51 protein-coding genes, 2 tRNA genes and 1 pseudogene (1 of these 54 running past the window's edge) are annotated in these 56,730 nt (G+C 71.3%); 32 read left to right on the forward strand and 22 right to left on the reverse strand.

Annotated features, from left to right (window positions below):
* Positions 1 to 195 precede the first annotated feature (195 nt).
* From ACIPEP_RS04800 to ACIPEP_RS04830, 7 genes are all read left to right on the forward strand, one after another.
* Positions 196 to 1,683 (forward strand): malate:quinone oxidoreductase, encoded by a 1,488-nt coding sequence (locus ACIPEP_RS04800; RefSeq protein ID WP_308061379.1) that lies wholly within the window; start codon positions 196 to 198, stop codon positions 1,681 to 1,683.
* Between the two features lie 46 nt (positions 1,684 to 1,729).
* Positions 1,730 to 2,893 (forward strand): Rv2578c family radical SAM protein, encoded by a 1,164-nt coding sequence (locus tag ACIPEP_RS04805; RefSeq protein ID WP_402716636.1) that lies wholly within the window; start codon positions 1,730 to 1,732, stop codon positions 2,891 to 2,893.
* Positions 2,894 to 3,063: 170 nt separating this feature from the next.
* Positions 3,064 to 4,287: a sensor histidine kinase gene (locus ACIPEP_RS04810; protein ID WP_070418406.1), complete on the forward strand. Its 1,224-nt coding sequence runs from the start codon at positions 3,064 to 3,066 to the stop codon at positions 4,285 to 4,287.
* Positions 4,284 to 5,522 carry a hypothetical protein gene (locus tag ACIPEP_RS04815; protein ID WP_402716637.1) on the forward strand — a complete coding sequence of 413 codons (1,239 nt, stop codon included), beginning with the start codon at positions 4,284 to 4,286 and terminating at the stop codon, positions 5,520 to 5,522. The genes ACIPEP_RS04810 and ACIPEP_RS04815 overlap by 4 nt, the downstream gene beginning before the upstream one ends.
* On the forward strand, positions 5,509 to 6,210 hold the full coding sequence (locus ACIPEP_RS04820) for a response regulator transcription factor (RefSeq protein ID WP_229086463.1): 702 nt from the start codon (positions 5,509 to 5,511) through the stop codon (positions 6,208 to 6,210). Before ACIPEP_RS04815 ends, ACIPEP_RS04820 begins: the two co-directional genes overlap by 14 nt.
* Positions 6,210 to 6,836 carry a thymidine kinase gene (locus ACIPEP_RS04825; RefSeq protein ID WP_071295952.1) on the forward strand — a complete coding sequence of 209 codons (627 nt, stop codon included), beginning with the start codon at positions 6,210 to 6,212 and terminating at the stop codon, positions 6,834 to 6,836. Before ACIPEP_RS04820 ends, ACIPEP_RS04825 begins: the two co-directional genes overlap by 1 nt.
* Positions 6,837 to 6,966: 130 nt before the next feature.
* A complete protein-coding gene (locus tag ACIPEP_RS04830) occupies positions 6,967 to 8,010 on the forward strand; it encodes an LLM class flavin-dependent oxidoreductase (protein ID WP_261647349.1) in 1,044 nt (347 codons plus the stop codon).
* Between the two features lie 177 nt (positions 8,011 to 8,187).
* On the opposite strand, the gene ACIPEP_RS04835 is transcribed toward ACIPEP_RS04830, so the two are convergent.
* From ACIPEP_RS04835 to ACIPEP_RS04845, 3 genes are all read right to left on the reverse strand, one after another.
* Positions 8,188 to 8,261: transfer RNA gene (locus ACIPEP_RS04835), tRNA-Pro, on the reverse strand.
* A 94-nt stretch (positions 8,262 to 8,355) separates the two neighbouring features.
* Positions 8,356 to 9,312 (reverse strand): metallophosphoesterase, encoded by a 957-nt coding sequence (locus ACIPEP_RS04840; protein ID WP_402716638.1) that lies wholly within the window; start codon positions 9,310 to 9,312, stop codon positions 8,356 to 8,358.
* Positions 9,309 to 11,870, reverse strand: a complete 2,562-nt coding sequence (locus ACIPEP_RS04845) for a transglycosylase domain-containing protein (RefSeq protein WP_070418411.1) — start codon at positions 11,868 to 11,870, stop codon at positions 9,309 to 9,311. The genes ACIPEP_RS04840 and ACIPEP_RS04845 overlap by 4 nt, the downstream gene beginning before the upstream one ends.
* A gap of 50 nt (positions 11,871 to 11,920) precedes the next feature.
* Here ACIPEP_RS04845 and ACIPEP_RS04850 point away from each other — a divergent pair, with 50 nt between their 5' ends.
* Together ACIPEP_RS04850 and ACIPEP_RS04855 are read left to right on the forward strand one after the other, a co-directional pair.
* Positions 11,921 to 12,079 carry a hypothetical protein gene (locus ACIPEP_RS04850; protein ID WP_022907077.1) on the forward strand — a complete coding sequence of 53 codons (159 nt, stop codon included), beginning with the start codon at positions 11,921 to 11,923 and terminating at the stop codon, positions 12,077 to 12,079.
* The gene (locus ACIPEP_RS04855) at positions 12,076 to 12,537 is read left to right on the forward strand and encodes a RidA family protein (RefSeq protein ID WP_071302627.1); all 462 of its coding nucleotides are present in this window, start codon (positions 12,076 to 12,078) and stop codon (positions 12,535 to 12,537) included. Before ACIPEP_RS04850 ends, ACIPEP_RS04855 begins: the two co-directional genes overlap by 4 nt.
* A gap of 78 nt (positions 12,538 to 12,615) precedes the next feature.
* On the opposite strand, the gene acs is transcribed toward ACIPEP_RS04855, so the two are convergent.
* Complete coding sequence (acs, locus tag ACIPEP_RS04860; RefSeq protein WP_402716639.1) at positions 12,616 to 14,604, reverse strand: acetate--CoA ligase; 1,989 nt, start codon at positions 14,602 to 14,604, stop codon at positions 12,616 to 12,618.
* 604 nt (positions 14,605 to 15,208) lie between these two features.
* Between acs and ACIPEP_RS04865 the strand changes: the two genes are divergently transcribed.
* The 9 genes from ACIPEP_RS04865 (at position 15,209) to ACIPEP_RS04905 (ending at position 23,649) form a co-directional block, all read left to right on the forward strand.
* On the forward strand, positions 15,209 to 16,210 hold the full coding sequence (locus tag ACIPEP_RS04865; RefSeq protein ID WP_402716640.1) for a TadA family conjugal transfer-associated ATPase: 1,002 nt from the start codon (positions 15,209 to 15,211) through the stop codon (positions 16,208 to 16,210).
* An 8-nt stretch (positions 16,211 to 16,218) separates the two neighbouring features.
* The gene (locus tag ACIPEP_RS04870) at positions 16,219 to 17,055 is read left to right on the forward strand and encodes a type II secretion system F family protein (RefSeq protein ID WP_402716641.1); all 837 of its coding nucleotides are present in this window, start codon (positions 16,219 to 16,221) and stop codon (positions 17,053 to 17,055) included.
* 103 nt (positions 17,056 to 17,158) lie between these two features.
* Positions 17,159 to 17,365: a DUF4244 domain-containing protein gene (locus tag ACIPEP_RS04875; protein ID WP_092386419.1), complete on the forward strand. Its 207-nt coding sequence runs from the start codon at positions 17,159 to 17,161 to the stop codon at positions 17,363 to 17,365.
* A gap of 49 nt (positions 17,366 to 17,414) precedes the next feature.
* A complete protein-coding gene (locus ACIPEP_RS04880) occupies positions 17,415 to 17,720 on the forward strand; it encodes a TadE family type IV pilus minor pilin (RefSeq protein WP_092386421.1) in 306 nt (101 codons plus the stop codon).
* Between the two features lie 440 nt (positions 17,721 to 18,160).
* Entirely contained in the window at positions 18,161 to 20,953 is a 2,793-nt protein-coding gene (gene topA / locus ACIPEP_RS04885; RefSeq protein ID WP_402716692.1) for a type I DNA topoisomerase, read from the forward strand.
* A complete protein-coding gene (gene tmk / locus ACIPEP_RS04890; RefSeq protein WP_402716642.1) occupies positions 20,950 to 21,585 on the forward strand; it encodes a dTMP kinase in 636 nt (211 codons plus the stop codon). Before topA ends, tmk begins: the two co-directional genes overlap by 4 nt.
* 25 nt (positions 21,586 to 21,610) lie before the next feature.
* Positions 21,611 to 22,753, forward strand: coding sequence for a DNA polymerase III subunit delta' (locus ACIPEP_RS04895; RefSeq protein WP_070418418.1), 1,143 nt, complete (start codon positions 21,611 to 21,613; stop codon positions 22,751 to 22,753).
* Positions 22,754 to 22,887: 134 nt separating this feature from the next.
* Positions 22,888 to 23,532, forward strand: a complete 645-nt coding sequence (locus ACIPEP_RS04900) for a TetR/AcrR family transcriptional regulator (RefSeq protein WP_402716643.1) — start codon at positions 22,888 to 22,890, stop codon at positions 23,530 to 23,532.
* A 44-nt stretch (positions 23,533 to 23,576) separates the two neighbouring features.
* Positions 23,577 to 23,649, forward strand: a tRNA-Thr gene (locus ACIPEP_RS04905).
* A gap of 106 nt (positions 23,650 to 23,755) precedes the next feature.
* Here ACIPEP_RS04905 and ACIPEP_RS04910 read toward each other — a convergent pair.
* Positions 23,756 to 25,435: an HAD family acid phosphatase gene (locus tag ACIPEP_RS04910; protein ID WP_402716644.1), complete on the reverse strand. Its 1,680-nt coding sequence runs from the start codon at positions 25,433 to 25,435 to the stop codon at positions 23,756 to 23,758.
* A gap of 168 nt (positions 25,436 to 25,603) precedes the next feature.
* Between ACIPEP_RS04910 and ACIPEP_RS04915 the strand changes: the two genes are divergently transcribed.
* The 3 genes from ACIPEP_RS04915 (at position 25,604) to ACIPEP_RS04925 (ending at position 28,815) form a co-directional block, all read left to right on the forward strand.
* Positions 25,604 to 26,584, forward strand: coding sequence for a Gfo/Idh/MocA family protein (locus ACIPEP_RS04915; protein ID WP_070418420.1), 981 nt, complete (start codon positions 25,604 to 25,606; stop codon positions 26,582 to 26,584).
* Positions 26,585 to 26,677: 93 nt separating this feature from the next.
* The gene (gene dacB / locus ACIPEP_RS04920) at positions 26,678 to 28,171 is read left to right on the forward strand and encodes a D-alanyl-D-alanine carboxypeptidase/D-alanyl-D-alanine-endopeptidase (protein ID WP_402716645.1); all 1,494 of its coding nucleotides are present in this window, start codon (positions 26,678 to 26,680) and stop codon (positions 28,169 to 28,171) included.
* 23 nt (positions 28,172 to 28,194) lie between these two features.
* Positions 28,195 to 28,815, forward strand: coding sequence for an isochorismatase family protein (locus tag ACIPEP_RS04925; RefSeq protein WP_402716646.1), 621 nt, complete (start codon positions 28,195 to 28,197; stop codon positions 28,813 to 28,815).
* 37 nt (positions 28,816 to 28,852) lie between these two features.
* Here ACIPEP_RS04925 and ACIPEP_RS04930 read toward each other — a convergent pair whose 3' ends face one another.
* The 8 genes and pseudogenes from ACIPEP_RS04930 to ACIPEP_RS04965 form a co-directional block, all read right to left on the reverse strand.
* A complete protein-coding gene (locus ACIPEP_RS04930) occupies positions 28,853 to 30,673 on the reverse strand; it encodes an ABC transporter ATP-binding protein (RefSeq protein ID WP_402716647.1) in 1,821 nt (606 codons plus the stop codon).
* A gap of 7 nt (positions 30,674 to 30,680) precedes the next feature.
* A complete protein-coding gene (locus ACIPEP_RS04935) occupies positions 30,681 to 30,896 on the reverse strand; it encodes a hypothetical protein (protein WP_022907338.1) in 216 nt (71 codons plus the stop codon).
* Positions 30,897 to 31,193: 297 nt separating this feature from the next.
* A complete protein-coding gene (locus tag ACIPEP_RS04940) occupies positions 31,194 to 32,606 on the reverse strand; it encodes an MFS transporter (RefSeq protein ID WP_402716648.1) in 1,413 nt (470 codons plus the stop codon).
* Between the two features lie 218 nt (positions 32,607 to 32,824).
* Positions 32,825 to 33,451, reverse strand: a pseudogene (gene ribA, locus ACIPEP_RS04945) (GTP cyclohydrolase II); the annotation flags it as partial.
* 29 nt (positions 33,452 to 33,480) lie between these two features.
* Complete coding sequence (ribD, locus tag ACIPEP_RS04950) at positions 33,481 to 34,533, reverse strand: bifunctional diaminohydroxyphosphoribosylaminopyrimidine deaminase/5-amino-6-(5-phosphoribosylamino)uracil reductase RibD (protein ID WP_402716693.1); 1,053 nt, start codon at positions 34,531 to 34,533, stop codon at positions 33,481 to 33,483.
* A gap of 90 nt (positions 34,534 to 34,623) precedes the next feature.
* Positions 34,624 to 35,223 carry a GNAT family N-acetyltransferase gene (locus ACIPEP_RS04955; RefSeq protein ID WP_402716649.1) on the reverse strand — a complete coding sequence of 200 codons (600 nt, stop codon included), beginning with the start codon at positions 35,221 to 35,223 and terminating at the stop codon, positions 34,624 to 34,626.
* A 2-nt stretch (positions 35,224 to 35,225) separates the two neighbouring features.
* Positions 35,226 to 36,236 carry a tryptophan--tRNA ligase gene (gene trpS / locus ACIPEP_RS04960; RefSeq protein WP_070418426.1) on the reverse strand — a complete coding sequence of 337 codons (1,011 nt, stop codon included), beginning with the start codon at positions 36,234 to 36,236 and terminating at the stop codon, positions 35,226 to 35,228.
* 37 nt (positions 36,237 to 36,273) lie between these two features.
* Positions 36,274 to 37,116 carry an exodeoxyribonuclease III gene (locus ACIPEP_RS04965; RefSeq protein WP_071296540.1) on the reverse strand — a complete coding sequence of 281 codons (843 nt, stop codon included), beginning with the start codon at positions 37,114 to 37,116 and terminating at the stop codon, positions 36,274 to 36,276.
* A 56-nt stretch (positions 37,117 to 37,172) separates the two neighbouring features.
* Between ACIPEP_RS04965 and ACIPEP_RS04970 the strand changes: the two genes are divergently transcribed.
* Positions 37,173 to 37,508: a hypothetical protein gene (locus ACIPEP_RS04970; RefSeq protein ID WP_402716650.1), complete on the forward strand. Its 336-nt coding sequence runs from the start codon at positions 37,173 to 37,175 to the stop codon at positions 37,506 to 37,508.
* A 202-nt stretch (positions 37,509 to 37,710) separates the two neighbouring features.
* Here ACIPEP_RS04970 and ACIPEP_RS04975 read toward each other — a convergent pair whose 3' ends face one another.
* Together ACIPEP_RS04975 and ACIPEP_RS04980 are read right to left on the reverse strand one after the other, a co-directional pair.
* Complete coding sequence (locus tag ACIPEP_RS04975; protein ID WP_070418429.1) at positions 37,711 to 37,983, reverse strand: HPr family phosphocarrier protein; 273 nt, start codon at positions 37,981 to 37,983, stop codon at positions 37,711 to 37,713.
* A 76-nt stretch (positions 37,984 to 38,059) separates the two neighbouring features.
* Complete coding sequence (locus tag ACIPEP_RS04980; protein WP_402716651.1) at positions 38,060 to 38,830, reverse strand: DeoR/GlpR family DNA-binding transcription regulator; 771 nt, start codon at positions 38,828 to 38,830, stop codon at positions 38,060 to 38,062.
* A gap of 266 nt (positions 38,831 to 39,096) precedes the next feature.
* Here ACIPEP_RS04980 and ptsP point away from each other — a divergent pair, with 266 nt between their 5' ends.
* The 4 genes from ptsP to ACIPEP_RS05000 all read left to right on the forward strand — a co-directional run bounded on the left by ptsP (position 39,097) and on the right by ACIPEP_RS05000 (position 44,050).
* Positions 39,097 to 40,752, forward strand: coding sequence for a phosphoenolpyruvate--protein phosphotransferase (ptsP, locus tag ACIPEP_RS04985; protein WP_083295279.1), 1,656 nt, complete (start codon positions 39,097 to 39,099; stop codon positions 40,750 to 40,752).
* A 64-nt stretch (positions 40,753 to 40,816) separates the two neighbouring features.
* A complete protein-coding gene (locus ACIPEP_RS04990; RefSeq protein ID WP_336698474.1) occupies positions 40,817 to 42,373 on the forward strand; it encodes a PTS mannitol transporter subunit IICB in 1,557 nt (518 codons plus the stop codon).
* Between the two features lie 85 nt (positions 42,374 to 42,458).
* Positions 42,459 to 42,896, forward strand: a complete 438-nt coding sequence (locus tag ACIPEP_RS04995) for a PTS sugar transporter subunit IIA (protein WP_022907882.1) — start codon at positions 42,459 to 42,461, stop codon at positions 42,894 to 42,896.
* Positions 42,893 to 44,050 carry a mannitol-1-phosphate 5-dehydrogenase gene (locus ACIPEP_RS05000; RefSeq protein ID WP_402716652.1) on the forward strand — a complete coding sequence of 386 codons (1,158 nt, stop codon included), beginning with the start codon at positions 42,893 to 42,895 and terminating at the stop codon, positions 44,048 to 44,050. The genes ACIPEP_RS04995 and ACIPEP_RS05000 overlap by 4 nt, the downstream gene beginning before the upstream one ends.
* Before the next feature lie 284 nt (positions 44,051 to 44,334).
* Here the strand turns inward: ACIPEP_RS05000 and ACIPEP_RS05005 are convergent, their stop codons facing one another.
* A complete protein-coding gene (locus ACIPEP_RS05005; protein ID WP_402716653.1) occupies positions 44,335 to 45,333 on the reverse strand; it encodes a diacylglycerol/lipid kinase family protein in 999 nt (332 codons plus the stop codon).
* A 186-nt stretch (positions 45,334 to 45,519) separates the two neighbouring features.
* Here ACIPEP_RS05005 and ACIPEP_RS05010 point away from each other — a divergent pair, with 186 nt between their 5' ends.
* The 4 genes from ACIPEP_RS05010 (at position 45,520) to ACIPEP_RS05025 (ending at position 48,975) form a co-directional block, all read left to right on the forward strand.
* On the forward strand, positions 45,520 to 46,782 hold the full coding sequence (locus ACIPEP_RS05010) for an ice-binding family protein (protein WP_402716654.1): 1,263 nt from the start codon (positions 45,520 to 45,522) through the stop codon (positions 46,780 to 46,782).
* A gap of 10 nt (positions 46,783 to 46,792) precedes the next feature.
* Positions 46,793 to 47,737, forward strand: a complete 945-nt coding sequence (locus ACIPEP_RS05015) for a zinc-binding alcohol dehydrogenase family protein (protein WP_402716655.1) — start codon at positions 46,793 to 46,795, stop codon at positions 47,735 to 47,737.
* A 72-nt stretch (positions 47,738 to 47,809) separates the two neighbouring features.
* A complete protein-coding gene (locus tag ACIPEP_RS05020) occupies positions 47,810 to 48,334 on the forward strand; it encodes a DUF805 domain-containing protein (protein ID WP_070418434.1) in 525 nt (174 codons plus the stop codon).
* On the forward strand, positions 48,331 to 48,975 hold the full coding sequence (locus ACIPEP_RS05025; protein WP_083295281.1) for a DUF805 domain-containing protein: 645 nt from the start codon (positions 48,331 to 48,333) through the stop codon (positions 48,973 to 48,975). Before ACIPEP_RS05020 ends, ACIPEP_RS05025 begins: the two co-directional genes overlap by 4 nt.
* A gap of 74 nt (positions 48,976 to 49,049) precedes the next feature.
* On the opposite strand, the gene ACIPEP_RS05030 is transcribed toward ACIPEP_RS05025, so the two are convergent.
* From ACIPEP_RS05030 to ACIPEP_RS05055, 6 genes are all read right to left on the reverse strand, one after another.
* A complete protein-coding gene (locus ACIPEP_RS05030; RefSeq protein ID WP_402716656.1) occupies positions 49,050 to 49,694 on the reverse strand; it encodes a TNT domain-containing protein in 645 nt (214 codons plus the stop codon).
* Between the two features lie 75 nt (positions 49,695 to 49,769).
* Positions 49,770 to 50,543: a succinate dehydrogenase iron-sulfur subunit gene (locus tag ACIPEP_RS05035; protein WP_071295792.1), complete on the reverse strand. Its 774-nt coding sequence runs from the start codon at positions 50,541 to 50,543 to the stop codon at positions 49,770 to 49,772.
* A gap of 1 nt (position 50,544) precedes the next feature.
* On the reverse strand, positions 50,545 to 52,338 hold the full coding sequence (gene sdhA, locus ACIPEP_RS05040) for a succinate dehydrogenase flavoprotein subunit (RefSeq protein WP_070418437.1): 1,794 nt from the start codon (positions 52,336 to 52,338) through the stop codon (positions 50,545 to 50,547).
* A 70-nt stretch (positions 52,339 to 52,408) separates the two neighbouring features.
* Positions 52,409 to 52,855, reverse strand: a complete 447-nt coding sequence (gene sdhD / locus ACIPEP_RS05045) for a succinate dehydrogenase, hydrophobic membrane anchor protein (protein ID WP_070418438.1) — start codon at positions 52,853 to 52,855, stop codon at positions 52,409 to 52,411.
* Between the two features lie 11 nt (positions 52,856 to 52,866).
* The gene (gene sdhC / locus ACIPEP_RS05050; protein WP_083295282.1) at positions 52,867 to 53,316 is read right to left on the reverse strand and encodes a succinate dehydrogenase, cytochrome b556 subunit; all 450 of its coding nucleotides are present in this window, start codon (positions 53,314 to 53,316) and stop codon (positions 52,867 to 52,869) included.
* Positions 53,317 to 53,394: 78 nt separating this feature from the next.
* Positions 53,395 to 54,633, reverse strand: coding sequence for a glycosyltransferase family 4 protein (locus ACIPEP_RS05055; protein ID WP_402716657.1), 1,239 nt, complete (start codon positions 54,631 to 54,633; stop codon positions 53,395 to 53,397).
* A 256-nt stretch (positions 54,634 to 54,889) separates the two neighbouring features.
* Between ACIPEP_RS05055 and ACIPEP_RS05060 the strand changes: the two genes are divergently transcribed.
* Both ACIPEP_RS05060 and ACIPEP_RS05065 read left to right on the forward strand, forming a co-directional pair.
* Complete coding sequence (locus ACIPEP_RS05060; protein WP_070418440.1) at positions 54,890 to 56,005, forward strand: mannose-1-phosphate guanylyltransferase; 1,116 nt, start codon at positions 54,890 to 54,892, stop codon at positions 56,003 to 56,005.
* Positions 56,006 to 56,214: 209 nt separating this feature from the next.
* Positions 56,215 to 56,730: the 5' portion of a BMP family protein gene (locus tag ACIPEP_RS05065; RefSeq protein WP_070418441.1), read on the forward strand. The gene runs 561 nt beyond the window's last position; only the first 516 of its 1,077 coding nucleotides appear in the window; it begins with the start codon at positions 56,215 to 56,217; its stop codon lies off the right edge, out of view.

Here is a 56,730-nt window from a genome sequence, read left to right on the forward strand (position 1 = left end):
GTGGGTATTTTGTTCACAACCAACACCCCCCGTTTGGGGGCGGGGTTTCGGGGGTTTCTTTGGGGGTGGGGTTGGGGGGGGGGGGGGGGGGGGGGGGCTAACCGGGGGGCGCCCGGGGGGGGGGGGGCCCCGGGGCCCCCCCGCCTCCTGGCGTTCCCGGCCCGGCTTGTCAGCCGACGCCGCTAGCATTGTCGGGTGGCAGTGAAGCAGGTGGACCCCATCGACGTCGTCCTGGTCGGGGGAGGGATCATGAGCGCCACCCTCGGCGCCATCATCCACCGGCTCGAACCCACCTGGAAGATCCGCGTCTACGAGCGCCTCGGTACCGTCGCGCAGGAGAGCTCGAACCCGTGGAACAACGCCGGGACGGGCCACTCCGCGCTCTGTGAGCTGAACTACACGCCGGAACTGTCGGACGGCCGTGTCGACATCAGCAAGGCCGTGACCGTCAACGAGCAGTTCCAGGTCTCGCGCCAGTTCTGGGCCCACCTCGTCGAGACCGGTGACCTGCCGGAACCGTCGAACTTCATCAACCCCACGCCGCACATCTCGTTCGTGTGGGGTGCCGACAACGTCGAGTACATGCGCAAGCGGTACGAGGCGATGCAGGACCACCCGCTCTTCGCCGGGCTCGAGTTCTCCGACGACCCGCAGCAGATCCGGAAGTGGGCGCCCGCGCTCATCCCGGGTCGGAAGAAGGACCAGCCGATCGCGGCGACCTACTCCGCCGCCGGGTCCGACGTGGACTTCGGGTCGCTCACCCGGCAGCTCTTCGACCAGCTCGAGATCGACGGTGTCGAGTTCGAGCCGTCGCACCAGGTCACGAAGCTCACGCGTTCGACCGTCAGCGAGGGCTGGGTGCTCGACGTCCGCAACGAGATCGGTCGGTCGACCCAGCGCATCGCGGCGAAGTTCGTCTTCGTCGGCGCCGGGGGCGGGGCCCTCCACCTGCTGCAGAAGTCCGGCATCCCGGAGATCCGCGGGTACGGCGGGTTCCCGGTCTCCGGCGAGTTCCTCCGCACCGACGACCCCGAGGTCGTGCAGAAGCACTCGGCGAAGGTCTACGGCAAGGCCAGCGTCGGTGCACCGCCGATGTCCGTCCCGCACCTCGACACCCGGATCGTCGACGGCAACGCCTCGCTCATGTTCGGGCCGTACGCGGGCTTCAGCCCGAAGTTCCTCAAGCAGGGCTCGCTCTTCGACCTCGTGAAGTCGATCCGGCCGCACAACCTCCGGCCGATGCTGAGCGTCGCGTTCTCCAACTTCGACCTCGTGCGCTACCTGATCGGGCAGCTCCTCGCCTCGAAGCAGACGAAGTTCGACGCCCTGCGCGACTTCATGCCGAGCGCCGAGCCGGGCAACTGGCACCGCATCACTGCCGGACAGCGCGTGCAGGTCATCAAGCCCGACAAGGACAAGGGCGGCGTCCTGCAGTTCGGCACCGAGGTCATCACCTCGGCCGACGGCTCGATCGCCGGCCTGCTCGGTGCGAGCCCGGGGGCGTCCACCGCGGTGCCGATCATGCTCGGCCTGCTCCGGAAGTGCTTCCCGGACCGCTGGGACCGCTGGGAAGCCGCGGTCCGCGTGATGGTGCCCACCTACGGGCAGGACCTCGGGTCCGACGCGGAGCTCGCCGACGCGACGCTCGAGCGCACGGCGAAGGTGCTCGGACTCCACCACTGAGCCGCTCCCGCTTGCGTGTCGTTCGAACGTGTGTTCGAATGACTGCATGCGGTGGAGTGGGCAGGCGATCGATGCCTCGCGGAGCGATGCGCTCCCCGGGCTCGAGTCGAACAGCGGGTTCGTCCGGAGCGTGACGACGCCGGAGTTCGCGGGTGTCACCTTCCACGAGGTCCTGGCCAAGAGCTCGCTGAACCGCGTCCCGAGCGCGGACGGCAGTGGGACGTACGGGTGGACGATCAACCCGTACCGGGGCTGCAGCCACGCGTGCGTGTACTGCTTCGCCCGCCCGACGCACACCTACCTCGAGTTCGACGGGGGAGCGGACTTCGACCAGCAGATCGTCGTGAAGACCAACGTGGCCGAGGTCCTGCACCGCGAGCTCACGAAGCCGAGCTGGGACCGCCACCCGGTCGCGCTCGGCACGAACACCGACCCGTACCAGCGGGCCGAGGGCAAGTACCGGCTGATGCCCGGTGTGATCCGCGCCCTGGCCGACTCGGGCACGCCGTTCAGCATCCTCACGAAGGGCACCCTGCTGCGCCGCGACATCCCGCTGCTGGTCGAGGCGGCGCGGTCGGTGCCGGTCGACCTGGCGATGTCGATCGCGGTCTACGACGACGAACTGCAGCAGCAGGTCGAGCCAGGCACCCCGACGACGGCGGCGCGCCTGGCGACGGTCCGGGCCATCCGTGACGCGGGCTTGACGTGCTCCGTGTTCCTCATGCCCGTCCTGCCGTACATCACCGACACCCGTGCCCACCTCGACGACGCCGTCGGGCGAGCCGCGGCGGCCGGGGCGTCGAGCGTCATGTACTCCGCACTCCACCTGCGTCCCGGCGTGAAGCCCTGGTGGTTCGCGTGGCTCCAGCGCACCCGGCCGGACCTCGTCGAGCGGTACCGGTCGATGTACCTCGACAACACCTTCGCGCCGAAGGACTACCGGCGCTGGTTGTCCGAGCGGGTCCGTCCGATCCTGCGCGCGCACGGCATGGGGCTCGGCCACGTCGATCCGGCGACCGGCTCGATGGGGTTCTCGAACCGGCTGAACGACCCGGGGACAGTGCCCGCGACGCCGGCGGGAGCGATCTCCGGACCGTCGCCGTTCGAGGAGCAGTCCCGTCCGACGTCCTCGCCGCTCAAGCGCGCCGACCCGGGGTTCGACCAGCGCCTGGTCCCACGCGCTGCACCGGTCGTGCCGACGCTCTTCTGACGGGCCTCGGGCACGAGGGCGTCGGTCCGCGTTCGGGGGACACCGGGAACACCCGTGTGCCGGTATCATCGAGCGGGTCGCCGATCACTCCGACAATCGGGGTACACGGTCGCACCAACCGTGGTTGGATCGTGGGCGGCGTTCCCCCACGTCCGGAAGGACCCCCACCCGTGCTCGGCATCCCCACGCACCTCGCTCCGCGAGTGAACGCGTGGTCGACCGTGCGGGCCTTCCACGCCGCGGCGATCGGTTCGCTCGCCGCCGCCGCGATCGCCCTGGTGCTCTACCGCCTGGCCGAACCGGACGTCCGGGTGATCGGTGCCGTGCTGGCGCTGGTCCCGATGCTCGGCATGATCGCCGTCCACGTGCAGTTCGGCACGTGGCGGTCGGCCGTCGCGTTCCTCGTCGTCGGCGGGGTGTGCGCGTGGTGGTTCGCCGTGGTCGTGCAGCGCGAGGTCCCCGCCGGGTGGGTCGCCTCGTACCTGCTCTCCCTGTCGATCATCCCGCTCGTGCTGGTCGGCGGTGCCGGCGCGGTCGCGGGGCGGGTGGCGCTGTGGTCGATCGCCGGGTTCCTGGTCGGTCGGGTCGCGACGTCGATCGCGATCGCGCAGGCGGGCGGTCCCACGCACCCCCTCGTGCTCGCGTGGGTGACGCTCGCGTTCGTCATCGCCCTCGTGCTCATCACGAGCCGCAACACCGCCCGCTCCGAGCGTGTGCAGCCCGAGCTGCTCCGTTCCGCGCGCGAGGAGCACGTCTCCGCGTACCGCGCCGGGGTCGAGGCCGAGGCGGCGGCCATCCTGCACGACACGGTCCTCAACCACCTCGGTGCGATCGCCCTCGCGCCCGACGGCCCGATGGACCCGCAGCTCGCCCGCACGGTCGAGGCGGACGTCGCGATGCTCACGGGCAAGGAGTGGCTCGCGCCGGGGGCCCGCCCGGCCCGCGCCGAACCCGGTGCCGCGGTGCGCGCGTTCGAGCAGATGGTCGACGACCACCGGGCGCTCGGACTCACGGTGACCGTCACCGGTGACCCCGCGGCCCTCGTCCGGTTGGACCAGGCGGCGATGACGGCGATCCTCCGTGCCGTCGGCCAGTGCCTGGCGAACGTCCGGAAGCACGCGGGCACCGACGCGGCCGAGGTGAGCGTGTTCGACGACGGGGTGGCGTGCACGGTCATGGTGGTCGACGACGGGCGCGGTTTCGACGAGTCCACGACGAGCCCCGACCGGATGGGCCTGCGCGGGTCCGTGCGGGAGCGGATCGGCCGGGTCGGCGGCGACGTCCAGGTGTGGTCGTCGCCGGGCTCGGGGACGAGTGTCATGATGTCCGTGCCGTACGGTGCGGTCACCGGGACGACCCCGGTGCCGAACGCCGGGTCCGAGGTCGGCCGGTGACGCGCCCCGGTCCCGCCCGCGACGCCGGCCGCACCGCGCAGCAGTACGACCCGCTCGGCGCGATGGGGTCCCGCCCGCTGGCGATCGTGCTCGGCGCCTGCGGCGTGCTGTGGGCGCTGTTCGTGTCCGTCTTCGACCGGGACGTCGTCGGCAGCCCCACACTGAGCGCCCTCACCGTGCTGCTCGTCGCGGCCTCCGGAGCGGTCGTGTTCGTCGCGTCGAGTCCGTTCCGCGCACCGTTCCCGCGCTGGGCCTTCGTGGTGCACGTGCTGCTCCTCGCCGCGGCGACGATCACGAGCGTCGCCGCCCAGTGGGGCCCGGACCGCAGCGCACTGAACGACTTCATGTCCCTGCTCGCCGCGACCGGCATCGTCATGACGGCACCGTACCGACCCTGGACGGACCTGGCCCTGGGCGGCCTGCTGCTCGCGGTCGTCACCGGGGTCTCGTGGGGCATCGTGGCATGGGCGTTCCCGCATCACGTCCCGATCGGCGTCGCGGCGTTCCTGGCGGCAGCGCCGACGCTCGTGCTCACCGCGGCCTCGGCGGTGTTCGCGTGGACGTTCGCCGGGCTCGCCGAGCGCGTGCAGATCCGTGCCGGGTCGTACTCGGTCGAGCGTGCGGAGCGCGACGGCATCGACGCCAGCGTGCAGCAGGACCGTTCGACGATCCTCGCCCGCGACGTCGCACCCTTCTTCGCCGAGCTCCGCACACGCGAGGTCATCACCGACGCCGACCGCGCCCGGGCCCGGTCGATCGCCGACGGCATCCGGCGCTCGATGGTGGCCGACGCCGACCGGACCTGGTTCGAGCAGGCCGTCCGCACCGACGGTGGCACCGACGCCGTCGTCGACGACCCCGACGGGCTCATCGCCACCCTCGACGCCGACCAGCGCACCGTCGTCCGGACGTTCCTGCGGGCCGCACTGCGTGCCTCCACGGTCGACCCCGCCGGGTTCCGCGCCACGATCCGACGGACGGGGACGGACGACGGGGCGGCCGGCGACGCGGACGGAGGGATAGGCGGCGACGAGCGGACCACCGCCACCGCGCAGCCGCCCGCGACGAGCCGCGGCGTGACCGTCGCGATCGACCTCGCCGTCGCCGATTCCGACGTCGGCATCCACCGCACCTTCGACCCCTACTTCGCGGTCCTCCGCGTGACGTTCCCCGATCTGGACGTCGCGGTCCGACCCTCCGCCCTCGCACTAAGGTTCTCGTATGACCAGCACTGACCCGAGCCGGATCACGGATGGTGCGCCCGCCGTCCCGAACCCGGGGACACGACGCGTGCGGCTGGCGATCCTCGACGACCACGAGGTGCTGTTGGACAGCCTGTCGAGCTGGATCGCGGTGAACGCGTTCGACTTCGACCTCGCGCTGACGGCCCACACGTGGCTCGAGATGGTGCACAGCGAGAACTTCCCGACCGACCTGGTGTTCCTCGACTTCCAGCTCAAGGAACCGGTCTCGATCGAGGCCCGCGTGCGCACCTGCCGTGCCGCCGGGGCCAAGGTCATCGTCCTGTCGAGCGTCGACAGCCGAGAGTCCCGCGACCGTGCGCTCGCCGCCGGCGCCGCCGCCTTCCTGTCGAAGTCGCTCCCCATGCGCGAGGTCATGGACGTCGCGCGCGAGATCATGGGCGTCGCGCGGGACACCCCGCCGCAGCGCGACTGGCGTCCGCTGCCGACCGGGGCGAACGCGCACCAGCGGCCGAAGCTCAGCCACGGCGAAGAGGAAGCGCTGCGCCTGTACGTGTCGGGCTACTCGACGAACGAGGTCGCCGCGCAGATGAACGTGCAGTACGAGACCGCGAAGACCTACCTGCGCCGCGTGCGCGAGAAGTACAGCAAGGTCGGCCGGCCCGCGTCCAAGAAGTCCGACCTCATCCGTCGTGCGGCCGAGGACGGGTTCCTCGCGTAGTGGCGAAGCTCTACTTCCGCTACGGCGCCATGAACAGCGGCAAGAGCACCGGGCTCCTGCAGGCGGCCTACAACTACGAGGAACGCGGTCACCGGGTGCTGCTCGCGAAGCCGTCGGTCGACACCAAGGGCGACCGTGAGATCGTCTCGCGGCTCGGGGTGACCCGCACCGTCGACATCGTGTTCACGCCCGACGCCGACGTCCGCGCGGCGGTCACCGAGGCCGGTGCCACCGACCCCGAGTCGGACCGGCTCGACGGCATGGTCCGGCCGGTCAGCTGCGTGCTCGTCGACGAGGCGCAGTTCCTCACGCCCCGCCAGGTCGACGACCTGCTGCGCATCGCCGTCCTCGACGAGGTGCCGGTCATCACGTACGGCATCCGGACGGACTTCCGCACCGAGGCGTTCCCCGGCAGCGCCCGCCTGCTCGAGGTCGCGCACTCGCTCGAGGAACTCAAGACGATCTGCCGCTGCGGCCGCAAGGCGGTCTTCAACGCCCGCAAGGTCGACGGACGGTTCGTCTTCGACGGATCGCAGGTCGCGATCGACGGCGTCGACGTCACCTACGAGTCGCTGTGCGCCAACTGCTACCTCACGGAGTCCGGCGGACGCCTCGACGGCGACTGACGGGTCCGCCGGCCCGCCTCGTGCAGACGCGACCGTCTGCCGGACTGGAGGCGCGGGTCGGCGCCGACCCGCGCCTCCAGGCCCGCACGCGGTGCGGAATGCACGTCGGCCGGGTGGCGTTGGCGACTGCATGAGCGACGCATCCGTGCACCTGTCCGTCCTCGACCTGGCGACCCGCGAGTACGGCCAGTCCAACACCGAAGCCCTGCAGGGCTCCATCGACATGGCGGTGCACGCCGAGAAGCTCGGCTACGAGCGCTTCTGGGTCGCCGAGCACCACGGCATGCCGGGGATCACGTCCTCCGCGCCGGCGGTGCTGCTCAGCGCCGTGGGTGCCGCGACATCCACCATCCGGATCGGTTCCGGCGGTGTCATGCTGCCGAACCACGCGCCGCTCGTCATCGCCGAGCAGTTCGGCACGCTCCGCGCGCTCTACGGCGACCGGGTCGACCTCGGCCTCGGGCGTGCCCCGGGCACCGACGGCGCGACCGCGATGGCGCTGCGCCGCACCGACCGGCTCGACGTCGACGACTTCCCCGACCGGTTGGCCGACCTGATCGGCTTCTTCACCGGGATGGACCCCGCGAACCCCCTCGCCAGGATCCAAGCGGTGCCGGGCTACGGCGACGTGCCGGAGTTCTGGCTGCTCGGGTCCTCCGGGTACAGCGCGCAGGTCGCCGGTGCCCTCGGTGTCTCGTTCGCCTTCGCGCACCACTTCGCGTCGGACAACACCGAGGCCGCGCTCGCGCTCTACCGTGACTCCTTCCGGCCGTCGCGCTTCCGGCAGACCCCGAACGCGCTGATCGGCGTGCAGGTCGTCACCGACGAGGACCCCGCCGTGATCGACGAGCAGAGTGCCCCGGGCATGATCTCGTTCATCCGGATGCGGCAGGGCGCGAAGCCCGAGCCGGTGTCCATGGAGGAGGCCCGCGCGTACGAGTTCAGCGACCTCGAGCGGCGGTTCATCCAGGCCCGGACCGAGCGTCAGGCGTACGGCACCGCGGACGAAGTCGCGGCGAAGATCAACGCTCTCGTGGCCTCGACCGGGGCGAACGGCGTGATCGTCGCGCCGGGTGCGGCCCAGGCACGGTACCGGCACCAGGCGCTCGACGTGGTGGCGGGGCTGCACGCGGAGGGCCGGCTCGTGGCTGCGGGGGAGGGCGCGTCGGTCTGACGCGCCCGCGGGTACCCGCGCGCGGCGACTTCGTGAGCAGAAGACGTCGGGTCGCCGCACGCCACCCGACCATTGCTGCTCACGAACGTGCGAGCGCCCCCGGCCGACACCCCACGCAAGGCAGAAGGCCCTGGTTCCGGAGAACCAGGGCCTTCTTCGTACTGTCTCAACACAGTGTCGGGGTGACAGGATTTGAACCTGCGACCTCCTCGTCCCGAACGAGGCGCGCTACCAAGCTGCGCCACACCCCGCGGTGTGGTCACTCCGTACCGGAGCAACCCCAGAAGTCTATCCGATGATCGGGGGTGGTCGTGACCATCCGGCGAACTCCCGGGCGCGTCGTGTTCAGTCCGTGCGGGCGGTCAGGGTGACCACGACGGCCTCGGGTCGGCAGGCGAAGCGGACCGGCGCGTAGATCGACGTGCCGAGGCCCGCAGAGACCTCGAGCCACGACCAGTGCCCACGGTGCTGCCACTTGTGCAGCCCGCTGACGTACCGACGCGGCAGGTCGCAGTTCGTGACGAGGGCACCCACGCCGGGGACCTGGACCTGTCCGCCGTGGGTGTGCCCGGCGAAGATGACGTCGGCGCCCTGGGTGACGAAGGCGTCGAGCACCCGGCGGTACGGCGCGTGGGTGATGCCGAGGGCGACGGGGGAGGGGCCGTCCTCGTCCTCCGACCAGGGCACGTCGCCGCGCATCTCGTCGACGTTGGTCGGCAGCAGGTCGAGTCGGTCCCAGTCGCGGTGGGCGTCGGACGTCCCGAAGAGCTCGAACCGCGACCCGCGGAGTTCGATGGCGTGTGCCTGGTCGTTCACGTCCAGCCAGCCGAGCGACTCGAAGAACGCCGTCTGCCGGTCGATGTCGAGCTCGACCGGGCGGGTGCCGTGCTTGTGGGTGCTCGGGCCGCCGAAGTACTTGAGCGGGTTGCGCGGCGTCGGCCCGAAGAAGTCGTTCGATCCGTACGCGAACGCGCCGGGGACGCCGCGGAACGGCTCGAGCGCGTACTCCACCGCAGCGTTGGCCGTGGGGTGCCCGAGGTTGTCGCCGGTGTTGACGATGAAGTCGGGCTCGACGAGGCTCAGGTCACGCAGCCACTGCTGCTTGTCGGCCTGCCACGGCGCCATGTGGATGTCGGACAGGTGCAGCACGGTGACGTCGCGCGACCCCGGCGGGAGCACCGGGATGGTCTCCCACCGGATGCCGAACCGACGTCGCTCGACGAGCGTGCCCCAGGCCGCCGACGCGGCACCGACGGCCGCGCCCGCTGCGATGACCCCCAGCGCAGCGCGACCGCGACTCACTTGCAGTCCTTGGGCGCCTTGCCGTTCTTGTCGCCGTAGAGGGTCAGCGTCACCGCGGAGTCCTTGCTCGCCGCGGCGTGCACGCCCGGGTCGACCGAGGCCACGCGGCACGTCTTGCCGGCGCCGCCCTTGACGTACGAGTCGGAGATGCTCACGTTCGAGAACCCGAGCTCGTTGAGCTTCGACCGCGCCGTGTCCAGCGTTGCTCCGGCGATCGCGGGCATGACGATCTGCGAGCCGTCGGAGGTGTAGACGGTGACGCTCGAACCGCTCGAGAGCAGCGAGTTGGCCGACGGCGAGGTCGACGAGACGGTGCCGGCCTTCGCGGAGCCCGGCTGCGCGCCGCCGTCCACGTAGGTGAACCCGGCGCCGGCGATCGCGGCCTTCGCCTCGGCAGCGGTCTTGCCGGTCACGTCCGGGACGGCCTTCGCGTTGCCGCGCAGGGCCGAGGACGACGGGTCCGTGAAGGCACCGGCCGGGTACAGCGCGTTCATCGGGGTCTGCGCCTGCCGCCAGACGTCCGCACGGGCGCTCGCGTAGGTGCCACTGACGCCGTTGCCGTAGTGACGGAGGTTGTTCTTGCCACCGTCGGTGTTGCCCTGCCAGTAGGCCGTGGCGACGCGGGTGCTCGACCCGACGAGCCAGATCTGGTCGGCGTCGTCGGTGGTGCCCGTCTTGCCGAACAGCTGGGTGCCGTCGTAGGTCTGGGCGCCGACCGCGGTACCGCCGGAGATCGTGCCCTTCATCGCGTAGACCGCGGTCTGCGCGACGGAGGGGTCGAGGACCTGCTTGCAGGCCTTCGGCTGGCCGCCGAGGCTCTTGCCCTCGGCGTTGGTGACGTTGTCGATCGCGATGGGCTCGCAGAAGGTGCCGTTGTTGGCGACGCCGGCGTACGCGGCGGCCATCGTCAGCGGCGCGATGTTGTTCGTGCCGAGGATGGACGACGGGTACGAGTTGAGCTCGGTCTTGTCGTCACCGGAGTGCACGCCGAGGTCCTGCGCGGTCTGCTTGATGTCGCAGAGGTCGAGCTTGGCGGCCATCGAGGCGAACGCCGCGTTCACCGACAGCGCGGTCGCACGGGCGACGGTGTAGTTGCCGTTCTCACCCGCGGAGTCGTTCTTCGGCGCCCAGTTCGTGTAGCTCGGTTCGCCACAGTGCTGCCAGACGGCGGTGTTGTGCGGCGTCCCGTTCACGGTCTCGTTGAGGCCGTGGCCGGCCTTGAGCCACTGCAGCAGCGTGAAGAGCTTGTAGGTCGACCCGACTTGGAAGCCGATGCCGCCGCCGTACTTCTTGTCGACGCTGTAGTTGATCGACGTCGACGTCGGCGGGGACTGCAGCGACTGGTCGTAGTCCTTGTTCTGCGCCATCGTCAGGATGCGACCCGTGCCGACCTCGACCGAGTCGAGCGCTGCGCCGAGCTTGAAGTTCGTCTCGGCCTTGTTGTCGTAGGTGTTGAGCACCTGCTTCTGCTGCGCGTTGGCGTCGATGTCGAGCGTCGTCTGGATCTTGTAGCCGCCGTTGCGCCAGGCGGCGTCGCGCTCCTTCTGGGTGGCGCCGAGCTGCGACATCTCCTTGACGACCTGCACGGCGTAGTCGCAGAAGAACTGCGAGCCGTCGCCGACCGAGGCCTTGCAGCCCTGGGACGGCTGCGTCAGGTGGACGTAGTCCTTCGGGTTCGACTTGACGGCTTCGTCGTACTCGGCCTTCGTCAGGTGCTTCTGCGCGTACATCGACTTGAGGATGACGTTGCGGCGAGCGACGTTGGCGTCGTAGTACTTCGGGTTCGACAGGTTGCGCGTGTTCGGCGACTGCACGATCGCGAGGATCGAGGCGGCCTCGGCCGGGGTCAGGTCGGTCGCGCTCTTGTTGTAGTAGTGCTGCGCGGCGGCCTGCACGCCGTAGGTCTGGTCGCCGAAGTACGCGATGTTGAGGTACCCGGTGAGGATCTCCTTGTGGGTGTACTTCTTCGCGAGCCCGATCGCGAGCTTCATCTCCTCGAGCTTGCGGGGGATGGTCTGCTCGACCGCATCGTTGTAGGCCTTGAGACGCTCTTCCGGAGTGGTGAGCTCGAGCGCCTGGTTCATCTTGATGTTGCGGACGAGCTGCATGGTCAGCGTCGACCCACCGCCCGACTCGCCGAGGCCGCCCGCGAGGGAGCCCACGCCCGCGCGCACGAGCGAGGTCATGTCGACGCCGCCGTGGTCGTAGAAGCGCTTGTCCTCGCCGTCGATCGCCGCGTTCTTCAGCTGGTCGCTGATCTGGTCGAACTTCAGCTCCTGACGGTTCTGGTCGTAGACCGTCGCGAAGTGCACGCTCTTGCCGCCCTGGTACGCGTACAGCTCGTTGCGCTGCGGGAGGTCACCGATCTCGATGTACTCCGGCAGGGACTCGAACACGCCGATCGTCGACGTCGTCGTGACACCGGCGACCGCGATGGCCGGGGTGACACCGATCGTGACGAGCAGACCGGCGAGCACGCTGAAACCGACGAAACCGACGAAGGCGCCGACTGCAGAGACGGGCTTGGTCCGCGAGGCAGACGTCTTCTGGGCAGACATAGGATGCAGCCTAAACGACACCGCCGACTGAAAGGCTGGCAAGGAACTCCATGACTCGCTGGGAATACCTCACGACCCCGTTGATCATCCACAACACCACCGCCATCCTCAACAACTTCGGTGACGAGGGGTGGGAACTCGTCCAGGTCGTCACCGGCCCCGAGGGCGGACTCGTCGCCTACCTGAAGCGCCCGAAGGCCGACGCATGACCGTCGCCGACCGGCTCGCCGAGCTCGGGCTGACCCTGCCGGCGGTCGCGGCCCCCGTCGCGGCCTACGTTCCCGCCGTCGTCACCGGCCGGTACGTCTACACGGCCGGTCAGCTGCCGTTCGTGGACGGTTCGCTGCCGGTCACCGGCAAGGTGGGCGGCACGGTCGACGCCGAGACCGCCACGGCCCAGGCGCGGGTGGCGGCACTCAACGCCCTCGCCGCCGTCGAGTCGGTCGCCGGTTCGCTCGACCGGGTCGCCCGGGTCGTCAAGGTCACGGTGTTCGTCGCGTCCGACGCGTCGTTCACCGGGCAGCCGGGTGTCGCGAACGGCGCATCGACGCTCGTCGGCGACGTGTTCGGCGACGCCGGCGTCCACGCGCGGAGCGCGGTGGGCGTCGCCGTGCTCCCGCTGGACGCGCCGGTCGAGGTCGAGCTGGTGGTGGAACTCACCGACTGACGGACCGTCAGCAGCGCACGTCACGCGAGCCGCGCCTCCAGTCCGATCGGACGGGAGGCGCGGCTCGCGTCGTTCCTGCTACATGAGTTCCGAGATGGTCGCCATGATCGTCGGGTCGGCCAGCGTGGTCGTGTCGCCGATGCGACGGCCCTCGGCCGCGTCGCGGAGCAGGCGACGCATGATCTTGCCGGAGCGTGTCTTCGGCAGCTCGGGCACGATCACCACCTGCCGGGGCTTCGCGATGGCGCCGATCCGCTTGCCCACCCAGTTCCGGAGCTCCGCGGCGGCGGACTCGCGGTCGACGTCGGCCGCCGCCTCCGACGTGAGGATGACGTAGGCCACGACCGCCTGCCCGGTGGTCTCGTCGGCGGCACCGACGACCGCGGCCTCGGCCACGCCCTCGTGCCCGACGAGGGCCGACTCGATCTCGGCCGTCGACAGGCGGTGTCCCGACACGTTCATGACGTCGTCGACCCGACCCTGGATCCAGATGTCGCCCTGGCCGTCGAGTCGGGCGCCGTCGCCTGCGAAGTACCGACCGGGGAAGCGTGACCAGTAGGTCTCGACGAAGCGGTCCGGGTCACCCCAGATGCCGCGCGCCATCGACGGCCACGGCTCGGTGATGGTGAGGTAGCCGCTCTCACCGGGGTCGGCGCGGTGGCCGTCGTCGTCGACGATCTCGGCGACGATGCCGGGCAGCGGTGTCTGGGCGGCTCCGGGCTTGAGCTTCGTGACGCCGGGCAGCGCGGAGATCATGATCGCGCCGGTCTCGGTCTGCCACCACGTGTCGACGATGGGCGTGCGGTCGTGGCCGATGACCTGGCGGTACCAGTTCCACGCCTCGGGGTTGATCGGTTCGCCGACGCTGCCGAGCAGGCGGAGCGTCTCGAGGCTGCGGGCCTCCGGGACCGCGCGGCCGGCCTTCATCGCGGCGCGGACCGCGGTCGGCGCGGTGTAGAGGACCGTGACGCCGTACGCGTCGACGATGTCCCACCAGCGGCCGGGCTTCGGCTCGTCCGGGGTGCCCTCGTAGAGCACCTGCGTGACGCCGTTCGCGAGGGGGCCGTAGACGACGTAGGAGTGCCCGGTGATCCAGCCGATGTCGGCGGTGCACCAGTAGACGTCCTTCTCCGGGTGCATGTCGAACACGTTCTTGTGCGTGTACGCCGCCTGGGTCAGGTACCCGCCGGAGGTGTGCACGATGCCCTTCGGCTTCCCGGTCGTGCCCGAGGTGTAGAGGATGAAGAGGGGCGTCTCGGCGAGGAAGGCCTGCGCCTCGTGGGTGGGGTCCGCCTTCGCCAGTTCGTCGTGCCACCAGAGGTCGCGCTCGTTCCAGGCGATGTCGTTGCCGCCGCGCTTGACGACGAGGACGTGCTCGACGCTGTCGGTGCCCTCGCCCTCGAGTGCCTCGTCGACCGCGGGCTTGAGTGCTGAGACCGTGCCACGGCGCCAGCCGCCGTCGGCCGTGACGACGAGCTTCGCGCCGGCGTCCTCGATGCGGGCGCGGAGGCTCTCGGCGCTGAAGCCACCGAACACGACCGAGTGCACGGCGCCGATGCGGGCGACGGCGAGCATCGTGACGACGGCCTCGGGGATGAGGGGGAGGTAGACGACGACACGGTCGCCCTGCCCGACGCCGAGGTCGGTGAGCATGTTCGCGGCGCGCTGCACGTCGGCGGTCAGCTCGGCGTAGGTGATGCGTCGGGTGTCCCCGGGAGCGCCCTCGAAGTGGATCGCCACCCGGTCGCCGTTGCCCGCGCGGACGTGCCGATCGAGGCAGTTCTCGGCGACGTTGAGCGCGCCGTCGGCGAACCACTTCGCGAACGGGGCTCCGGACCAGTCGAGGGTCTGGGTGAACGGCGTCCGCCAGTCGAGGAGCGCGCGGGACTGGTCCGCCCAGAACGCCTCGCGGTCGGCGGAGGCGGCCTCGTGCAGGTCCTCGTGCGCGACGGCGTCGGCGACGAACTCCGGCGACGGGGGGAACGTGGCGTCGCGGCCTGCGTCCGGGGTGTCCGGGCTGCCGGGGGCTCCGTCGTTGCGGGGGTCGGTCTGGGTCGGAGCGGACATCGATGTCCTTTCGCGTCGTTGCGGCAGGGGTGCAGTCGGAGACTACCCCTCGGCATGGGCGCGGGTCGGCGGCTGCGTGTGCGGCCGTGGCGGTCCTGTTCGCTCTGGGCGTGCACCGCGGCACGCCCAGAAGTCGATCCGGGGGTTGCTTCCCGAGGCCGATCATGGGGTACAGTAGTTCCCGCTGGACTCGTTTCCGGCGGCAACGGTTCGGATTCCCCCCAATCCACCGATGTCAAGGCGGCACCTGTTCCCCCCAACCGGTGCCGCCTCTTCTCGTTTCCGGGCCGGTTCGTGCCACGGTCGGCCGCGCTCGGAGTCGGCGACACGCGTCGATCCGCGCGGGCATGCCGAAGCGTGGACAGACCTGTCCATGCTCCTGCATGGAACGGCGCGCCAGGTTGTTCGACACGTGTTGCACAACCGAACTCGGTCCCGCTCGGTGGGCAGTGGCGTGCGGGTGTTCCGGCGCTGGGACACCGAGTGGGGTACGGCATTGCGTGCCGGGGTACAAAACGGTCCGTTGCTCGCCGAGCGGGCAGCTCTCCACAGAAGGTGCAGTGGACCGCCGAACGGCGACGGCCGATCCCTACTCTCTGGTCGCATGCACCGACACCGTGCCGACGCCCCGTTCTTGCCCGGCGCCACGCGACCGATCCGGAGTCGGGACGTCGTCGTCGCCGCCGAGTTCGAGGAGCTCGCCGCGCTCGTCGGCGACGCGGGCGTCACCGACGTGCTCGTGGTCGGCGGCCGCGGGACGTGGGTCGACCGGGGGCGCGGGCTCGAACGAGCCGGACCCGAGCTGCCCGAACGGCGGGTGCGGGAACTCGCGACCGAACTCGTGGCACGGGGCGGGCGGCACGTCGACGAGACCACGCCCTGCGTCGACGTGCGCCACGGCGACGGCATCCGCGTGCACGTCGTGCTCGCACCCGTCTCGGTCGGCGGGACCGCGGTCTCGATCCGTCTCCCCGCGCCGACCCGGCCGACCCTGCAGTCGCTCGAGGCGCTCGGAGCGTTCGCGCGCGTCCCTCGGTCGGTCCTCGAGCGCGCGGTCGACGAGCGCCGCAACGTGCTCGTCACCGGCGCGACCGGGAGCGGCAAGACCACCATGCTCGCCGCGATGCTGGCGGCTGTCCCGCCCGACGAGCGGATCGTCACCGTCGAGGACGTCGCCGAACTCCGGATCGACCACCCGCACGTCGTCACGCTCGAGGCCCGGCAGGCGAACGCCGAGGGCGCCGGTGCGCTCGGCCTCGACCGGCTCGTCCGCGAAGCGCTCCGCATGCGACCCGACCGCATCGTCGTCGGGGAGTGCCGGGGCGCCGAGGTCCGCGAGCTCCTCTCCGCCCTGAACACCGGGCACGACGGGGGAGCGGGGACGGTGCACGCCAACGGGATCGCCGACGTGGCGGCACGGCTCGAGGCACTCGGTGCGCTCGCCGGGCTCGGGCCGGAGGCGCTCGCCCGACAGACGGTCAGTGCGCTCGACCTGGTGGTGCACGTCGAGCGGCACGCGGGTCGGCGGCGGTTGGGCGCGGTGGGTGCGTTCCGTGTCGGTCCGGACGGGAGGCTCGTGGTCCGTCCGGTGGACCGGTCGCGGTGAGACGGTCGGTGCGCTCACCGCACGCGGCCCTCGACCCAGCGGCGGCGGCCCGGACGCTGGACCGGGTCGCGACGCTCGTCGCCGCCGGCGTCCCGCCCACCCGGGCGTGGGCACTGGTGGGCGGCTTCCCGCAGGACGCCGGTCCCGCGTGGCAGGACGTCGCCGCCGTGCTCCGCGTCGCCGAACACACCGGGGCGCCGTCGGCGGGTACCGTCCGCGCACTCGCCGGAGCGCTCCGGCGGTCGGCGGCATCGGACCGCGCCGTCCTCGTGGCACTCGCCGGCCCACGAGCGAGCGCCCGGGTGGTGCTCGCGCTGCCGCTGCTCGGCATCGCGCTCGGGTCGACCTGGGGATCGGGTGCCGTCCAGGTGCTCGTGGCGTCGCCGGTCGGCTGGACCTGCGTCGTCCTCTCCACCGTGCTCGTCGTGCTGGGGCGGGCGTGGACCGCGCGCCTCGTCCGTGCGGTGACGCCCGACGGGCACCTGCCGGGCGTGCTGCTCGACGCGTGGGCGGTCGCGGTGTCGGGTGGTGGGTCGTGGGCGGACGGGGGAGCGGCCGTGCGGACCGCCTTCGCCGACCGACCGTGCCGTGCTGCGGACGGCGAACACCTCCGGGAGGTCCTCGCACTCGCGCAGCGTGCCGGGGTCCCGGCGGCGTCGCTCCTCCGGGCGGCTGCCGAGGACGTCCGCGACGACGTCGCTGCCGCGGGCCTCGCCGCCGCGGAACGACTCGCGGTCCGGCTCGTCCTGCCGCTCGGGGTGTGCGTCCTCCCCGCGTTCGTCCTCGTCGGGGTCGTCCCGGTGGTGGTCGGTGTCCTCTCCTCCACCGTCGTCGACGTCGGGTGATCCTCCACAGATCCGGTGACCGGTCCCGTGCCGAGGGCGGCCCGCGGCGAGGCTGGTCGCATCGCATCGCATCGCATCGCATCGCATCAGGAAGGACAGTCACATGACCGACTCACCCAGCACGCACCGCCAGCACCTCGGCGCCCGACTCCGGCGACGACTCGACGACGACCGGGGATCGGCGACGGCCGAGTACGCGGTCGTGATCCTCGCCGCCGTCGCGTTCGCCGGGGTCCTCGTCGCCGTGATGCGCTCCGGAGAAGTGCAGAGCATCCTCACGGAACTCGTCCGTGGTGCCCTGTCCCTCTGACCCGTACGCGGCTGACCCGCGCCCGGCGGCGGACGGGGAGCGCGGCACCGTGAGCGTCGAGTTCGCGGTCGTGCTCCCCGTCGTGGCCCTCGTCCTGACCTCGCTCGTCGCCGCGGTGCTCGTCGTCGACGGCCTCGGACGCCTCCAGCTCGCGGCGGCCACGGCGGCACGAGCGTTCGGTCGCGGGGACGACGACGCCGGGCGCGCCGCACTCGAGCACCTCGCACCCGGGGCCGGCATGACGGTGCACCGCGACGGTGGTGTCGTCTGCGTCCGGGCAGCACGAGGGGCCGCGGGGCCGTTCGACGCCGTCCCGCTCCGTGCCACCGGCTGCGCTGCGGAGGACGGACGGTGAACGAGCGCGGGTCCGCCACGGTCCTCCTCTCGGCGGTGGTCGGCATCGTCCTCGTCGTCCTGACGGCGGCGCTCGCCGGAGCCGGACTGCGCGTGGCCACGATCCGCGCCCAGGCCGCTGCCGACGCCTCGGCGCTCGCCGCCGCGGCGGCCCTCGTCGGGCTCGTCCCGGGCGAACCCTGCTCCGTCGCGACGCGCGTGGCGGCGCGGAACCAGGCAGCCGTCGACACCTGCGGGACGGCTGCCTCCGCCGCCCGGGTCCGGGTCGTCGTCGGCGGCGGACCGTTCGCCGTGGGCGCAGTCGCAGTCGCCGGTCCGGCGGACGACCAGCCCGAACACTATGTGTATGGTGTGCCTGTCGGCCCCCGGTCATCGGTGCCCCGGTCGACCCGGACGCGCTCGTCGTCCAGGGCCGACGCGCACCATCGATCAAGGAGACACGTGCCAGGCACGAAGAAGCTCGTCATCGTCGAGAGCCCCGCGAAGGCCAAGACGATCGCGCAATACCTCGGTGACGGATACGAGGTCCAGGCGTCCGTCGGACACATCCGGGACCTCGTCGAGCCCAAGAACCTGCCGGCGGAGCTCAAGAAGGGCTCGCTCGGCAAGTTCTCGGTGGACGTCGACAACGGCTTCGAGCCCTACTACGTCGTCTCGGACGCGAAGAAGAAGACCGTCTCCGAGCTGAAGCGTGCGCTCAAGGAAGCCGACGAGCTCTACCTCGCAACTGATGAGGACCGCGAAGGCGAGGCCATCGCGTGGCACCTGCTGCAGGTCCTCAAGCCCAAGGTGCCGGTCAAGCGCATGGTCTTCCACGAGATCACGAAGGAGGCGATCCAGCGCGCGCAGGAAGCCACCCGTGAGCTCGACACCGCGCTCGTCGACGCGCAGGAGACCCGCCGCATCCTCGACCGTCTCTACGGGTACGAGGTCTCGCCCGTGCTGTGGCGCAAGATCGGTCCGGGGCTCTCGGCCGGTCGCGTGCAGTCCGCTGCCACACGTCTCGTCGTCGACCGTGAGCGCGAACGCCTCGCGTTCGTGTCCGCCAACTACTGGGACCTCAGCGCGCGCTTCGAGAAGGAGGGCGACGCCGCCTTCACCGCTCGACTCGCGCGGGTCCAGGGGACCCGGGTCGCCTCCGGTCGTGACTTCGACGACCGCGGTGCCCTGAAGGGCGAGGCTGTCCGCCTCGACGAAGCCGCCGCGGCCGCGCTCACCACCGTGCTCGAGCGTGCCGGTGACGCCACCGTCCGCAGCGTCGAGTCGAAGCCCTACACGCGCCGCCCGGCAGCGCCGTTCACGACGTCGACCATGCAGCAGGAAGCGGCGCGCAAGCTCCGCCTCTCGCCGCGGCAGACCGCCCGTGCGGCGCAGACGCTGTACGAGAACGGCTACATCACCTACATCCGTACGGACTCGGTCAACCTGTCGAAGCAGGCGCTCGACGCCGCTCGCAAGCAGGCAGCGGACCTCTACGGCGCCGCGACCGTGCCGGACAAGCCGCGCGTCTACGCGAGCAAGAGCAAGAACGCGCAGGAAGCGCACGAGGCGATCCGCCCCGCCGGCGACACGTTCCGCACCCCGTCGCAGCTCGAGGGGACGCTGACCGGTGTCGAGTGGCGCCTCTACGACCTCATCTGGAAGCGCACCATCGCGTCGCAGATGGCGGACGCCAAGGGCTCCACTGCGTCGATCGTGCTCGGCATCTCCTCCGGGGAGTCCGTCGAGGGCATCCCGGCCACGGCGAACGGCACCGACGCCGAGTTCACGGCGTCCGGCACGGTCATCACCTTCCGCGGGTTCCTCAACGCCTACGAAGAGGGCAAGGACGAGGACCGCCACGAGTCCTCGGACCGCTCGGGCAACGACGTGGCGCTGCCGGACGTCAAGGAAGGCGAGCACCTCGCCGTCGACGACGTCGTCGCGAAGGGGCACGACACCACCCCACCGCCGCGCTACACCGAGGCGAGCCTGATCAAGACGCTCGAAGACCTCGACATCGGTCGCCCGTCGACCTTCCCGACGATCAGCCCGACGATCATCGACCGCGGCTACGTGTCGCTGCGCGGGACCCAGCTCGTGCCGAACTGGATCGCGTTCAGCGTGGTCCGGCTGCTCGAGGAGTACTTCGGTGACCTCGTGCAGTACCAGTTCACGGCCGACATGGAAGCCGACCTCGACCGGATCGCGAACGGCGACGCCGACCGGGTCGACTGGCTCAAGGAGTTCTACTTCGGTGGTGGCGACCAGCGCGGGCTCCGCACGGTCATCGACAACCTCGGCGAGATCGATGCGCGCGAGATCAACTCCGTCGAACTGGCGCCGGGGCTGACCCTCCGCATCGGTCGCTACGGCCCCTACATCGAGGTGCCGAGCGACGACCCCGAGAAGCCCCGTCGCGTCAACGTGCCCGAGGACCTCGCTCCCGACGAGCTCACCGCCGAGAAGGCCCGCGAGCTCGTGGACGCCCCGGTGCTCGGTGACCGCGTCGTCGGCATCAACCCCGAGACCGGAAAAGAGGTCCTCGCGAAGGACGGCCGGTTCGGTCCGTACGTGACCGAGCGCACCCCGGAGCCGGAACCCGCGGTCGACGCCGCGACGGGCGAGGTGCTCGACGCGCAGGCCACGCCGGCCGCCGCCGAGGCGGAGCCCGCAGCCAAGACCACCGCGAAGGGTGCCGCGAAGAAGGCACCGGCGAAGAAGACCACGAAGAAGCCCGCGGCGCCCAAGGAGCGCACGGCGTCCCTCTTCAAGTCGATGGACCCGCAGACGGTCGACCTCGAGACGGCGCTGAAGCTGCTCGACCTGCCGCGGGTCGTCGGCAAGGACCCCGAGTCCGGCGACGACATCACCGCGCAGAACGGCCGCTACGGTCCGTACCTCAAGAAGGGCACGGACACCCGGACCCTGCCGGGCGAGGACGCGATCTTCGACATCGACCTCCCCGGTGCGCTCGAGCTCTTCGCCCAGCCCAAGTACGGCGGCCGCCGCTCGGCGAGCGCAGCGCTCAAGGAGTTCGACGCCGACCCGGTGTCCGGCAAGCCGATCAAGATGAAGGACGGCCGGTTCGGTCCGTACGTCACGGACGGCGAGACCAACGCGACGATCCCGCGCGGCGAGGACGTCGAGGCCGTCGACCACGCCCGCGCCGTGCAGCTCATCGCGGACAAGCGTGCAAAGGGACCGGTGAAGAAGAAGGCACCGGCGCGGAAGCCGGCGGCCAAGAAGAAGTGACCGGCCGGTTCATCACGCTCGAGGGCGGCGACGGTGCGGGCAAGACGACGCAGGCGGAGCTGCTGACCGACTGGCTCGAGGAGCACGGCCGGACCGTGGTACGCACCCGTGAGCCGGGCGGCACCGACCTCGGCACGCGGATCCGCGAGATCGTCCTGCACGAGCGCGGCCACGTCGCGCCTCGGGCCGAGGCCCTGCTCTACGCGGCCGATCGCGCGCACCACGTCGAGACCCTCGTCCGCCCCGCCATCGCTCGCGGCGACGTGGTGCTGCAGGACCGGTACATCGACTCCTCGGTGGCGTACCAGGGGGTCGCGCGCGGCCTCGGCGCCGAGCACATCCGTTCGGTGTCGGACTGGGCGTCGGACGGGCTCACGCCGGACCGCACGATCCTGCTCGACCTCGACGTCACCGTCGGGCGTGCGCGGGTGGCCGCGGCGCGCGGCGACACCTTCGACCGACTCGAGTCCGAGGCCGAGACGTTCCACGAGACGGTCCGCCAGGCGTTCCTCGACATGGCCGCCGCCGAGCCCGAGCGCTTCCTCGTCGTGGACGCGTCCGCCCCGGCCACGGACGTCCAGCGCGCGATCCGTGCCGCGGTCGCTCCACTGGTCGGGGTCGTCGAGGGATGACGGTGGCGGCTGGCAGGATGATCCCGTGAGCGTGTGGGACGGCCTGACAGGGCAAGAGGAAGCGGTCGCGTCGCTCCGCAACGCGGCCGAGTCGCCCGACGGCACCGGTGGCATGACGCACTCGTGGCTGATCACCGGGCCCCCCGGCTCCGGCCGGTCGAACGTCGCGTCCGCCTTCGCCGCCGCACTCGTCGGCAACGGTCCGGACGACGACCACACGCTCCAGCAGATCACCGCGAAGACCCACCCCGACGTCTCGGTCCTGACCACGCAGCGGGTCATCATCACCATCGACGAGATCCGGCAGCTCGTCACGTCGTCGCACTACTCGCCCTCCGTCGGCCGGTACCGCGTGGTGATCATCGAGGACGCGGACCGCATGACGGAACGCACGTCGAACCTGCTCCTCAAGGCGCTCGAGGAACCGCCGGAGCGCACCGTGTGGATTCTCTGCGCCCCGAGCGAGGCCGACCTGCTGCCGACGATCCGGTCGCGCGTGCGGTCGGTCCGCCTCCGCGTGCCGGGCATCGAGTCCGTCGCAGACCTGCTCGTCGCGCGGACCGGTGTGGACCGCGTCCTCGCGATGGACGCCGCACGCCAGGCGCAGAGCCACATCGGCATGGCACAGCGTCTCGCCACCAGCGAGGACGCCCGCGACCGTCGACGCCGCACGCTGAGCACGGTACTCGGCGTCCGGACCGTCGGAGACGCCGTGATGGCCGCCGCCGACCTGCTCGCCGTCGCCGACGAGGACGCCAAGGCGATCACACAGCAGCGCGACGCCGAGGAACGTGACGCCGCGATGCGCTCGCTCGGCATCGAGCCCGGCGGCACGATCCCGCCGGCACTCCGTTCGCAGCTGCGCCTGCTCGAGGAAGACCAGAAGCGTCGGGCGACGCGGAGCCTCCGGGACGGGCTGGACCGGATCCTCGTGGACGTCTCGTCGCTGTACCGTGACCTGTTGCTGCTCGGGCTCGGGGCGCCGGCAGAACCGGTGAACCTCGCGATGCGGGAACAGCTCGACCACGCGCTGCAGTCGGTGCCCCCGGCCGCTGCGCTCGAGGTGCTCGACGCCATCGCGCTCGCTCGGCAGCGCATCGCCGCGAACGTGGCGGCGCTCCTCGCGCTCGAGGCGCTGCTCGTCACCATCGCCCGCGCGCGCCGCTGACCCGCGCCCTGGGCGGGACCACCTGCCCGAGGTGAGACGCAGGACGCGCTCGCACCGCGCCTCCAGGCCGTCCGGAACCGCACCCTGTGACGTTCCCCATCCGCCCGCGCCCCCGCGCATGGGACAATCACCGCATGTCCGACGCAGAACCCGGCCTGCGCGAGCGGAAGCGCCGCGCCACCCGACTCGCGATCCAGCAGGCCGCGCTCCGCATCGCGATCGAGGAGGGGCTCGCGGCGGTGACGGTCGACGAGATCTCGCGGCGTGCGGACGTGTCGCCGCGGACGTTCTTCAACTACTTCCCGAACAAGGAAGGCGCGATCCTCGGCGACGATCCCACGCTGCCGGACGACGACACCCTCGCGGACTTCGTGGCCGGTGGGCCGACGGGGGACCTGCTCGCCGACCTCGGGGCGTTGCTCGTGCACTCGACGCGCGAACTCATCGAGGAGCGTGGGCTGATCGAGGAGCGGCAGCAGGTGCTCCGCGCCGCGCCGGAGCTCTTCAGTCGGCGGATGGAGTCGATGAAGGAGTTCCAGGTGGCGATCGAGGGGGCCATCGTGGCGCGCTTCGCGGCGGCTGCGGACGGAGCTCCGGACGCCTCCGGAGAGCCCCCGGAGCGGCGTCGTCGGGCGCGGCTGGCATCCCTCGTGGCGTTGGCTGCGCTGCGGCACGCGTGGTGGGAGTGGTCGGACGCGGGGTCGGACACCCACCTCGTCGACGAGCTCGAACGGTCGTTCGCCGACCTCGACGCGCTCGTTTCGCGTTCGCTCGTCTGAACCTGTATAGTCGTGTCCCGTGCCGCTCCGGCAACGGAGCGTCCGCCGCCTTAGCTCAGTCGGCAGAGCGATTCACTCGTAATGAATAGGTCGTCGGTTCGATTCCGACAGGCGGCTCCGAGAAGCCCCGGTCAGACAGTGTCTGACCGGGGCTTTCTGCTTCGCGGGCCGGGCGCCGGGCCCGAGCCGGGCCGGGCGCCTGCGCGCCCGGCCCGCCCCGGCCTCAGGGCAGGTAGTACGTCGGGTTCGGCAGCTTCACGCTCCGGTCCGCCGACCCACCGAGCAGGTCGCTGTACTGGTCGCCGAAGTTCGCCACCACGTCGTACCGCCCACCCGAGCGCGACTCGATGTGCGCACGGGTCTGCGACTTGTACTCGACGGTGGTGCACTTCGCGGTGGCGCAGGTGATGTACGACGGCTGCTGCGAGGCCCCGACGCCGGTCCACTTCGTGTAGTACGTCTGCGTGCCGCGCTGCGTCGCCGCGAACTGCGGGTACCCGACCTTCTGCAGGTTCTCGATCGTGGCGGTCTTCTGGTCGTCGTTGCGCCCGGTGAGCCCGATGATCGTGCAGCCGGAGCGCTGGGCGATCGACACGAGCGAGGTCATCGACGGGGTGGCGGGGAAGCGCTCGTCCTGCACCCACTCGTCCTGGCGGGCGGGATCGAACACGAAGTGCATGTCGGCGACCTCCATGTCGTAGGTCCACAGGGTGGTGTCGTCGGCGTCGAGCACGATGGCGGGGTTGCGGTGGAGCTTCCGGCCGACGGCGCACTGGGCGGCGACGACGGGAGCCTGCTTCCGGACGATGGAGCGCATCTCGCGGATGTAGGGCGAGTCGGTGCGGTTGGCGAGGCCGGTGCCGGGGTCGCCGTAGTACGTCGCGATGGTCGACTTCACGGAGTCGATGTTCGGGATGCCCTCGCCGCTCTGGGTGGCGCCGGAGGATCCGTCGGCGGCCATCGTGAAGTGCGTGCGCGGCGTCAGGCGCGGCTCGGACACGCCGGGCAGGTCGGCCGAGGGCAGGTAGTAGGTCGGGTTCGGCAGCTTCACGGAGCGGTCGGCGTACCCGCCCTGCAGGTCGCTCCACTGGTCACCGACGTTGAGCGTGATGTCGTAGCCGAGGTCCTGCTCGATGTGCTTCCGCGTGAGCGCCTTGTACTCGACGGTCGTGCACTTCGCCGTGGCACAGGTGATGTACGACGGCTGCTGGGACGCACCGACTCCGGTCCACTTCGTGAAGAAGCGGTCCTGGGCGAACGCGGTGTAGCCGACCTTCGACAGGTTCTGGACGGTGGCGGCCTTCTGGTCGTCGTTCCGACCGGTGAGTCCGAAGACCGTGAACCCGAGCGACTGCGCCCGGTTCACGAAGCCGACCATCGACGGCGTCGCGGGGAAGCGCTCGTCCTGCACCCACTCGTCCTGGCGGGCCGGGTCGAACACGAAGTGCATGTCCGCGACCTCCATGTCGTAGGTCCACAGCGTCGTGTCGTCGGCGTCGAGGACGATCGCGGGCTTCTCGCCGCGACGGACCGCGGCGTCGTGGATGCGCTGCAGCTGGGCGCTCTGCCGGTCGACGATGGACCGCATCTCGCGGATGTACGGGGAGTCGGTGCGGTTCGCGAGCCCGGTGCCGGGGTCGCCGTAGTACGTCGCGATGGTCTTCTTGACCGAGTCGATGTTCGGGACGCCCTCGCCCCCCTGGCTCGCGCCGGAGGAACCGTCGGCCGCCATCGTGAACTGCGTCCGGGGCTGCAGTCCCGCGTCGGCCGAGTGTCCCGGCGGTGCCCAGCCGTGTCCGGGCGATCCCCAGCCGTGCGCGGTCGCCGGGGTGACACCGACGAGGGTCGAGGTGATGACGATGGCCGCGCTCGTGGCGACGACGGACAGGACGGATCGGCGCATGGAGGACCTGATCGCTTTCTGCTGGGGGAGCGGCCGTCGGACGCGACCGCTGGACCCCCGTTCAGGGGGTGCAGCAGCACGCTAGCTGGCAATCACCAGTGCAGTCCATACCAAAGTGCTGCGGGTGGACAGCGGTGTGCCGGGCACGGCCCCTGGTAGACAGGTCCCATGACGGTTCGCTGGGGAGTCATCGGTACGGGCGGCATCGCACGGTCCTTCGTGGGCGACTGCACGGCCGCGGGGGTCGAGTTCGTCGCGGTCGGCAGCCGGACGCTCGCGAGCGCCGAGACGTTCGCGGCCGAGTTCGGGATCCCGCGGGCGCACGGCTCCTACGAGGACCTCGTCGCCGACGACGGCGTCGACGCCGTGTACGTCGCGACACCGCACTCGCGGCACGCGGCGGACGCACTGCTCGCCATCGAGGCCGGCAAGCACGTCCTCGTCGAGAAGGCCTTCACGATCACGGCGGACGAAGCCCGCCTGGTGGTCGACGCCGCCCGGCGCGCCGACGTCGCCGTCATGGAGGCGATGTGGACGCGCTTCCTCCCGCAGATGTCGATGATCCGCGAGCTCGTGGCCGAGGGCCGCATCGGGCGGGTCCGGCTCGTCGAGGCGACCCACCACCAGGCGCTGCCGTCCGACCCGGCACACCGGTTGAACGACCCGGCGCTCGGCGGTGGTGCGATGCTCGACCTCGGCATCTACCCGATCTCCTTCGCGGTCGACGTCCTCGGTGTGCCCACGTCGGTCGTCGCCGCGGGCACCCTGAGCGAGCAGGGCGTCGACACCCAGATGGGCCTGGTGCTGACGCACGAGGGCGGGACGCAGTCGATGCTCCACTTCGGGCTCGACCTCCGCAGTCCGAACACCGCCTCGGTCATCGGCGAGGACGGCCGCATCGACCTGGACTCGACGTGGTTCACGCCGACGACCTGGCGGCTCCGCGACCGCGACGGGAACGTCGTCGAGGAGTTCGACGGGCGCGAGGAACTCACCGGCTACGCGCACGAGGTCCGCGCGTTCGAGTCGATGGTCGAGTCCGGCACCCACGAGGGCGGCCCGATGGACCCCGAGGAGACCGTCGCGATCATGGCCCTCATGGACGAGGCTCGCCGACAGGTCGGCGTCCGGTACCCGGCCGACGGCTGACGGCCGACGGCTGACGCCCGGAAGGGCGCGGAACGTCCGGATCCGGAAAGTGGGCCTGGAGGCTCCTCCCGCAGTTCCGTAGGATCGTTCGCGATGTCCGACCAGCAGCCTTCACCGCGCGGCGTCGCGGACCGCCTCCGCGACGCGCGCACCGCCGTCCGCGCCTCGTTCGCCCGCCGCCCGGTGCCGTGGATCGCGGGTGGCCTCGCGACCGTGCTCGTGCTCGGGTCCGGCGGTGCCGTGGCCGTGGCGGCGGCGACGATGCCGACCCCGACGACCACGGCGGCCGCGACGGCGTCCGCCACCGCGTCGAGCAGCCCCGCACCGATGACGGCCGCCCCGACACCGACACCGACGCCGAGCGGCCGCACGGTGCCGGACGACGCCGCGGGTCCCTCCGCCCTCCGGACCTGCACGATCACGAACGCCGCCTCGGCGAGCGGCCTCGGCGCGTTCGAGGGGTACGTCATGAACGCGAAGACCGGCGAGGTGCTGTTCTCGCGCAACGGTGACGAGGCCGCACAGACCGGCAGCGTGATGAAGACCCTGACGACGGCGACCGCGCTGGCCGTCCTCGGCGGCGACCACCGCATCCCGACCACCGTGACGAAGGAGTCCGGCGGTGCGATCGCCCTCGTCGGCCACGGTGACGCCACGCTCTCGGCAGGCGGAGCGACGGTGTACCCGGGCGCCCCGACGCTCGCGCAGCTCGCCCAGCAGGTGAAGGCGAAGCTCGGCAACACCCCGGTGACGACGATCGTCACGGACGACACGTACTGGAACGACGCCGACGCCTGGGACCCCACCTGGCCGGTGAGCGAGCGGACGATCGGCTACCAGCCGAACGTCACGGCGCTCATGGTCGACGGTGACCGCGCGAACCCGGGTGCCCAGACGTCGCCGCGCTCCACCGACCCGGTCGGTCGCGCCGGGGACCTGTTCCGCACGGCCCTCGCGAACGCCGGGGTCGCCGGTGCGGGGAACGCGCAGATCGTCAAGCGTGCCACGACCAGCACGGACACGATCGCCACGGTGTCCTCGCAGCCGGTGTCGACGCTCATCGGGCAGATGATCCCGAACTCGGACAACACCCTCGCCGAGATGCTCGCGCGGATCTCGTCGAAGGAGTCCGGCTCGGACGGCTCCGCAGCCTCGCTGACCGCCGTGTACCAGGCAGCCCTGAAGTCGTACGGCGTCGACCCTGCAGGCATCGTCATCAAGGACGGCTCGGGCGAGAGCGCCGCGAACGCCGTGTCGCCGAACTTCGTCGCGCACCTCATGGTGCAGGTCGCCGCCGGTGCGAAGGGCCTCGGGACGCTCGCGAACGCCCTGCCGGTGTCCGGACAGTCCGGCACGTTGGCCAGTCGGTTCACCGGGGCGAACGCCGTCGCCCGGGGCAAGGTGCACGCGAAGACCGGATGGATCGACAGCGCGAACACCCTCGGCGGCTACATCGACGCGGCCGACGGCACCCGGCTGACGTTCGCCTTCTACGCGATCGGGTCCTCGCGGGCCGCGGCGCTGCCCGCACTCGACGCGGTGACGGCGGCGACGTACTCGTGCGGGAGCAGGCTCACCGGCTCCTGAGGCCGCGGGTGTTGGATGGACCCATGTCCAGGGCACTCCTCGTCGTCGACGTCCAGAACGACTTCACCGAGGGCGGTGCCCTCGGTGTGACCGGCGGGGACGACCTCGCGCGACGCATCACCGCGTTCCTCGGTCGGCACGCCGACGAGTACGACCTCATCGTCGGCTCCCGCGACTGGCACCACGGCGACGACGACAACGGCGGCCACTTCGCCGGTCCCGAGGGTCCGGACTACGAGACGACCTGGCCGGTGCACTGCGTCGCCGGGACCCCGGGGGCCGAGTACCACCCGCGGCTCGACACCGCTCCGATCGACGTCCATGTCTTCAAAGGGCAGGGCACGCCGGACTACTCGGCGTTCCAGGCGCGCACCGAGGACGGCGTCCCGCTGCCCGAGGTCCTCGCCGAGCACCGCGTCGTGACGATCGACGTGGTCGGCATCGCCACCGACCACTGCGTGCGCGCCTCGGCGCTCGACGCCCGGGCTGCGGGATACGACGTCGCGGTCTACGACGACCTGGTGGTCGGGGTGGACGACGCCCGGAGTGCGCGGGCGCTCGACGAGATCCGCGCCGCAGGTGGGCACGTCGACCACAGCGACATGGACGAGGGACTGGCGAACCCCGGCGGCGCGCTCCTCTGAGCGCGGCGTCGAGTCGTCCGACCGTGGCCGCGCCGGCTCAGACGAGCAGCTGGTGCTTCGCCAGGTCGCGGTAGAGCGGCGTCGACTCGACGAGCTCCGAGTGGGTCCCGACGCCGACGACCCGGCCGTGCTCGAGCACGACGATCACGTCCGAGTCCACCACCGTGGACAGCCGGTGCGCGATCACGAGCAGCGTGCGGTCCTCGGCCACGGCGTCGATCGCGAGGCGCATCTTCTGCTCGTTGACGCCGTCGAGCGACGAGGTGGACTCGTCGAGCAGCAGGATCGGGGGAGCGGCGAGGAGTGCCCGGGCGATCGCGAGCCGCTGCCGTTCACCGCCGGAGAGCATGACGCCGTCCTCGCCGACCTGGGCGTCGAGGCCGCGGGGGTCGCGGTGCAGGACCTCGCCGAGGTTGACGGCCTCGAGCACGCGGACACAGTCGTCCTCGGTGGCGTCCGGTGAGCCGAGCAGCAGGTTCGCCCGGATCGTGCCGGCGAGCACCGGAGCGTCCTGTTCGACGTACCCGATCTGCGCGCGGAGCTCGGCGCGGTCGAGGCCACGGACGTCGACGCCGCCGAGCCGGATGACGCCGTCGGTCGGGTCGTAGAACCGTTCGATGAGGGCGAGTGTGGTCGACTTGCCCGCGCCGGACGGACCCACGAGTGCGACCCGCGATCCGCGGGGGACCCGGAAGGACACGTCGTGCAGCACCACGTCGTCGGAGGCGGTGTCGTCGTCGACGGCTGGCTCGGCGCCGTCCGCACCGGAGGCCTGGGCCGGACGCGCGTACCGGAACGACACGTGTTCGAAGGTGATCGCGTCGTCGCTCTCCACCGCTGCGACGACGCGGACGGCCTGGTCGTCCTGCGCCTCGGTCGGGAGGTGCAGGATCTCCTCGATGCGGCCGAGTGCACCGAGCGCCTGGGCTACGGCGACGGCGGCGCCCATGGCCTGGCCGAGCGGCATGATCATCATGAAGAGCAGCAGGATGAACGTGATGAGCGTCGCGATCGTGATGGTGCCGGCTGCGACCTGCGCACCACCGACGCCGAGGACGGCGATGAACGCGACCTGCATGACGATGCTCGCGACCGGGACGACGAACGCCGACATCCGCGCGATGTCGAGGCCACGACGGTAGGCCTCGGTCGCGTGGCCGTCGACCTCGTGCACCTCGCGCTCGGTGGCACCGGCGGCACGGATCGTGCGGACGGCACCGATGCCGCGTTCGACCGCCGCGGTGAGGTCGCCGACCTTCTCCTGCGCACGCTTCGACGCGACGCGGATGCGGCGGCTGAGCCCGCCGACGACGACGATCGCGACGAGCACGATGACGACGACGATGCCGAGGAGCAGCGGGTCGATGACGGCCATCGCGATGATCGCGCCGATGAACGTCAGGGCGCCGCCGATCGACTCGATGAGGCCCTGCGTCAGCACGGCGCGCAGCAGTGTCGTGTCGCTGCCGACGCGGGAGACGAGGTCGCCGGTGCGGCGCGTGTCGAACTCGGAGATCGGCAGGTTGAGGATGCGCGCGATGAGCTTCCGCCGGGTCGACAGGACGACGCCTTCACCCGCGCGCTGCAGCAGGAAGTGCTGCACACCGTTGAGGACGCCCGCGACGATGACGAGTCCGACGAGCAGCCAGACGAGGGTGCTCAGCGTGTTGCCGTGCTGGACGGCGGTGATGACCTGGTTGACGAGCAGCGGCTGCGCGAGGGACGCACCGGCACCGAGGACGCTCAGCACGATGATGACGACCATCGCGGGCTTGTTCTCGAACAGGTAGCTCAGCAGTCGGCCGAACGTGGCGCGGGGACCGTCGGTCTTCTTGGGCCTGGCGAAGGGGGAGCTCATCGTGTTCCTAGTTTCTGCCGTACTTCTTGTGCACTGCCTGGCGGCTGACGCCGAGCAGCGTCGCGATCTCCTGCCACGAGGCGCCGGCGTTCCGGGCACGTCGGGCCGCGAGTTCCTCGGTCCGGTCGAGCTCACGACGGAGTTCGCGCACGCTGGCGAGGGCGGAGAACGGGTCGTCTCCGGCTGCGCCGGCGGCGAGGCTCGTGATGGTCGGTCGGTCCACGCGTGTCAACCTACATTGACGCACCGACGGATGTCAACCCGGGTTGACGCGCGGGGGTGGGCGGCGTGGTGCGGGAACGCCTGTGAGCGTGCATGCGCGTGCACGTTCCGACGAAGCACGCGTCGATCGACTGGTGGAGTGTCGGAACATGCGGACGCACACGGTACGCGTGCATGTTCCGACGAAGCGCGCGTCGATCGACTGGTGGGGTGTCGGATCATGCGTACGTCCCCGCACGACGGACGGGAGGCGGGGTGCCAGCCGGCACCGCGCCTCCCGTCTGCGGAGGTGGTCGGGTCAGGCGCGCGCGTCCTCCGGTGCTGCGTCCGGTTCACCGGCGGTGTCCGCCGCGTCGAGCGCGGCGCTCTTCGTCTCACGGATGAAGAACAGGGCGACGAGCGTCACGACCGCGGCGATCGTGAGGTAGAGCCCGACCAGGAAGATGTTGCCGTCCGGCTGCCACAGCGCGAGCGCGATGGTCGGAGCGAGCGAAGCGCCGAGGATCGACGCGACGTTGTAGGCGATCGCCGAGCCCGTGTACCGCACGTTCGTCGGGAAGAGCTCCGGCAGGAGGGCGCCCATCGGACCGAACGTCAGGCCCATCAGCGACAGTCCCACGATCAGGAACGTCACCACCGTGATCGGACCGGTCGACGCGGCGAACCAGAACTGGAACGTCAGGCCGAAGAGCGCGATGCCGATCGTGGTCGGGATGAGCGTGCGACGTCGGCCGAACTTGTCGGCCAGGATGCCTGCGATCGGCGTGAAGATACCGAAGAACACGACGCCGATCATGAGCAGCGTGAGGAACTCGCCACGGGTGTAGCCGAGGCCGATCTTCGGGACGAGGGGGCCGGCCTCGGCGCCCGTGGTGCCGTAGGACAGCGTGAACGTCGTCATGAAGTAGAAGAGGACGTAGGTCGCGACCATGCCGAAGGTGCCGACGATCACGGCGCGCCACGAGGTGCGGAACACCCGGCCGAGCGGGACCTTGGCGACCGAACCGGACTCCTGGACGCCACGGAACACCGTCGACTCGACGAGCTTGAACCGCACGTAGAGGCCCACGATCACCAGGACGGCCGACAGCAGGAACGGGAGTCGCCAGCCCCAGGCCTGGAAGTCCGGGTTCGGGGTGCCGTCGGCGCCGGCGGGCATCGCCGCGTTGATCGCGATGAACAGGCCGTTGGCGAGCAGGAAGCCGATCGGGGCGCCGAGCTGCGGCATCGAGCCGAACACCCCGCGCTTGCCCTTCGGCGCGTTCTCGGTCGCGAGCAGTGCCGCGCCCGACCACTCACCACCGAGCCCGACGCCCTGGGCGAAGCGCATCACGGCGAGGAGCACCGGCGCCCAGATGCCGATCGAGTCGAACGTCGGCAGGCAGCCGATGAGGAACGTCGCGGTGCCCATCACGAGCAGGGACGCCACGAGGGTCGCCTTGCGGCCGACGCGGTCGCCGAAGTGGCCGAAGATGATCGACCCGACCGGGCGGGCGAAGAACGCGAGGGCGAACGTGACGAACGAGGACAGCTGCGATGCCGTCGGGTCCTCGTTCGGGAAGAAGAGCGTCGGGAAGACGAGGACCGCGGCGGTCGCGTAGACGTAGAAGTCGTAGAACTCGATGGAGGTCCCGACGAGGCTGGCGATCACGACGCGGGAGCGCGGGTTGCCTGCGGTCTTCGGGGATGCGGGTGCCGGTGCGGCGGACATGGGGTGAGGAGACTCCGTGGATGACGCTCGCGGGGGAGCGCAGCGGTGTTCCGGACGGCGGACACCGATCGGTTCGCGCGGGGTGGCGCGGGCACTGATCGGGTGCGTTCGGTTCGTGGTGGTGTACCGCTTGTGACGGGGGCCACCATCGTACGACAGATGTCGTGAACCTGCGAATCCGCTGGATCGTGACCGGACCGGGCCGGGCCGGCGCCCGGTCAGGCCAGCGGGCTGCCCGCTTCGAGGTGCGCGGGGAGCTGGTGCCCCATCCGGTCGCGCTTCGTGTCGAGGTACGCCGCGTTCTGCGCGGAGACGCCGACGACCAGCGGCACCAGGCTCTCGACCGTGATGCCGTGCTCCTCGAGCTGGCGACGCTTCTCGGGGTTGTTGGACAGGAGGCGGACGGTGGTGATGCCGAGGTCGGCGAGGATGCCGGCCGCGCCGCCGTACGCCCGCGAGTCGGCGGGGAGACCGAGCGCGAGGTTCGCGTCGAGCGTGTCGAGGCCGTCCTCCTGCAGGCGGTAGGCCTTGAGCTTGTTGATGAGACCGATGCCGCGGCCCTCTTGCCCGCGGAGGTAGATCACGACGCCGCCCTCGGCCGCGATCGTGTCGAGCGCGGCGTCGAGCTGCGGGCCGCACTCGCACTTGAGGGACCCGAACGCCTCGCCCGTCAGGCACTCCGAGTGCACCCGGACGAGGGCGCCGCCGCGCGGTGCTGCGCCGTCCGGGCCGGTGGCGATGATCGCGACGTGCTCGGCGCTCGTCACGAGGTCGCGGTACGCGCGCATCTCGAACGTGCCGTGCGTGGTCGGGACGTTCGTCGACACCTCGAACTGGACCGGGCTCCCGGGGGTGGGGGAGGTGAGTGCATCGGTCATGTGGTGCTCCGGTCGTTCTGGGGCCCCGCGATCCCGGGCTCGGCCGCCGCCGGCCGGGGTGCGCGGTGGGGTCGTGCTCGGACCAGCAGGTCGGGGCCGAGGCTGGTGGTCGATAGTACGTCCAACCGCCGACGCTCGCCGATGCTTCCCACACCGACGTCACCGAGGGCGACACGGGGGCCGCCGAGCAGGACGGGCGCGAGGTAGACGAGGTACTCGTCCACCAGACCCGCCGCGATCAGCGCTGAGGCGACGGTGGGTCCGCCCTCGACGAACACCGAGTGCACGCCGTGGTCCCGCAGTGCGTGGAGCGAGGCGGCGAGGTCGTGGCCGGACAGCGTCAGCAGGGCGCGAGGGTGGCGGCGGACCGCGGCGTCGTCCGGGACCGGCCGGTCGCCGAACACCACCGGGACGGGCTGGTCGGCGAGGAGTTCCCCGGCGTCGCCCCGCGCGGTGAGGCTCGGGTCGTCGGCGAGGACCGTGCCCGTCCCGACGAGGATCGCGTCGTGCGCGGCGCGCTGTTCGTGGACGTGCTGGCGTGCGGCCGCACCGGTGATCCACTGGCTCGTGCCGTCGGCCGCCGCGGCCCGGCCGTCGAGGCTCGATGCCCACTTCACCGTCACCCACGGGCGTCCGAGGCGCACCGAGAGGAGCCAGCGCTCGACAAAGTCCTCGACCTCGTCGGCGAGGACGCCCGAGACGACGTCGACTCCGCCGGACCGGAGTCGCTCGGCACCCCCGTGAGCTGCCGGCCCGGGGTCGTCGACGGCGTACACGACGCGGCCGATCCCCGCTTCGAGCAGGGCGACGGCGCACGGACCGGTGCGTCCGGTGTGGTTGCAGGGTTCGAGGGTGACGACGGCGGTCGCGCCGACCAGGTGTGCGGGGTCGACCTTCGACATCGCGTCGACCTCGGCATGCGGGGTACCGGCGCCCTTGTGCCAGCCCTCGGCGAGGACCGCTCCGTCGGGGGAGAGGATCACGGCGCCGACGCGGACGTGGTCACCGACCGCGGGGCCGAGGGCCGCGAGCTCGAGGCCACGGCGCATCGCACGGAGCTCGGCCGGCGAGACCGAGGGGTGCGCTGCGGGGGAGGCCACGGAGTCCGACGGCCGAGGGGTGACGGTCACGGTCCGAGACTATCCGCGAACGGTCGGTGACGCGTCATCCGGGCCTGCCGTCGTCGTCTCGGCCGGCCACGGCAAGTCGGACGCGGGAGCGCCGTCGGCCCGCCGGAGCCCCTTCCACGCCGTCGTCGGAGCGCCGTCCCGCCCGGGGATGAGCGCGTCGCCGGTACCGGTGTACGAGAACCCCGCGGCACGGGCGACCGAGGCCGAGGCGGTGTTGCCGACGTAGCACTCCCAGTACACGTCCGGCGCACCCTGCACGAAGGCCCAGTCGAGCACGAGGCCGACGGCGTCGTGCATCAGCCCGGCGCCGCGAGCGGAGGGTGCGAGCCAGAAGCCGAGGTCCCGCCGCGCGGTGCGGTACCCGATGATCCCCTCGAGCCAGGTGGACCCCTTCCGACGGATCGCCCAGGTGTACTCGCGGTCGGAGGCCCAGCCCGGACCGACGAGCGCGTCGACGAAGGTCGTGGCGTCCCGGGCGGTGTACGGCGTGGGGATCGTCGTCCAGCGCACGATGTCCGGGTCCTGGCAGGCCTCGGTGATCGCCGTCGCGTCCGCCCGGGTGGGCACGTCGAGGTGCACCCGGGCGGACGACAGCGTGACGGGGCGCACGGTCAGCGCCGGGTGCGGGGCACGAAGCCGATGCGCTCGTAGACCTTCGCGAGGGTCTCGGCGGCGATCGACTCGGCACGCTCGGCGCCGACGGCGAGGAGCCGGTCGAGCTCGGCCGGGTCGTCGAGCAGCTCGAGCGTGCGGGCGCGCACTGGCTCGAGCTCGGCCACGACGGCGTCGGCGACCTCGCCCTTCAGGTCGCCGTAGCCCTTGCCCTGGAACGACTCCTCGAGCGCGGCGACCGGGGTGCCGGTGAACGCCGAGAGGATCGACAGCAGGTTCGTCACGCCCGGCTTCGCCTGACGGTCGGCCCGGATCTCGCGCTCGGTGTCGGTGACCGCCGAGCGGATCTTCTTCGCGGTGCGCTTCGGGTCGTCGAGCAGGCGGATGAGGCCGTTGTCGGACGCGGCCGACTTGCTCATCTTGCTCGTCGGGTCCTGCAGGTCGTAGATCCGCGCCGTGTCGGTGAGGATCCGGGCCTCCGGCACGACGAACGTGTCGCCGAACCGCGAGTTGAAGCGCCCGGCGAGGTCGCGGGTGAGCTCGACGTGCTGCCGCTGGTCGTCACCGACCGGCACGACCTTCGTGTCGTACAGCAGGATGTCCGCCGCCATCAGGATCGGGTACGTGAAGAGCCCGACCGACGCGGCTTCGGTGCCCTGCCGGGCGGACTTGTCCTTGAACTGGGTCATCCGGCTCGCCTCGCCGAAGCCGGTGAGGGTGTTCAGCACCCACGCGAGCTCGGCGTGCGCCGGGACGTGCGACTGCACGAAGAGCGTCGCCTTGGTCGGGTCGATGCCCGAGGCGATGTACTGCGCGGCCGTCGCCCGGGTGTTCGCGCGGAGCTCGGCCGGGTCCTGCGGGGACGTGATCGCGTGCATGTCGACGACGCAGTAGATGGCGTCGTAGTCGTCGAGCAGCGTCCGCCACTGCATGAGCGCGCCGATGTAGTTGCCGAGGTGGAGGGAACCGGCCGAGGGCTGGATGCCCGAGAAGATGCGCGTCTTGGTCATGGTGCTGTCCTGTGCTGGAGAAGTGTGGGGGTGCGGGTCAGAGTTCGTAGTCGACGACCACGGGGGCGTGGTCGGACCATCGCTGGTCGTACGCGGCAGCGCGGTCGACCGTGTACTGCGTGACCTTCGCGGCGAGCTCCGGGGTCGCCATCTGGTAGTCGATCCGCCAGCCCGTGTCGTTGTCGAACGCCTGGCCGCGCCACGACCACCACGTGTACGGCCCCTCGACGTCGCCGGCCTGGGCGCGACCGACGTCGACCCAGCCGAGACCGGGCCCGGTGGTGCCGTCGGCGCCCTCGACCTCAGCGCCCTGCTCGCCGAAGAACCGCGAGAAGTAGGCACGCTCACGCGGCAGGAAGCCCGCGCGCTTGACGTTGCCCTTCCAGTTCTTGATGTCCCGCTGGTCGTGCCCGACGTTGAGGTCGCCGACGACGACCGCGAGCGGGTTGTGCTCGCGGAGCTTCGGCAGCCGCTCGGTCATCGCGTCGAGGAACTTCCACTTCTCGTCCTGCTTCGGGGTGTCCACCTCGCCCGAGTGCACGTACGTCGAGACGACCGTCACCGTGGTGCCGCCGATCTCGTAGTCGGCCTCGAGCCAGCGCCCGGCGGAGTCGAAGTCGTCCGCACCGAGCGCGACGCGGTGCACGTGCGCGCTGTGGCGGGAGGCGATCGCGACGCCCGCCCGACCCTTCGCGGTGGCGGGGTCGTGCACGATGTCCCACTCGTCGCCGAGGAGCCCGGCGAGGTCGTCGCTCGACGCGCGGACCTCTTGCAGGGCGAGCACGTCGACGTCGCGGGTGGCGAGCCAGTCGCCCATGCCCTTCCGGAACGCGGCACGGATGCCGTTCACGTTGACGGATGCGAGGCGCAGGCGTGTCATGCAGAACACCCTATCGGCGGGTGCCGACACGGCTGCGCCGGTCGTAGGCTCGCGCCGTGACCGTCGTGATGACCGTGGGGGAGCTGCTCGCCGTGTTCCGCCCCGTGGCCGAGCAGATGCTGCGCCCGGACGAGTTCCGTGCGGCGGAGTTCTGGGTGCACAGCGACTGGTCCGAACGACTGCGGCGGGTGGTCGACACCGAGGTCGCCGACGAGGGGATGGCGCTCGCCTGGTCGATCGCCGGGGACGACGGCGATTCGTGGCTGTGGCTCCGCGACGGGGAACCGGAGTTGCTGCTGAAGATGGCCGACGACCTGCAGGACTTCATCGCCGAGAGTGCCTTCGCCTGGGGCGAGCTACGCCCGATCCCGCCGCTGGGGCAGGAGCAGTAGGGGAGACCGGACGAGGGGCGGGGGGGGGGGGGGGGGGGGGGGGCCCCCCCCCCCCCCCCCCCCCGGGGGGGGGCGCCCGGGGGGGGGGGCGGGGGGGCCCCCCCCCCCCGGCCCCCGGGGGGGGGGGGGGGGGGCGGGGGCCCGGCCCGGGCGGGGGGGGGGGGGGCCCCCGCCCCCCCCCCCCCTCCCGTCCGTCCTGTGGTCAGGCCGCGTCGTGGTCCGTCTTGAGGAACTCGACCAGGCTGTCCGCGGTGGTCTCGGCGTCGTCGCCGTTCACCGTGAGCGTGACCTCGTCGCCGTTCTCGATGCCGAGGCCGAGGAGCGCGAGGATGCTGCCGGCGTTCCCGGACTTGTCGCCCTTCGCGATCGTGACCTGGTGGCCGGACGCGGTCACGGTCTGGACGAAGAGGGAGGCCGGGCGTGCGTGCAGGCCGGACGCGCTGGCGACGGTGACGGTGCGGGTGGCTTCGGACATCGATGTACTCCTGTCGATGGGTGGTTGGCTCATGGTAGCGAGCGCGGGGTGGGCGGTTCCGGGGCGGGACGCAGGGTCAGTCGCGGCCGGGCCAGAAGACCTCGGTGCCGGCGGCCTCGACCTCGCGGACGAGGTCGGCGTTCACGCCGGGGTCGGTGATGATCGTGTCGATCGCGGCGAGCGGGGCGACGCGGCCGAACTCCTCGCGACCGAACTTGGTGTGGTCGGCGAGCAGGATGCTGCGGCGCGCGGACTTGATCATCGCGGACTTCACGGCGGCCTCGGCCATGTTGTGCGTCGTGAGGCCGCGCTCGGGCGTGATGCCGTTGATGCTGATGAACGCGACGTCCACGCTGACCATCCCGATGAGCTGGTGCGTCCACGTGCCGACGCCGGCGAGCGAGTCGCTGCGGATGTTGCCGCCGAGCAGGTGCAGGTCGATGCCCGGCCGGTTCGCGACCGCCATCGCCACTGGGAGGGAGTGGGTCACGACGGTGAGGCCACGGTCGGTCGGGAGCATCTCGGCGAGGCAGATGGTCGAGGTGCCGGCGTCGATCATGACGGACCCGTTCTCGGGCAGCTCGCCGAGCGCGGCCTCGGCGATGACCATCTTCTCGGCCTGGTTGATGCCGCCACGGTCGCCGACCCCCGGGTGCAGGGTGATGCGTTCGACGGGGATCGCGCCACCGTGCGCACGTCGGACCAGCCCGCGCCGCTCGAGCGAGGTGAGGTCGCGGCGGATCGTCTCGGGGGTCACCTCGAGCAGCTCGGCGAGGTCCTTGACGTCGACCCGGCCATGCGCACGCGCCTGTTCGACGATGCGCTGGTGGCGCTCTGGTGCGTACATCGGGGCCTCGTCGTCTCGGAAGCGGTGGGGGAGTCGGAACGGAACGGACACGACCGGGCACGTCTCCGGCGACAGCGACCCGAACGGATCCGCCGCCAGACGCAAACGGGCATCTGTTTCTGCATTTTTATCCCCGGATGTGTTTGTTTGTCAACGTGGATCGGGGTATGGTGCTGCTCAGCCGCACCGGCGGGGTCCCGTCTCCGCGCTGCGCGCACCGAACGAACCACCCCACCGCAAGCGCGCGTGAGATGAAGGAGTCTCGAATGTCCGAACTGCTCGGCACCGGCGTCGGCCGTGGCGTCGCCCACGGCCCCGTGCTCCGCATGGCCGACCCGCTCGGCGAACCATCGAAGGACGCCCTGACCGGTTCGGCGGACGACGCGAAGCAGGCCGTGGCCGCCGCGATCGCAGCGGTGGCGGAGGACCTCAACAAGCGGGGGCAGCTCGCCGGCGGGGACGCCCAGGCCGTGCTCGAGGCGCAGGCGCTCATGGCGCAGGACCCGACCCTCCTCGACGACGTGCACGCCCGCATCGACGGCGGCACCAACGCCGAGCGCGCCGTGTTCGAGGCGTTCGGCCAGTTCCGCGACCTGCTCGTCTCGATGGGCGGCTACATGGGGGAGCGTGCCGCCGACCTCGACGACGTCGCCCAGCGCATCATCGCCAAGCTCCGCGGCGTCCACGCCCCGGGTGTGCCCGAGTCGGACACCCCCTTCGTGCTCGTCGCCCGTGACCTCGCGCCGGCCGACACCGCACTCCTCGACCTCGACAAGGTGCTCGCCCTCGTCACGCGTGACGGCGGCCCGACCTCGCACACGGCGATCCTCGCCCGTGCCAAGGGCATCACCGCGATCGTCGGCGTGACCGGCGCGGACGACCTGTCCGACGGCACGGTCGTCGTCGTGGACGCCGCCGCCGGCACCGTCGTGACCGACCCGTCGGCCGAACTCGTCGCCGACGTCGAACAGCGCATCGCCGACCGCCTCGCCGCGGCCGCAGCGCCCCTGACCGCCGGCGCGCTCGCCGACGGGCACACCGTCCCGCTGCTCGCGAACCTCGGCAGCCCCGCCGACGCCGCGGGCGCCGTTGCTCTCGGTGCGGAGGGCGTGGGGCTCTTCCGCACCGAGTTCCTCTTCCTCGACTCGCCGAAGGCGCCGACCGTCGACGAGCAGAAGGACTCCTACAAGCAGCTGCTCGAGGCCTTCCCGGGCAAGAAGGTCGTCGTCCGGGCGCTCGACGCGGGTGCCGACAAGCCCCTGCCGTTCCTCACCGACAAGGACGAGGAGAACCCGGCCCTCGGTCGACGCGGTCTCCGGGCGCTCCGGAACCACCCCGAGGTGCTCCGCGACCAGCTCACCGCGCTCGCCCAGGCCGACGCCGAGACCGAGGCCGACCTCTGGGTGATGGCCCCGATGGTCGCCGACGCCGAGGAGACCGAGTACTTCGTCGACCTCGCCCGCGAGCTCGGGATCCGCACCGCCGGTGTGATGGCCGAGGTCCCCTCGCTCGCGCTGATGGCCGAGCAGGTGTTCACCTCCGCCGACTTCGTGTCGATCGGCACGAACGACCTGACCCAGTACACGATGGCCGCCGACCGGATGCTCGGCACCGTCGCGTCCTACCAGGACCCGTGGCACCCCGCCGTGCTCCGCCTCGTCGCGCAGCTCGGCGCAGCGGGTGCGGACGCCGGCAAGCCCGTCGGCATCTGCGGCGAGGCAGCGGCCGACCCGCTGCTCGCCGTCGTGCTCGTCGGTCTCGGCGCCACGACGCTCTCCATGACCCCCGCGGCCCTGGCCGACGTGCGCGCCGAACTCGGCAAGCACACCCTCGACCAGGCCCGCGAGATGGCCCAGGCGGCACTCGCCGCGAGCACGGCGGCGGCCGCCAAGTCCGCCGCGGCCGCGACGCACGCCGCCTGATCCGACCCCCAGCACCACCTCCCCTCCACACGCAGCAGCAGCACCTCACAGAAAGTCACCGCACATGACAACGTCGTCCGTTGCAGCGCCCGACGCCCCCGCGAAGTCGCGGGGCGGCGCACGCGTCGCCGTTCAGAAGTTCGGCACGTTCCTCTCCGGCATGGTCATGCCCAACATCGCGATCTTCATCGCGTGGGGCATCATCACCGCCTTCTTCATCGAGACCGGCTGGACGCCCGTGGGCATCCTCGGCGGCTTCGGTGAGACGGGCGGCGTCGCGAACGTCGGCCTCGTCGGCCCGATCCTGACCTACCTCATCCCGCTCGCGATCGCGATCCAGGGTGGCCGGATGGTCTACGAGACCCGTGGTGCGGTGGTCGGTTCGATCATGACCATGGGTGTCATCATCGGCGCCAACGGCACGACGATGATCCTCGGCGCGATGATCTGCGGGCCGCTCGGCGCGTACCTCATCAAGCAGATCGACAAGCTCTGGGACGGCAAGATCCGGCCCGGCTTCGAAATGCTCGTGAACAACTACGCGGCCGGCATCCTCGGCTTCGGGTTGGCCATGGCCGGGTTCTTCTGGCTCGCGCCGCTGTTCAAGCTCATCGCCGAGGGCCTCGGCGACGCGGTGAACTTCCTCGTCCAGCACTCGCTGCTCCCGCTCGCCAGCGTGATCATCGAGCCGGCCAAGGTGTTCTTCCTCAACAACGCCATCAACCACGGTGTGCTCGACCAGCTCGGCGCGCAGCAGGTCCAGGAGTCGGGCAAGAGCATCCTCTTCCTGCTCGAGGCGAACCCCGGCCCGGGTCTCGGCATCCTGCTCGCCTTCACCTTCTTCGGTGTCGGCATCGCCCGCTCGACCGCTCCCGGCGCGATCATCATCCAGTTCCTCGGCGGCATCCACGAGATCTACTTCCCGTACGTGCTGCAGAAGCCGGTCCTGTTCATCGCCGTCATCCTCGGTGGTGCCACGGGCGTCGCGACCAACGTCGCGTTCCACTCCGGTCTCGTCGCCCCGGCGTCGCCCGGATCGATCTTCGCGGTGCTCGGTGCGACGGCGAAGGACAGCTTCCTCGGCGTCATCCTCTCGGTCATCCTGTCCGCAGCGGTGTCGTTCGCGGTCGCGTCGTTCTTCCTCATCGCGACCCGCAAGCGTGACCTCGCGAACGGTGGCGGCGACATGAGCGCCGCGATGGCGAAGCTCCAGGCGAACAAGGGCCGCGACGTCAACGCCGCGACCTCGGGCCTGCTCGGCAACAACTCCCCGGCGAACGAGGAGGAGGCCGAGGCCTCGCTCGGTGGCGTCGGTTCGGCGACCACCGCGACCGCGACCCGCGTCCAGAACCTCGTGTTCGCCTGCGACGCCGGCATGGGCTCCAGCGCGATGGGCGCCAGCGTCCTCCGCAACAAGATCAAGAAGGCGGGCATCGAAGGGGTCACGGTCTCCAACAAGGCGATCGCGAACCTCTCCGGTGACGAGGACCTGATCATCACGCAGGAGGAGCTGACGGAGCGCGCGAAGCAGAAGAACCCGAACGCACAGCACGTGTCGGTCGGCAACTTCATGAACGCGCCGCAGTACGACCAGGTCGTCGAACAGCTCAAGAACCAGTAACGAAGTGCAGTATCGGAGGGGACGGGCCACGGCTCGTCCCCTCCACACGTCCACGACGCCACGTCACGAAGCAAGGAGAACCCCGATGCCCGTCCTGCAGGAGAGCCAGATCCGGATCCACACCGAGGACACCGCACCGACCAAGTCGGAGGCGATGAAGGAGGCTGCCGAGATCCTCGAGGCTGCAGGCGCGGTCACGGCGGACTACTACCCGGCGATGCTCGAGCGCGAGAAGAGCGTCTCGACCTACATGGGGAACTTCCTCGCCATCCCGCACGGCACGAACGACGCGAAGGACGCCATCAAGTCGTCGGCGTTGTCGTTCATCCGCTACGCGACCCCGATCGACTGGGACGGCAACCCCGTCCGCTTCGTCGTCGGCATCGCGGGCGTCAACAACGAGCACCTCGACATCCTGTCCAAGATCGCGATCGTGTTCAGCGACGAGGACGAGGTCCAGAAGCTGACCGACGCACCGGACACCGCCGCGATCCTGTCGATCCTCGGCGAGGTCAACGAGTGAGCACCCCCACCGCCGTCCACTTCGGTGCGGGCAACATCGGCCGCGGCTTCGTCGGACTGCTCCTGCACGAGGCCGGCTACGAGGTCGTCTTCGCCGACGTCGCCGCGCCCCTCATCGACGCTCTCGCCGCTGCCGACTCGTACACCGTGCACGAGGTCGGTCAGAACGCGCGCGACCACGAGGTCACGAACTTCCGTGCCCTGAACAGCGCCCAGGACGAATCGGCCGTCGTCGCCGAGATCGCCACGGCGTCCATCGTCACCTGCGCCGTCGGACCGAACGTCCTGAAGTTCATCGCACCGGTCATCGCGAAGGCGCTCCAGCAGCGCGACGCGGACGCCGCGCCGATCGCCGTGATGGCGTGCGAGAACGCCCTCAACGCCACCGACCGCCTGCGCGAGTTCATCGTCGAGGCGCTCCCCGCCGACGTCCGCGGCCAGGCTCTCGCCAAGGCCGTCTTCGCGAACACCGCGGTCGACCGCATCGTCCCGGCGCAGCCCGAGGGCGCCGGCCTGGACGTCACCGTCGAGACGTACTTCGAGTGGGCCATCGACCGCACGCCGTTCGGCGGGAACGAGCCGGAGATCCCCGGCGCCCACTACGTCGACGGCCTCGCCGCGTCGATCGAGCGCAAGCTCTTCACGGTGAACACCGGGCACGCGACCGTCGCGTACCACGGCTTCCTCGCCGGGGCGGACAAGATCTCGGACGCCATCGCGATCCCCGCGGTCCGGTCCGAGCTCGAGTCCGTGCTCGCCGAGACGAGCGACCTGCTCGTCCGCCGCCACGAGCTCGACCCCGAGGTGCACCGTGCGTACGTGCAGGCCATCATCGGGCGCTTCGAGAACCCGCACCTGCCCGACACCGTGACCCGCGTCGGCCGACAGCCGCTGCGCAAGCTCTCCCGCGACGAGCGCTTCGTGTCGCCCGCCGCCGCCCTCGCCGAGGACGGCACGGAGCCGACGGCGCTGCTCGACGCCATGGGCGCCGCGCTGCGCTTCGACGTGCCGGACGACGAGCAGAGCGTCGAACTCCAGGCGCTGCTGCGCTCGGACCGGAGCGACGCCGAGGTCGTGACCGAGATCACCGGGCTCGACGAGCAGCACCCGTTGCACGCCGCGTTCGCGGACCGGGTGCGGTCCGCGCGCGCCTAGCGTCCTCGACGCATCCACCTGACGGACGGGAGGCGGGGGGGCGGGGGGGCCCCCCCCCCCCCGCCCGCCCCCCCCCCCCGGGGGCCCCCCGGGGGGGGCGGCCCCCCCCCCCCGCCCCCCGGCGGCCCCCCCCGCGGGCGGCCGGCCCCCCCCCCCCGGGCGGGGGGGGGGGGGGCCCCCCCCCCGGGGGGGCCCCCCCCCCCCCCCCCCGGGGGGGGGGGGGGGGGGGGGGGGGCCCCCCCCCCCCCCTCCCGTCCGTCACGCACCCGCGTCGGACCGCCGTGTCAGGCCGTCCGCAGCACGAGACCGCCGTGCTCGACGCGCAGGCTGGCAGCGGCCACCAGGCCGAACGGATCACCGTCCAACTGCAGCTGTTCGGGCTCGTCGAGCACGAGGTCGAGTCGCCGCGCCGTCGTGTAGCCGAGCGTCCGCGACCGCGGCAGGAAGCGCGCGAGCAGCCGTCCGAAGCGCGTCCGGTGGTAGAAGCGGTTGAGCGACAGGCCGTAGCCGATCTTCGTCCAGCCGAAGGCGCCACGCGGGCGGAACGCCACCGCGTCGAGGAGCCCGTCGTCCGGCTGCGCTTCGGGGAGGAGCAGCAGTCCCGCCGTGAGGGTCCCGCAGTTGCCCACGATGACGGTGTGCGCCCGCATGCTGTGCTCGTCGCCCTCGTCGAGGCGGTACCGGAGGTCGACCTGGCGGTTGCCGACCACGGACCGCATGATCGGGTCGGAGTAGGCGAGCCAGCCGAAGCGCTTCTTCAGGCCGGCGTTCGTGTCCGCCGCCATCCGGGCGTCGAGACCGATCCCCGCCATCACGAGGAACGCGTGCTCGGTCGTGTCCCCGTCGGCGGTGGTGAGCGCGGCGAACGCGACGTCGACGGCACGGTCAGCGCCGTGGAACGCCGACCGGACGGCCGCGGTGACGTCACCGATCGGGATGCCGAGGTTCCGTGCGTAGAGGTTGCCGGTGCCCGTGGGGAGCAGGGCGATCGGGATGCCGGAGCCGTGCAGCACCTCGGCCGCGACCCGCAGCGTGCCGTCGCCACCGACGACCAGCACGACATCGGGTGCGCTGTCACGGGCGGCGCGTGCGGCGGCGCGGCCGTCGTCGTCGGCCGCGGTCTCGAACCAGGCGGTGTCGGCCCAGCCGAGCGACCCCTGCTCGGTGGCGACCGCCGAGCGGAGGGCGGCGAGGTCGACCGCGGAGGGGTTCACGACGACGGCCGCGTGCTGCGGGCTGTCCGTCCGGTGCGTGCGGTCGGGGGCTGCGGGAGTGGAGGGCACCAGTCGACGGTACCGCCGGACGCGAGGCGATCGCGCCGCGGACCGGTGTGTCCGATCCCCGCGGATCCGCCGAACCTGGCAATCGGGACCCTCACGCACAGGTACGCGAGCGAGACTCGCGGCACGGTGAGTGCCGGGTGACTTCGACACCTGTGCGGTACCTCTCCTGAACAGGCAGGGGCCGTCATGGCCAGCACGCCCATCGTCCGCTCACTCACCCTCATCGGCACCGGGATCGGACTGGCGGCAGCGCTGGCGCTCGCGTCCTCCGGTCCCGCCTCGGCCGCGACCGTCATCGACGGTCCGATCGGGCTCGGCACGGCCGCGACGTACGGCGTCCTCGGCGCCTCGACCGTCACGAACACCGGACCCACCACCGTCCAGGGCGACCTCGGCCTCTCGCCGGGGACCTCGATCACCGGGTTCGGCGGACCCGGCAACGGGATCGTGGACGGCACGGTGCACCAGACCGACGCGGCAGCGACCCAGGCCCAGGCCGACACCACGACCGCGTACAACGTCGCGGCGTCGCTGACCCCGACGCAGACCGGCGTCTCGGAGCTGAACGGCCTCAGCCTGTCGCCCGGTGTCTACACCGGCGACGCACTGCGACTCGCGGACACCGGGACGCTGACGCTCGCGGGCAGCGCCGACTCCGTGTGGGTGTTCCAGGCCGCGTCGACGCTGACGATCGGATCGGGCACGCGCATCCTCACCACGGGTGGCGCGAGCTCCTGCAACGTCTTCTGGCAGGTCGGCAGCTCGGCGACCATCGGCAGCGCCGCACAGTTCCAGGGCACGGTCCTCGCGGACCAGTCCGTCACGGCCACCACGGGTGCGACCGTCGTCGGGCGTCTGTTCGCGCGCACCGCTGCCGTCACGCTCGACACGAACACGATCACCGCGCCGACCGGGTGCCCGGCCCCCGGCACCCCTTCCGAGACGGTGGCTCCGACGATCACGTCCGGCACCCCCACGGCCGCGACCGCCGGCACGCCCTACTCGTTCCCGGTGACGGCGACGGGAACGCCCGCGCCCACGTACTCGGACGGCGGGACCCTGCCGCCCGGGCTCACGATCAACCCGATGACCGGCGTCATCTCCGGCACCCCGACGACGCCCGGCACCACGACGGTGACGATCACGGCGGACAACGGCACGGCCCCGGCCGACACCGAGACGTACGTGCTCACCGTCCGTGCTCCCGCGGTGGTCACGACGCCGACCCCCACTCCCTCGGCACCGACGTCGAGCGCTCCGGCCGTGCCGGTCGCTGCGGGCTCGGGCAGCGGCGGTTCCGGGAACTCCCCGGCGGAACTCGCCTTCACCGGCAGCGACCCGACGGTGCCGCTCACGATCGCCGGAGCACTCCTCGTCGCCGGCTCCGCACTGCTCGTGCTGCGGTCCCGTACCCTTCGTGCCCGACGACGTCCGGCACCGCGCGCGTAGCGTCGGGAGCATGACGAAGCACTGGGTGGCCCCGCGGTTCGGCGGCAGCGAAGTCCTCGAGTACGTCGAGACCGAGGTGCCGGCCCCGGGGCCCGGCGAGGTGACGATCGACGTCCGCGCTGCGGGCATGAACCCCGCCGACACGAAGCACACCCGACAGGGCGACCCGTCGGACCTGCCGATCGCGATCGGCTACGAGGTCGCGGGCGTCCTGAGCGCCGTCGGTCCGGACACCGAGATCGCGTCCGGCGGGGGAGCGGTCGGTGACGAGGTCCTCGCCTTCCGGGTCGCTGGTGGCTGGGCCGAGCGACTCACGGTGCCGGCACGGGACGTGTTCGCCAAGCCCGCGGCCCTCGGCTTCCCCGAAGCCGCGAACCTCCTGCTCGCCGGCACCACCGCCGCGGACATGCTCCGGGTGACCCGGGCCTCGGGGAACGACACGGTCCTCGTGCACGGTGCCGCCGGTGCCGTCGGGGTCAGCCTCCTGCAGCAGCTGCGCCTCCTCGGGGCGCGGGTCATCGGCACCGCCTCCGAGCGCAACGCCGACACCGTCGCGGACTTCGGCGGTGAGTGGATCGCCTACGGCGACGGACTCGAGGACCGGGTCCGGGCACTCGTGGCCGACGGCACGGGCGACGGCGTCGACGTGGCGCTCGACTGCGTCGGGACCGACGAGGCCGTCGACGTCTCGCTCGCGCTCGTCGCGGACCGGTCGCGCATCGTCACGATCGCCGCGTTCGGTCGAGCGGGGGCCGACGGCATCCGGGCGATCGGCGGAGCCCAGCCGGAGAGCAAGGCGTTCCGCGACTCGGTGCGGCAGCGACTCATCGACCTCGCGGGCGACGGGCGGCTCGCCGTCCCCGTCGCGCGGACGTTCCCGCTGGCCGAGGCGAAGTCCGCGGCCGAGGTGCTCGAGTCGCAGCACCCCGGCGGGAAGCTCGCGCTCGTCCCCTGACCCGGCGCGGACGTGGCCGGGGCGTTCTGGTTGAATCGCACTCGTACTTCAGCCAACACCCGAGGGGGACCCATGACCGACCAGTACCCGCCGCAGAACCCGTACGGCCAGCAGCCCGCACCGACCGGGCCCGGGGGCGAACCGCCGATCTGGGCGCCCTGGTACGGCATCTCGTTCGGCAAGGCGTTCTCGCGCTTCTTCAAGAAGTACGCGACGTTCAGCGGCCGCGCGAGCCGCAGCGAGTACTGGTGGTGGTACCTCTGGAGCGCCATCATCGGCACGGTGGCGTCGATCATCACGGGCATCCTGACGGCGGCCACCGGTACGACGACCACCACGACCTCCTCGACGTACGTGGGCTTCTCGACGATGTCGACCAACCCGCTCGCCGGGACGGCCTTCTGGATCGTCGGACTCGCGCTCATCATCCCGACGCTGGCGCTCATCGTGCGACGCCTCCACGACGCGAACATCAGCGGGCTCTTCGCGCTGCTGCTGCTCATCCCGTTCCTCGGTGCGGTCGCGGTGTTCATCATGATGTTCCTGCCGTCGAACCCGCAGGGCGCCCGGTTCGACCGACCGACCGGGTCGCGATGACGACCGGCGGCGAACCCGGGTGGGGGCAGCCGGACGGGCAGCAGCCGCCGGCCGGGCAGCCGTACGGCCAGCCCTCCGCGCCGTACGGGCAGCAGAACGGCCAGCAGTACGGCCAGACGTTCCCGCCGTACGGACAGCCGTACGCGCAGCTCCAGCCCCCGATCCCGGTCGGACCGGACGGCACGCCCCCGCTCTGGGCACCCTGGTACGGCATCGGCTTCCTCGACGCCGCCACGCGCTTCTTCAAGAAGTACGCGCGGTTCGACGGGCGCGCCAGCCGGAGCGAGTTCTGGTTCTGGGCGCTCGCCAACGGGCTGGTCAACCTCGTCTTCCTCGGCGCCTACCTCGTCGCGCTGTTCTCGTGGATCGCGGCGAACACCTCGACCGACGCGTACGGCGTGGCACGGTCCGACGCCGTGGGGCCGCCCGTCGTCGCGCTGCTGATCGGCGGGGTGTGGGGGCTCTGGTGGCTCGCGACGATCGTGCCGAGCCTGGCCCTGGGGTGGCGCCGGGTGCACGACGCGAACCTGGCCGGACCGTTCTGGCTCATCGCGCTGTTCGTCGGGATCGCCGGGATCGTCTTCGGTGCCCTCGAGTCGAACCCGGCCGGTGCGCAGTACGACCGCCCCGACCTCGGGTAGCGCGACCACCACGACGAAGCGGCCCGCCCCGGCAGGGGGCGGGCCGCTTCGTCGTGCTGTGGTCGGGGCGCGGGTCAGACCACCCGGAGCCGCGAGAGCGAACCGTCCACGACCAGGTCGCGCACCGTGACGGACGGATCCGCCGTCTGGAAGCGCAACGCGCCTCCGGGCTGGTCGAACCAGGGCTGGACGAACCGGACCGTCACCAGGAAGGGCCGTTCGACCAGGTAGCGGTGCGTCTCGGGCGCCGACGCGACGTGCGGCGGCAGCGAGCGCTGCGGCAGCGGGGTGTCGAGCGGGTGCAGCAGGTAGCCGTCCGGGCCACCGACGCGGTCCACCGGCACGCCGGCCGGCACCTGGATCGTGAGGCCCTGCTCGCCCGCCTGCGCAACCTGCTGCGCGAGCTGCGGGTACGTCGACGCCGCCCGGTCGCGGAGCCCGTCGAGCTCGTACCGGGGGATGTCCTTCGGCGCCGGGAACGGCCGGTTGAGGAAGCGACGGAGCATCTCCACCGCGTCCGCTTCGCCCCGGGCGGTCGCGAGGCGCCGCGCGGTGCCGTAGTCGACGACCTCGAGCGCGAAGTCGCCCGTGCCCTCGACCGCCACGACTCGGAGCGCGCCCTCGACCGGGGGCTCGTGCAGGGTCTCTCCGGGGAGCTGCACGTAGCGGATCGTGTAGCCGAGCTGGTCGAGGATGGGGCGGGCGTCCGCGAAGGTCATGGAGCGGAGCCTATCGGTGGTGCCCCTGACGTGCCTTGGACGGAGCCGAGCGTCGGCCCCGTCCCGGCGACGTCGTCAGGCCCGGCCCCGCATGACGGCCTGCTTGACCTCGGAGATCGCCTTCGTGACCTGGATGCCACGCGGGCAGGCGTCGGTGCAGTTGAAGGTCGTGCGGCAGCGCCACACGCCCTCCTTGTCGTTGAGGATGTCGAGCCGGACGTCGGCCGCGTCGTCGCGCGAGTCGAAGATGAACCGGTGCGCGTTCACGATCGCGGCGGGGCCGAAGTACTGGCCGTCCGTCCAGAACACCGGGCAGGACGACGTGCACGCGGCGCAGAGGATGCACTTCGTGGTGTCGTCGAAGCGCGCACGGTCGGCCACCGACTGGATGCGCTCCTTGCCCGGGGTGGGGGCGGTCGCGGGCTGCAGGAACGGCTGGACCTCACGGAAGGACTTGAAGAACGGCTCCATGTCGACGACGAGGTCCTTCTCGAGCGGCAGGCCCTTGATCGCCTCGACGTAGATCGGCTTCGACACGTCGAGGTCCTTGATCAGCGTCTTGCACGCCAGCCGGTTGCGCCCGTTGATGCGCATCGCGTCGGAGCCGCAGACACCGTGCGCGCAGGAGCGCCGGAAGGTCAGCGAGCCGTCCTGGTCCCACTTGATCTTGTGCAGCGCGTCGAGGATGCGGTCGGTCGGCAGCATCATGACGTCGAAGTCCTGCCAGCGCGGCTCGTCGTCGACGTCCGGGTCGAAGCGGCGGATGATGAGCGTCACCGGGAACGATCCGGGAGGGGCGTCCTGCACGGTGTCGGTGCGGGGTGCGTCGGAGACCAGGGTGTCGGTCATCTCAGTACTTCCTCTCCATCGGCTGGTACCGCGTCACGACGACTGGCTTCCAGTCGAGGGTGATGTGGTCGTCGGCGAGTGACGAGTGCGGGTCGCCCGTCAGGTACGCCATGGTGTGCTGCATGTAGTTCTCGTCGTCGCGCTTCGGGTAGTCGTCACGCATGTGGCCGCCGCGGGACTCCTTGCGGTTCCGGGCGGAGTACACGACGACCTCGGCGAGGTCGAGCAGGAACCCGAGCTCGACGGCCTCGAGCAGGTCGGTGTTGAACCGCTTGCCCTTGTCCTGCACGGAGACCTGCAGGAAGCGGTTCCGGAGCGTGTGGATGGTCTCGGTGACGCGGGCGAGCGACTCGTCGGTGCGGAACACCTGCGCGTTCTTGTCCATCTCGTCCTGCAGCTCCTTGCGGAGCACGGCGATGCGCTCGGTGCCGGTCGAGGCACGGAGCTGCGCGAGCATGTCGCGGACGCCAGCGGCCGGGTCCTCGGGCAGGGGGAGGAACTCGGCGGTCTTGACCCACTCGGCCGCGTTGTTGCCCGAGCGCTTGCCGAAGACGTTGATGTCGAGCAGCGAGTTGGTGCCGAGGCGGTTCGAGCCGTGGACGGACACGCAGGCGCACTCGCCGGCGGCGTAGAGCCCGGGGACGACCGTGGTGTTGTCGTACAGGACCTCGGCGTCGGTGTTGGTCGGGATGCCGCCCATCGCGTAGTGCGCCGTCGGCATGACGGGCACCGGTTCGACGACCGGGTCGACACCGAGGTAGGTGCGCGCGAACTCGGTGATGTCGGGGAGCTTGGTCTCGAGCACCTCGGCCCCGAGGTGCGTGCAGTCGAGCAGCACGTAGTCCTTGTTCGGCCCGGCGCCACGGCCCTCGGCGACCTCTTGCACCATGCAGCGGGCGACGATGTCACGCGGTGCGAGGTCCTTGATGGTGGGGGCGTAGCGCTCCATGAACCGCTCGCCCGAGGCGTTGCGGAGGATCGCGCCCTCGCCGCGGGCGCCCTCGGTGAGGAGGATGCCGAGGCCGGCGAGCCCGGTCGGGTGGAACTGGAAGAACTCCATGTCCTCGAGCGGGAGGCCGGTGCGCCAGACGATCCCGACGCCGTCGCCGGTCAGGGTGTGGGCGTTCGAGGTGGTCTTGTACATCTTGCCGAAGCCACCGGTCGCGAAGATCATCGCCTTGGCGTGGAAGACGTGGAGGTCACCGGTCGCGAGCTCGTACGCCACCACACCGGCGGGCTGCTTGCGGGTGACGCCGTCCTCGCCGACGACGTCGACCATGATGAGGTCGAGCGCATAGAACTCGTTGAAGAAGTTCACGCCGAGCTTCACGCAGTTCTGGAACAGCGTCTGCAGGATCATGTGGCCCGTGCGGTCCGCCGCGTAGCAGGCCCGGCGGACGGGGGACTTGCCGTGGTCGCGGGTGTGACCGCCGAAGCGCCGCTGGTCGATCTTGCCCTCGGGCGTGCGGTTGAACGGCAGGCCCATGTTCTCGAGGTCGATGACCGCGTCGATGGCTTCCTTCGCGAGGATCTCGGCGGCGTCCTGGTCGACCAGGTAGTCGCCGCCCTTGATCGTGTCGAAGGTGTGCCACTCCCACGAGTCCTCTTCGACGTTGGCGAGCGCCGCGGCCATCCCGCCCTGCGCCGCACCGGTGTGCGAACGCGTCGGGTACAGCTTCGAGATGACGGCCGTCTTCGCCTTCGGGCCGGCCTCGATGGCGGCACGCATGCCGGCACCGCCCGCGCCGATGATGACGATGTCGAACTGGTGGTGGTGAACGGTGGTCTCGGTCACTGGGGCCTTTCAGGAGTGGTGCCGCGCCGGCAGGGGCGTGCGGCGGCGAGGTCGAGGACGCGTGCTGCGGCTACTGGGCCGGGCAGAACGACGGCAGGTCCGCGGCGGCTGCGCCGGCGGGGCACGGGTCGAACGTCCAGCACACGAGCAGGCCGAGCACGATGAGCACGACGCAGGCGATGAGGATCGCGACGAGCAGGGTCTTGCGGATGCCCGGCTTCGACACGTAGTCGTTGACGATCGTCCGCATGCCGTTCGAGCCGTGGATCAGCGCGAGGACGAGCATGAGCGAGTCCCACACCTGCCAGAACGGCGATGCCCACTTGCCGGCGACGAACGCGAAGTCGATCTGCTTGACGCCTTCGCCCGCCACCATGTTGACGAAGAGGTGCCCGAAGATCAGCACGACGAGCAGGACGCCCGAGCCGCGCATGTAGATCCAGCCCCACTTCTCCCAGTTGGTGGAGCGGCGGGCTGCTGCTGCCGAGCGCGGGGGCTCGATGGTCTGCGTGGTCATCCGGATGCCCCCTAGTTGAAGTCCGCGACGAGGTTCATGAGCTGGCGCGGCAGGAAGCCGGCGATGGCGATCGCCCAGAGGACGATCACGATCCAGAACATGGCCCGCTGGTACTTCGGGCCCTTCGACCAGAAGTCGATGAGGATGATCCGGAGCCCGTTGAACGCGTGGAAGACGATGGCCATCACGAGCGCGATCTCACCGAGGTTCATGATCGGCGTCTTGTACGTGCCGATGACCGCGTTGTACGCCTCGGGGGAGAGTCGCACGAGGGCGGTGTCGAGGATGTGCACGAGCAGGAAGAAGTAGATCGCCACACCGGTGATGCGGTGCAGGACCCAGGACCACATGCCGGTGGACCCCCGGTAGAGCGTCCCCTGCGGTGTCCGAGAAGCGCGCGGCGCCTCGATCGTCACCCGGGGTGCGGCGGTCGCCGTACCCCCTGCGGTCTGCTCGGCCATGAGCTCGTCCTCCCATAGGACGGGCTCGCCCGATCGGCGAGCCCTTGCCGTTCGTGTTCGTGTGGAACACGACCCATCCTATGCGCGTGCGCTGACCTTCTCGTGCCAACCGGTCCGGGCACCCCGCGTCGTGGCGGGCGGCGCGCCGATCGTGCGGGCCGTGTCGTGGTGGTCGAGCAGTTCGTCGCCGATCGCCTCCCACGTCGTCCCCTCGACCCGGAGCCGCCCGGCGGAGCCCATCCGCTGGGCCAGGGCGCGGTCGTGGTGCAGGGCGATGACGGCTCGACGCAGGGCCTGTGGCTCGTCCGGGTCGTACAGCTCGCCGTCGAGTCCCGGGGCGACGAGGTCGAGCGGCCCGCCGGCGCTCGGCGCGACGACCGGCAGCCCGCTGGCGTGCGCCTCCTGCAGGGTCTGGCCGAATGTCTCCGCCGGTCCCGTGTGGACGAACAGGTCCAGGGCCGCGTAGGCGTCCGCGAGCGCGTCCCCGCGGAGCGGACCGGTGAACGTGACGTCCAGGTGGCGGAGGCGCCGTTCGAGCGCGGCCCGGGACGGACCACCGCCCGCGACCACGATCCGGATCCCGGGGATGCCGCCGAGCTCCGCGAGCCGCTCGACCTCCTTCTCGGGCGCGAGCCGCCCGACGTACCCGACGATCGTCTCGCCGCGCGGGGCGATCCGCCGCCGGAGCGCCCGCACGTGCGCCGACGAGCGGCGCGCGGGGTGGAACAGCTCGGTGTCGACGCCGCGGCCCCAGCGCGCGACGCGGGGGACGCCGTCCTCGGCGAGCATCGCCGCGGTCGCGCTCGACGGCGCGAGCGTCAGCGAGGCGCCGGCGTGGATGCGTCCGAGGATCCTCCGCACCAACGGGACGGTCGCGGTCAGGCCGTTGCGGCGGGCGAACCCGGCCACGTCGGTCTGGAAGACGGCGACGGAGGGGATGCCGAGCCTCCCGGCCGCCGTGATCGCGCGCCCGCCCAGCAGGAACGGACTCGCGGCGTGGAGCACGTCGGCGCCGGAGGCGGCGAGGATCGTGTCGAGCACCGGGTGGGGGAGCGCGACCGGGAACTGGCGGTAGGCCACGGCCGGGACCCGGTGCACGTCGAAGGAGCGGTACCGCTCCACCGCGGTCCGCGAGCGGAACTGCGCGATGCCGGGGGTGTCCGGCGCGATGACGACCGCGCGGTGACCGCGGCGTTCCAGGTGGTCCAGCACCGCGAGGACGCTGGTGGTGACGCCGTTGAGGGTGGGCAGGAAGCTCTCGGTCACGACGGCGACGGTCCGTTGGGACGTGCCGCGCTCCACGCTGCGTGCGTTCATGGCGGTGTCCATGCTCCGCGCGCGGCGTGTCCCCGCGGGGCCGTCGACGTGAACGCCCGGCACGCAGGCGGTGAACAGCCGCGTCGGCGGGTGGCGAACGGTCGCGTCCGCGCGTGGTGGACGAACGGACGGGAGGCGCGGCGCACGACCGGCGGGCCGGCTGCGGTGGCCGTGTGCGGACTCCCGCACCGCGTGCGTGCGGGAAGCGTGCGGGAACCACCCAGGTCGCGCCCGGCCGCACCGGTACGGTGAGCACGTGGCAGACGCACTCGAGGACTTCTACGCGATCATCCCCGCCGGGGGCATCGGATCGCGGCTCTGGCCGTTGTCGCGTGCCGACGCGCCCAAGTTCCTGCACGACCTGACCGGGTCCGGCACCTCGCTGCTCCGGCAGACGTGGGACCGTCTCGCGCCCCTGGCCGGCGAGCAGCGGATCATGGTCGTCACCGGCCGTGCGCACCGGGTCGCCGTCGAGTCGCAGCTCCCCGGCGTCGAGGACCACAACGTCGTGCTCGAGAGCGAGCCGAAGGACTCCACGGCGGCCATCGGCCTCGCCGCGGCGATCCTGCGCCGCCGCGAGCCGGACGTCGTCATCGGCTCCTTCGCGGCGGACCACGTCATCGGTGACGCCCGGGGCTTCCGCCGGTCGGTCCGCGAAGCGGTCGTCGCCGCACGCGCCGGCTACATCACGACGATCGGCATCACGCCGACCGAGCCGGCGATCGGCTTCGGGTACATCCACGCGCACGACGACCCGATCGGCATCGAGGGCGCCCCGACCGCCCACGCGGTGCGCTCCTTCGTCGAGAAGCCCGACCTCGACACCGCGCGCTCGTACGTCGAGCAGGGCACCTACCTCTGGAACGCGGGCATGTTCATCGCCCGCGCCGACGTGCTGCTCGCCGAGATCGGCCGGACGAAGCCCGAGCTGCTCGCCGGCATCGAGGAGCTCGCCGACGCGTGGGACACCTCGGCCCGTGGTGCCGTCGTGGACGCGGTGTGGCCGAACCTCGAGAAGATCGCCATCGACTACACGGTCGCCGAGCCCGCCGCCGCCGCAGGTCGCATGGCGGTCATCCCCGGCGACTTCGACTGGGACGACGTCGGCGACTTCGCCTCGCTCGCGAAGCTGCAGTCCGGCGGCCGCGCGAACAACCTCGCGGTGCTCGGGGACGGCGCTCGCATCCTCGCGGACTCGTCGAGCGGCATCGTCGTCTCGCACAGCCAGCGGCTCATCTCGCTCATCGGCGTCGAGGACATCGTCGTCGTGGACACCCCCGACGCCCTGCTCGTGACCACCAGCGCGAACGCGCAGCGGGTCAAGGGTGTGGTGGATGCACTGAAGATCAGCGGCCGCGGCGACGTCCTGTAGCGCTCCATCACGAAAAGCGCTTGACGTCCCCCGAACTGGGGGCAGAACCGTGACTTCGCGTTACGGGCGCGTTTCGGCGCGGTCGCGATCCCGTAACTGATCCCAGGAGTCCCTCAGGGGCGTTCTGTACCGGCCGGGCGGTCGTGTACTGTCGCCACGATCGCCCGGAACGCACGTGGTCCGGGCACGCTCCCCGGAGGAACCCACCCGTGACATCTCGTACCCGTCAGGTCCTGCTGAGCTCCCTCGCGCTCGCCGGTACCGTCGCCGTCCTCGCCGGTTGCTCGGCCGCCCCGTCCGACACCGCGTCCGGCGACAACAAGACCAGCTTCCGCCCCTGCATGGTCTCCGACGCCGGTGGCTTCGACGACAAGTCGTTCAACCAGCTCGGGTTCGAGGGCATGAAGGACGCCGCGTCCGACCTCGGTGCCACCTACAAGTCGGCCGAGTCCAAGGACGCCACCGTCTACGACTCGAACATCGAGCAGCTCATCGGCCAGAACTGCAACCTCATCGTCACCGTCGGCTTCAACCTCGCCGACGCCACGAAGAAGCAGGCCGCGGCGAACCCCGACACCGACTTCGCGATCATCGACGACAACTCGATCGACGCGAAGAACGTCAAGCCGATCACCTTCGACACCTCGCAGGCGGCGTTCCTCGCCGGCTACGCGGCCGCCTCGTACTCGAAGAGCGGCGTCGTCGGCACCTTCGGCGGCATGCAG

The organism is Curtobacterium sp. NPDC087082 (assembly GCF_044745045.1).
Taxonomy (GTDB): Bacteria; Actinomycetota; Actinomycetes; order Actinomycetales; family Microbacteriaceae; genus Curtobacterium.

Coding starts and splice junctions, on each gene's coding strand:
- ACIPEP_RS04805 (WP_402716636.1), top strand. CDS start 1,730: ATGCGGTGGAGTGGGCAGGCGATCGATGCCTCGCGGAGCGATGCGCTC.
- ACIPEP_RS04820 (WP_229086463.1), top strand. CDS start 5,509: ATGACCAGCACTGACCCGAGCCGGATCACGGATGGTGCGCCCGCCGTC.
- ACIPEP_RS04830 (WP_261647349.1), top strand. CDS start 6,967: ATGAGCGACGCATCCGTGCACCTGTCCGTCCTCGACCTGGCGACCCGC.
- ACIPEP_RS04845 (WP_070418411.1), bottom strand. CDS start 11,870: ATGTCTGCCCAGAAGACGTCTGCCTCGCGGACCAAGCCCGTCTCTGCA.
- ACIPEP_RS04850 (WP_022907077.1), top strand. CDS start 11,921: ATGACTCGCTGGGAATACCTCACGACCCCGTTGATCATCCACAACACC.
- ACIPEP_RS04855 (WP_071302627.1), top strand. CDS start 12,076: ATGACCGTCGCCGACCGGCTCGCCGAGCTCGGGCTGACCCTGCCGGCG.
- acs (WP_402716639.1), bottom strand. CDS start 14,604: ATGTCCGCTCCGACCCAGACCGACCCCCGCAACGACGGAGCCCCCGGC.
- ACIPEP_RS04865 (WP_402716640.1), top strand. CDS start 15,209: ATGCACCGACACCGTGCCGACGCCCCGTTCTTGCCCGGCGCCACGCGA.
- ACIPEP_RS04875 (WP_092386419.1), top strand. CDS start 17,159: ATGACCGACTCACCCAGCACGCACCGCCAGCACCTCGGCGCCCGACTC.
- ACIPEP_RS04900 (WP_402716643.1), top strand. CDS start 22,888: ATGTCCGACGCAGAACCCGGCCTGCGCGAGCGGAAGCGCCGCGCCACC.
- ACIPEP_RS04910 (WP_402716644.1), bottom strand. CDS start 25,435: ATGCGCCGATCCGTCCTGTCCGTCGTCGCCACGAGCGCGGCCATCGTC.
- ACIPEP_RS04915 (WP_070418420.1), top strand. CDS start 25,604: ATGACGGTTCGCTGGGGAGTCATCGGTACGGGCGGCATCGCACGGTCC.
- dacB (WP_402716645.1), top strand. CDS start 26,678: ATGTCCGACCAGCAGCCTTCACCGCGCGGCGTCGCGGACCGCCTCCGC.
- ACIPEP_RS04925 (WP_402716646.1), top strand. CDS start 28,195: ATGTCCAGGGCACTCCTCGTCGTCGACGTCCAGAACGACTTCACCGAG.
- ACIPEP_RS04930 (WP_402716647.1), bottom strand. CDS start 30,673: ATGAGCTCCCCCTTCGCCAGGCCCAAGAAGACCGACGGTCCCCGCGCC.
- ACIPEP_RS04940 (WP_402716648.1), bottom strand. CDS start 32,606: ATGTCCGCCGCACCGGCACCCGCATCCCCGAAGACCGCAGGCAACCCG.
- ribD (WP_402716693.1), bottom strand. CDS start 34,533: ATGCGCCGTGGCCTCGAGCTCGCGGCCCTCGGCCCCGCGGTCGGTGAC.
- trpS (WP_070418426.1), bottom strand. CDS start 36,236: ATGACCAAGACGCGCATCTTCTCGGGCATCCAGCCCTCGGCCGGTTCC.
- ACIPEP_RS04965 (WP_071296540.1), bottom strand. CDS start 37,116: ATGACACGCCTGCGCCTCGCATCCGTCAACGTGAACGGCATCCGTGCC.
- ACIPEP_RS04975 (WP_070418429.1), bottom strand. CDS start 37,983: ATGTCCGAAGCCACCCGCACCGTCACCGTCGCCAGCGCGTCCGGCCTG.
- ACIPEP_RS04980 (WP_402716651.1), bottom strand. CDS start 38,830: ATGTACGCACCAGAGCGCCACCAGCGCATCGTCGAACAGGCGCGTGCG.
- ptsP (WP_083295279.1), top strand. CDS start 39,097: ATGTCCGAACTGCTCGGCACCGGCGTCGGCCGTGGCGTCGCCCACGGC.
- ACIPEP_RS04990 (WP_336698474.1), top strand. CDS start 40,817: ATGACAACGTCGTCCGTTGCAGCGCCCGACGCCCCCGCGAAGTCGCGG.
- ACIPEP_RS04995 (WP_022907882.1), top strand. CDS start 42,459: ATGCCCGTCCTGCAGGAGAGCCAGATCCGGATCCACACCGAGGACACC.
- ACIPEP_RS05010 (WP_402716654.1), top strand. CDS start 45,520: ATGGCCAGCACGCCCATCGTCCGCTCACTCACCCTCATCGGCACCGGG.
- ACIPEP_RS05015 (WP_402716655.1), top strand. CDS start 46,793: ATGACGAAGCACTGGGTGGCCCCGCGGTTCGGCGGCAGCGAAGTCCTC.
- ACIPEP_RS05020 (WP_070418434.1), top strand. CDS start 47,810: ATGACCGACCAGTACCCGCCGCAGAACCCGTACGGCCAGCAGCCCGCA.
- ACIPEP_RS05025 (WP_083295281.1), top strand. CDS start 48,331: ATGACGACCGGCGGCGAACCCGGGTGGGGGCAGCCGGACGGGCAGCAG.
- ACIPEP_RS05030 (WP_402716656.1), bottom strand. CDS start 49,694: ATGACCTTCGCGGACGCCCGCCCCATCCTCGACCAGCTCGGCTACACG.
- ACIPEP_RS05035 (WP_071295792.1), bottom strand. CDS start 50,543: ATGACCGACACCCTGGTCTCCGACGCACCCCGCACCGACACCGTGCAG.
- sdhD (WP_070418438.1), bottom strand. CDS start 52,855: ATGACCACGCAGACCATCGAGCCCCCGCGCTCGGCAGCAGCAGCCCGC.
- sdhC (WP_083295282.1), bottom strand. CDS start 53,316: ATGGCCGAGCAGACCGCAGGGGGTACGGCGACCGCCGCACCCCGGGTG.
- ACIPEP_RS05055 (WP_402716657.1), bottom strand. CDS start 54,633: ATGAACGCACGCAGCGTGGAGCGCGGCACGTCCCAACGGACCGTCGCC.